At 65.4% G+C, this 55,036-nt stretch carries 56 protein-coding genes, 1 tRNA gene, 1 other RNA gene and 1 pseudogene (1 of these 59 running past the window's edge); 30 read left to right on the top strand and 29 right to left on the bottom strand.

Annotation, left to right across the window (positions count from 1 at the left end; genetic code table 11):
- Window positions 1-156, bottom strand: the start of a protein-coding gene (locus J2R78_RS19835; RefSeq protein ID WP_253606314.1) for an MBL fold metallo-hydrolase. 618 nt of this gene lie to the left of the window's left edge; 156 of the gene's 774 nt are visible here — the first part of the coding sequence; it begins with the start codon at window positions 154-156; the stop codon falls past the left edge of the window.
- On the opposite strand from J2R78_RS19835, the gene J2R78_RS19830 reads away from it, so the two are divergent.
- Window positions 155-1,117, top strand: coding sequence for a LysR family transcriptional regulator (locus J2R78_RS19830; RefSeq protein ID WP_253606312.1), 963 nt, complete (start codon window positions 155-157; stop codon window positions 1,115-1,117). The two genes, J2R78_RS19835 and J2R78_RS19830, sit on opposite strands and share 2 nt — an antisense overlap.
- Window positions 1,118-1,221: 104 nt before the next feature.
- On the opposite strand, the gene J2R78_RS19825 is transcribed toward J2R78_RS19830, so the two are convergent.
- The 3 genes from J2R78_RS19825 to J2R78_RS19815 all read right to left on the bottom strand — a co-directional run bounded on the left by J2R78_RS19825 (window position 1,222) and on the right by J2R78_RS19815 (window position 5,684).
- On the bottom strand, window positions 1,222-1,776 hold the full coding sequence (locus J2R78_RS19825; protein ID WP_253606311.1) for a flavin reductase family protein: 555 nt from the start codon (window positions 1,774-1,776) through the stop codon (window positions 1,222-1,224).
- 109 nt (window positions 1,777-1,885) lie between these two features.
- Window positions 1,886-2,986: an LLM class flavin-dependent oxidoreductase gene (locus J2R78_RS19820; RefSeq protein WP_018269514.1), complete on the bottom strand. Its 1,101-nt coding sequence runs from the start codon at window positions 2,984-2,986 to the stop codon at window positions 1,886-1,888.
- Window positions 2,987-3,341: 355 nt separating this feature from the next.
- Window positions 3,342-5,684, bottom strand: coding sequence for a mechanosensitive ion channel family protein (locus J2R78_RS19815; protein ID WP_253606309.1), 2,343 nt, complete (start codon window positions 5,682-5,684; stop codon window positions 3,342-3,344).
- 313 nt (window positions 5,685-5,997) lie between these two features.
- On the opposite strand from J2R78_RS19815, the gene J2R78_RS19810 reads away from it, so the two are divergent.
- The gene (locus tag J2R78_RS19810) at window positions 5,998-7,728 is read left to right on the top strand and encodes an ATP-dependent Clp protease adaptor ClpS (protein ID WP_253606307.1); all 1,731 of its coding nucleotides are present in this window, start codon (window positions 5,998-6,000) and stop codon (window positions 7,726-7,728) included.
- A 7-nt stretch (window positions 7,729-7,735) separates the two neighbouring features.
- On the opposite strand, the gene J2R78_RS19805 is transcribed toward J2R78_RS19810, so the two are convergent.
- Window positions 7,736-9,826, bottom strand: coding sequence for a tetratricopeptide repeat protein (locus J2R78_RS19805; protein WP_253609866.1), 2,091 nt, complete (start codon window positions 9,824-9,826; stop codon window positions 7,736-7,738).
- 332 nt (window positions 9,827-10,158) lie between these two features.
- Here J2R78_RS19805 and J2R78_RS19800 point away from each other — a divergent pair, with 332 nt between their 5' ends.
- Together J2R78_RS19800 and J2R78_RS19795 are read left to right on the top strand one after the other, a co-directional pair.
- A complete protein-coding gene (locus J2R78_RS19800; protein WP_253606301.1) occupies window positions 10,159-10,623 on the top strand; it encodes an Rrf2 family transcriptional regulator in 465 nt (154 codons plus the stop codon).
- The gene (locus J2R78_RS19795) at window positions 10,610-11,428 is read left to right on the top strand and encodes a class I SAM-dependent methyltransferase (RefSeq protein ID WP_253606299.1); all 819 of its coding nucleotides are present in this window, start codon (window positions 10,610-10,612) and stop codon (window positions 11,426-11,428) included. The genes J2R78_RS19800 and J2R78_RS19795 overlap by 14 nt, the downstream gene beginning before the upstream one ends.
- Window positions 11,429-11,468: 40 nt before the next feature.
- Here the strand turns inward: J2R78_RS19795 and J2R78_RS19790 are convergent, their stop codons facing one another.
- The 9 genes from J2R78_RS19790 to J2R78_RS19750 form a co-directional block, all read right to left on the bottom strand.
- Window positions 11,469-11,636: a hypothetical protein gene (locus tag J2R78_RS19790; protein WP_168857300.1), complete on the bottom strand. Its 168-nt coding sequence runs from the start codon at window positions 11,634-11,636 to the stop codon at window positions 11,469-11,471.
- Between the two features lie 50 nt (window positions 11,637-11,686).
- Entirely contained in the window at window positions 11,687-12,106 is a 420-nt protein-coding gene (gene mscL / locus J2R78_RS19785) for a large conductance mechanosensitive channel protein MscL (RefSeq protein ID WP_057018930.1), read from the bottom strand.
- A 79-nt stretch (window positions 12,107-12,185) separates the two neighbouring features.
- Entirely contained in the window at window positions 12,186-12,470 is a 285-nt protein-coding gene (locus J2R78_RS19780; protein ID WP_253606297.1) for a hypothetical protein, read from the bottom strand.
- Between the two features lie 77 nt (window positions 12,471-12,547).
- Window positions 12,548-12,958, bottom strand: a complete 411-nt coding sequence (locus J2R78_RS19775) for a DUF3597 domain-containing protein (protein ID WP_253606295.1) — start codon at window positions 12,956-12,958, stop codon at window positions 12,548-12,550.
- Between the two features lie 282 nt (window positions 12,959-13,240).
- Window positions 13,241-13,741, bottom strand: coding sequence for a GTP-binding protein (locus J2R78_RS19770; RefSeq protein ID WP_253606293.1), 501 nt, complete (start codon window positions 13,739-13,741; stop codon window positions 13,241-13,243).
- Window positions 13,741-15,492 carry an OmpA family protein gene (locus tag J2R78_RS19765; protein WP_253606291.1) on the bottom strand — a complete coding sequence of 584 codons (1,752 nt, stop codon included), beginning with the start codon at window positions 15,490-15,492 and terminating at the stop codon, window positions 13,741-13,743. The genes J2R78_RS19770 and J2R78_RS19765 overlap by 1 nt, the downstream gene beginning before the upstream one ends.
- Before the next feature lies 1 nt (window position 15,493).
- Window positions 15,494-15,859, bottom strand: coding sequence for a hypothetical protein (locus tag J2R78_RS19760; RefSeq protein ID WP_233442850.1), 366 nt, complete (start codon window positions 15,857-15,859; stop codon window positions 15,494-15,496).
- 160 nt (window positions 15,860-16,019) lie between these two features.
- The gene (locus J2R78_RS19755; RefSeq protein WP_028335911.1) at window positions 16,020-16,676 is read right to left on the bottom strand and encodes a response regulator transcription factor; all 657 of its coding nucleotides are present in this window, start codon (window positions 16,674-16,676) and stop codon (window positions 16,020-16,022) included.
- 49 nt (window positions 16,677-16,725) lie between these two features.
- A complete protein-coding gene (locus J2R78_RS19750) occupies window positions 16,726-17,796 on the bottom strand; it encodes a sensor histidine kinase (RefSeq protein WP_253606289.1) in 1,071 nt (356 codons plus the stop codon).
- Between the two features lie 248 nt (window positions 17,797-18,044).
- Between J2R78_RS19750 and J2R78_RS19745 the strand changes: the two genes are divergently transcribed.
- From J2R78_RS19745 to J2R78_RS19725, 5 genes are all read left to right on the top strand, one after another.
- Complete coding sequence (locus J2R78_RS19745) at window positions 18,045-18,359, top strand: hypothetical protein (RefSeq protein ID WP_225161524.1); 315 nt, start codon at window positions 18,045-18,047, stop codon at window positions 18,357-18,359.
- A gap of 212 nt (window positions 18,360-18,571) precedes the next feature.
- Window positions 18,572-19,024, top strand: a complete 453-nt coding sequence (locus J2R78_RS19740; protein ID WP_253606287.1) for a MarR family winged helix-turn-helix transcriptional regulator — start codon at window positions 18,572-18,574, stop codon at window positions 19,022-19,024.
- Between the two features lie 40 nt (window positions 19,025-19,064).
- Entirely contained in the window at window positions 19,065-19,667 is a 603-nt protein-coding gene (locus J2R78_RS19735) for an isochorismatase family protein (protein ID WP_253606285.1), read from the top strand.
- Entirely contained in the window at window positions 19,654-19,983 is a 330-nt protein-coding gene (locus J2R78_RS19730) for a hypothetical protein (protein WP_253588658.1), read from the top strand. Before J2R78_RS19735 ends, J2R78_RS19730 begins: the two co-directional genes overlap by 14 nt.
- Window positions 19,980-21,242 (top strand): MFS transporter, encoded by a 1,263-nt coding sequence (locus J2R78_RS19725; protein WP_253606283.1) that lies wholly within the window; start codon window positions 19,980-19,982, stop codon window positions 21,240-21,242. Before J2R78_RS19730 ends, J2R78_RS19725 begins: the two co-directional genes overlap by 4 nt.
- 67 nt (window positions 21,243-21,309) lie before the next feature.
- Here J2R78_RS19725 and J2R78_RS19720 read toward each other — a convergent pair whose 3' ends face one another.
- Window positions 21,310-21,486, bottom strand: a complete 177-nt coding sequence (locus tag J2R78_RS19720; protein WP_253606281.1) for an MJ0042-type zinc finger domain-containing protein — start codon at window positions 21,484-21,486, stop codon at window positions 21,310-21,312.
- 392 nt (window positions 21,487-21,878) lie between these two features.
- Here J2R78_RS19720 and J2R78_RS19715 point away from each other — a divergent pair, with 392 nt between their 5' ends.
- The 6 genes from J2R78_RS19715 to J2R78_RS19690 all read left to right on the top strand — a co-directional run bounded on the left by J2R78_RS19715 (window position 21,879) and on the right by J2R78_RS19690 (window position 29,423).
- The gene (locus tag J2R78_RS19715; protein ID WP_253609865.1) at window positions 21,879-22,586 is read left to right on the top strand and encodes a TetR/AcrR family transcriptional regulator; all 708 of its coding nucleotides are present in this window, start codon (window positions 21,879-21,881) and stop codon (window positions 22,584-22,586) included.
- Window positions 22,587-22,605: 19 nt separating this feature from the next.
- Entirely contained in the window at window positions 22,606-23,577 is a 972-nt protein-coding gene (locus tag J2R78_RS19710) for an ABC transporter permease (RefSeq protein WP_253588656.1), read from the top strand.
- Between the two features lie 42 nt (window positions 23,578-23,619).
- Window positions 23,620-24,636 (top strand): sugar ABC transporter substrate-binding protein, encoded by a 1,017-nt coding sequence (locus J2R78_RS19705; RefSeq protein ID WP_028340412.1) that lies wholly within the window; start codon window positions 23,620-23,622, stop codon window positions 24,634-24,636.
- A 76-nt stretch (window positions 24,637-24,712) separates the two neighbouring features.
- On the top strand, window positions 24,713-26,836 hold the full coding sequence (locus J2R78_RS19700; protein ID WP_253606279.1) for an SMP-30/gluconolactonase/LRE family protein: 2,124 nt from the start codon (window positions 24,713-24,715) through the stop codon (window positions 26,834-26,836).
- The gene (locus tag J2R78_RS19695) at window positions 26,833-27,930 is read left to right on the top strand and encodes a hypothetical protein (RefSeq protein ID WP_253606277.1); all 1,098 of its coding nucleotides are present in this window, start codon (window positions 26,833-26,835) and stop codon (window positions 27,928-27,930) included. Before J2R78_RS19700 ends, J2R78_RS19695 begins: the two co-directional genes overlap by 4 nt.
- Entirely contained in the window at window positions 27,927-29,423 is a 1,497-nt protein-coding gene (locus tag J2R78_RS19690; protein WP_212054233.1) for a sugar ABC transporter ATP-binding protein, read from the top strand. The genes J2R78_RS19695 and J2R78_RS19690 overlap by 4 nt, the downstream gene beginning before the upstream one ends.
- A 79-nt stretch (window positions 29,424-29,502) precedes the next feature.
- On the opposite strand, the gene J2R78_RS19685 is transcribed toward J2R78_RS19690, so the two are convergent.
- The 3 genes from J2R78_RS19685 to J2R78_RS19675 are packed head-to-tail and all read right to left on the bottom strand — an operon-like array spanning window position 29,503 to window position 31,011.
- Window positions 29,503-29,877, bottom strand: coding sequence for a hypothetical protein (locus J2R78_RS19685; protein ID WP_057018949.1), 375 nt, complete (start codon window positions 29,875-29,877; stop codon window positions 29,503-29,505).
- A 50-nt stretch (window positions 29,878-29,927) separates the two neighbouring features.
- Window positions 29,928-30,215 carry a DUF5658 family protein gene (locus tag J2R78_RS19680; RefSeq protein WP_225161514.1) on the bottom strand — a complete coding sequence of 96 codons (288 nt, stop codon included), beginning with the start codon at window positions 30,213-30,215 and terminating at the stop codon, window positions 29,928-29,930.
- Window positions 30,202-31,011 (bottom strand): sterol desaturase family protein, encoded by an 810-nt coding sequence (locus J2R78_RS19675; protein ID WP_225161513.1) that lies wholly within the window; start codon window positions 31,009-31,011, stop codon window positions 30,202-30,204. The genes J2R78_RS19680 and J2R78_RS19675 overlap by 14 nt, the downstream gene beginning before the upstream one ends.
- A 229-nt stretch (window positions 31,012-31,240) precedes the next feature.
- Between J2R78_RS19675 and J2R78_RS19670 the strand changes: the two are divergent.
- Both J2R78_RS19670 and J2R78_RS19665 read left to right on the top strand, forming a co-directional pair.
- A pseudogene (locus J2R78_RS19670) lies at window positions 31,241-31,561 on the top strand (recombinase family protein); the annotation flags it as partial.
- A 258-nt stretch (window positions 31,562-31,819) separates the two neighbouring features.
- A complete protein-coding gene (locus J2R78_RS19665) occupies window positions 31,820-32,341 on the top strand; it encodes an isoprenylcysteine carboxylmethyltransferase family protein (protein ID WP_253606275.1) in 522 nt (173 codons plus the stop codon).
- Window positions 32,342-32,389: 48 nt separating this feature from the next.
- On the opposite strand, the gene J2R78_RS19660 is transcribed toward J2R78_RS19665, so the two are convergent.
- A tRNA-Arg gene (locus J2R78_RS19660) sits at window positions 32,390-32,466 on the bottom strand.
- A gap of 152 nt (window positions 32,467-32,618) precedes the next feature.
- Window positions 32,619-34,097, bottom strand: coding sequence for a sensor histidine kinase (locus J2R78_RS19655; protein ID WP_057018967.1), 1,479 nt, complete (start codon window positions 34,095-34,097; stop codon window positions 32,619-32,621).
- Between the two features lie 365 nt (window positions 34,098-34,462).
- On the opposite strand from J2R78_RS19655, the gene rpmH reads away from it, so the two are divergent.
- The 7 genes from rpmH to J2R78_RS19620 all read left to right on the top strand — a co-directional run bounded on the left by rpmH (window position 34,463) and on the right by J2R78_RS19620 (window position 40,211).
- A complete protein-coding gene (gene rpmH, locus J2R78_RS19650; RefSeq protein WP_008542748.1) occupies window positions 34,463-34,597 on the top strand; it encodes a 50S ribosomal protein L34 in 135 nt (44 codons plus the stop codon).
- Between the two features lie 32 nt (window positions 34,598-34,629).
- The gene (rnpA, locus tag J2R78_RS19645; RefSeq protein WP_057018968.1) at window positions 34,630-35,040 is read left to right on the top strand and encodes a ribonuclease P protein component; all 411 of its coding nucleotides are present in this window, start codon (window positions 34,630-34,632) and stop codon (window positions 35,038-35,040) included.
- Window positions 35,041-35,043: 3 nt separating this feature from the next.
- Window positions 35,044-36,915, top strand: a complete 1,872-nt coding sequence (yidC, locus tag J2R78_RS19640) for a membrane protein insertase YidC (protein ID WP_253606273.1) — start codon at window positions 35,044-35,046, stop codon at window positions 36,913-36,915.
- Window positions 36,916-37,028: 113 nt separating this feature from the next.
- The gene (gene yihA / locus J2R78_RS19635; RefSeq protein ID WP_253606271.1) at window positions 37,029-37,682 is read left to right on the top strand and encodes a ribosome biogenesis GTP-binding protein YihA/YsxC; all 654 of its coding nucleotides are present in this window, start codon (window positions 37,029-37,031) and stop codon (window positions 37,680-37,682) included.
- Complete coding sequence (locus J2R78_RS19630; protein WP_253606264.1) at window positions 37,679-38,047, top strand: DUF423 domain-containing protein; 369 nt, start codon at window positions 37,679-37,681, stop codon at window positions 38,045-38,047. Before yihA ends, J2R78_RS19630 begins: the two co-directional genes overlap by 4 nt.
- Window positions 38,048-38,271: 224 nt before the next feature.
- Window positions 38,272-39,165, top strand: a complete 894-nt coding sequence (argB, locus tag J2R78_RS19625; RefSeq protein ID WP_016848093.1) for an acetylglutamate kinase — start codon at window positions 38,272-38,274, stop codon at window positions 39,163-39,165.
- A 59-nt stretch (window positions 39,166-39,224) separates the two neighbouring features.
- Entirely contained in the window at window positions 39,225-40,211 is a 987-nt protein-coding gene (locus J2R78_RS19620) for a DUF1036 domain-containing protein (RefSeq protein ID WP_253609864.1), read from the top strand.
- Window positions 40,212-40,517: 306 nt separating this feature from the next.
- On the opposite strand, the gene J2R78_RS19615 is transcribed toward J2R78_RS19620, so the two are convergent.
- Window positions 40,518-41,555, bottom strand: a complete 1,038-nt coding sequence (locus J2R78_RS19615) for an IS110 family transposase (protein ID WP_253605065.1) — start codon at window positions 41,553-41,555, stop codon at window positions 40,518-40,520.
- Between the two features lie 210 nt (window positions 41,556-41,765).
- On the opposite strand from J2R78_RS19615, the gene J2R78_RS19610 reads away from it, so the two are divergent.
- The 4 genes from J2R78_RS19610 (at window position 41,766) to dapE (ending at window position 45,596) form a co-directional block, all read left to right on the top strand.
- Window positions 41,766-42,461: a pyrimidine 5'-nucleotidase gene (locus J2R78_RS19610; protein ID WP_253606262.1), complete on the top strand. Its 696-nt coding sequence runs from the start codon at window positions 41,766-41,768 to the stop codon at window positions 42,459-42,461.
- A gap of 252 nt (window positions 42,462-42,713) precedes the next feature.
- Window positions 42,714-43,559 carry a 2,3,4,5-tetrahydropyridine-2,6-dicarboxylate N-succinyltransferase gene (dapD, locus tag J2R78_RS19605; protein ID WP_028335932.1) on the top strand — a complete coding sequence of 282 codons (846 nt, stop codon included), beginning with the start codon at window positions 42,714-42,716 and terminating at the stop codon, window positions 43,557-43,559.
- Window positions 43,560-43,800: 241 nt separating this feature from the next.
- Window positions 43,801-44,412, top strand: coding sequence for a DUF805 domain-containing protein (locus tag J2R78_RS19600; RefSeq protein WP_253606261.1), 612 nt, complete (start codon window positions 43,801-43,803; stop codon window positions 44,410-44,412).
- A 17-nt stretch (window positions 44,413-44,429) separates the two neighbouring features.
- Window positions 44,430-45,596, top strand: coding sequence for a succinyl-diaminopimelate desuccinylase (dapE, locus tag J2R78_RS19595; RefSeq protein ID WP_253606259.1), 1,167 nt, complete (start codon window positions 44,430-44,432; stop codon window positions 45,594-45,596).
- A gap of 217 nt (window positions 45,597-45,813) precedes the next feature.
- On the opposite strand, the gene truA is transcribed toward dapE, so the two are convergent.
- The 3 genes from truA to def all read right to left on the bottom strand — a co-directional run bounded on the left by truA (window position 45,814) and on the right by def (window position 48,164).
- Window positions 45,814-46,551 (bottom strand): tRNA pseudouridine(38-40) synthase TruA, encoded by a 738-nt coding sequence (gene truA, locus J2R78_RS19590; protein WP_253606257.1) that lies wholly within the window; start codon window positions 46,549-46,551, stop codon window positions 45,814-45,816.
- Entirely contained in the window at window positions 46,551-47,486 is a 936-nt protein-coding gene (fmt, locus tag J2R78_RS19585; protein WP_253606256.1) for a methionyl-tRNA formyltransferase, read from the bottom strand. Before fmt ends, truA begins: the two co-directional genes overlap by 1 nt.
- Window positions 47,487-47,636: 150 nt before the next feature.
- The gene (gene def, locus J2R78_RS19580; protein ID WP_038385628.1) at window positions 47,637-48,164 is read right to left on the bottom strand and encodes a peptide deformylase; all 528 of its coding nucleotides are present in this window, start codon (window positions 48,162-48,164) and stop codon (window positions 47,637-47,639) included.
- A gap of 170 nt (window positions 48,165-48,334) precedes the next feature.
- On the opposite strand from def, the gene J2R78_RS19575 reads away from it, so the two are divergent.
- Window positions 48,335-49,555 (top strand): DNA recombination protein RmuC, encoded by a 1,221-nt coding sequence (locus J2R78_RS19575; RefSeq protein ID WP_225649462.1) that lies wholly within the window; start codon window positions 48,335-48,337, stop codon window positions 49,553-49,555.
- A 195-nt stretch (window positions 49,556-49,750) separates the two neighbouring features.
- Window positions 49,751-51,121, top strand: coding sequence for an MFS transporter (locus tag J2R78_RS19570; RefSeq protein WP_253606254.1), 1,371 nt, complete (start codon window positions 49,751-49,753; stop codon window positions 51,119-51,121).
- Window positions 51,122-51,420: 299 nt separating this feature from the next.
- Here J2R78_RS19570 and J2R78_RS19565 read toward each other — a convergent pair whose 3' ends face one another.
- The 5 genes from J2R78_RS19565 to ffs form a co-directional block, all read right to left on the bottom strand.
- Window positions 51,421-51,864 (bottom strand): hypothetical protein, encoded by a 444-nt coding sequence (locus J2R78_RS19565; RefSeq protein WP_375166720.1) that lies wholly within the window; start codon window positions 51,862-51,864, stop codon window positions 51,421-51,423.
- A 147-nt stretch (window positions 51,865-52,011) separates the two neighbouring features.
- On the bottom strand, window positions 52,012-52,617 hold the full coding sequence (gene recR / locus J2R78_RS19560) for a recombination mediator RecR (RefSeq protein ID WP_028335942.1): 606 nt from the start codon (window positions 52,615-52,617) through the stop codon (window positions 52,012-52,014).
- Entirely contained in the window at window positions 52,618-52,938 is a 321-nt protein-coding gene (locus J2R78_RS19555) for a YbaB/EbfC family nucleoid-associated protein (RefSeq protein WP_028335943.1), read from the bottom strand.
- A gap of 23 nt (window positions 52,939-52,961) precedes the next feature.
- A complete protein-coding gene (locus J2R78_RS19550) occupies window positions 52,962-54,815 on the bottom strand; it encodes a DNA polymerase III subunit gamma/tau (RefSeq protein WP_253606252.1) in 1,854 nt (617 codons plus the stop codon).
- Between the two features lie 111 nt (window positions 54,816-54,926).
- Window positions 54,927-55,023, bottom strand: an RNA gene (gene ffs / locus J2R78_RS19545) — signal recognition particle sRNA small type.
- Window positions 55,024-55,036 lie beyond the last annotated feature (13 nt).

The following is a 55,036-nucleotide window of genomic DNA, read 5'->3' as shown; positions in this document are numbered from 1 at the left end:
CGGCCCATCCGTCTTCCTGTGCCGCACCGGGCTGTACGCTCCCTGATACTCGCCAGGAGGATCGAAGGTGGGGTCCGTCAGCAGACGAAACCCGTCGTACTCGATGAGCACGGTCGGACCGCCGACCAGGGTCAAGGTGAGATTCGGTGCCGCCATGAACTGCTCCCGCGCGATTGTCAGCCCAAATAACCAGCTCCCCGTCCTGAGCGGAATTCGCTATTCTTTCTCAATGGCTGATCAAAATCGCACAGCGATCGATTGGGAGGATGTCCGGCTATTCGCCGCGCTTGCCCGCCACGGCAGCCTGTCGGGAGCCGCGCGTGCACTCTCGGTGAACCATGCTACCGTCGCCCGCCGCGTGAAGTCGCTGGAGACCGCGATCGGCGAACGGCTGGTCGAACGGCGTCCCGACGGTTACGTCCTCACCCGGAGAGGCGCGCGCATGCTCGATGCCGCCAACGATATGGAGGCCGCGGCAGCAAGGCTTGGCCACAGAGGGACGTCGGGCGCGCCGACCGGGCTTGTCCGCATCAACGCGCCCCCGAGCCTCTCACAGAACTTCCTCGTCCATCGCCTCGCCAGACTGTCCAGGCAGCAGCCGGGACTCGACATCGATCTGGCAACCGACTTTCGAACCGTCAGCCTCGAAAGGCGCGAGGCAGACATCGCCCTGCGATTTGGCCGTCCGGAGGACGGGGATGTCATCGCCAGGCGACTCGTGTCGATGGGTTCCGGCTTCTACGCGACCGCCGATTGCCGCCGCAGGATCGACGCCGGCGACGAGCCCGTGTTCGTCGGTTTCGACGAGGCCAATGCCCATCTTCCCGAAGCGCTGTGGTTGTTCCGGAAATTTCCCCATGCGCGCATGTCCTTCCGGACCAGCAACCAGGCCGCGCAGGCCGCGGCCGCACAGGCCGGCGCGGGCATAGCCCTGCTTCCGCATTTCATCGGCCGAGCCGAACGGAAGCTGTGTGCCTGCAAACTCGCGCACGCCCCGCCGCCACGCGAACTTTGGCTCGTCACCCGGCGCCGCGACCGAAATGACCCTCTCGTCGGCACCGTTGCCCGGCGTCTCGCGGACATCTTCGCCAATGAGCGCGTGCTGTTCGAGGATTAGGCTCGCTACGGAGCAGCAGGTCTCAGGCAACCGAATTGCCGTCAGGCGAGATGGCCGGCGCGCAGATCATCAAGAGATGCGGGGGAAGGCCTTAAGCGCAAGCCTTACGAAAACTCGTTCCAGCTGACACGCCGTGCGTCGAGGTCGCCGAGTTCGACCGGATCATGGATGTTGCGCACGCTCTGGAAGCCAGAGCGCAGATAGATCAGCGGGTCGACCGTGGTCGCGGCGCGGACGTGCTGGACCTCGCCGATGAAGATCGAATGGGTCTTGGTCTCGAGCTCCTGCGCCAGCACGCAGTCGAACGCCGCGACGGCATCCTCCAGCACCGGGGCGCCGGTGGCGCCGGTGGTCCAGCGCCCAAACGCAAAACGGTCGTCGCCGTTGACGCCCTTCTGGCCGGAGAAGGTCAGCGCCAGCAGCGCGTGGTCCTCGTTCAGGAAGTTGATGACGAAATGGCGCTCCTCGCGGATGCGCTGATGCGCGCTGGCGTTACGGTTAACGCAGACCAGCACCGAGGGCGGATTGTCCGACAGCGAGCAGGCCGAGGTTACGGTCAGGCCGGTGCGCTGCCCGGTCTCGGAGCCGACCGTCACCAGCGCGACGGCGCCCGGGCAATGGCGCATCGCCTGCTTGAAACTCTGTGCGTCGACCGTCATGCCGCAAACCCTGTTTGAGCATGATCCTCCGGATCATGCTTCGGTAAAAACACTTCGTTCAAGATATGCGAGGCGGGGTGCGAGGCAAGCCCCGCACCCCGCGCAGCTGTCATGCAGCCTTCTCGAACTCGGCGCCGAGATGCTTGAGCCGCGGCATCACCTCGTTCTTGAGCAGGTCCAGCGAGTGCCGCCAGGCTTCCGGTTTGTGCTTGTAGTCGAAGCCGAACACACAGAGGACACCGAAGCCGCCGACCTCCCGGTAGATCTTCTCGATCTTCTCGGTGACCGTCGCGGGCGAGCCGACGATCCAATTCCGGCGCGCGCAATATTCGACAGTGACGTCGCTGTCGGGCACGTCGGGCGCGTGCTTCAGATAGTCCTTGAAGCCGAAATGGCCGAGCAGCGGCAGGAAGTACTCGCTCATCATCCGGCCCATCATGTCGCCGGTCGACAGCTTCCACGCCTCCTCATCGGTATCCGCCACGAACACCTCGCGCACCAGCCGCCAGTCCTTGCGGCTCGGCTTGCGGCCGGTCTTGGCGGCGCCGGCCTCGACCGAATCCCAGTGGCTGCCGACATAGGCCGGGTTGAGGTTGAGGCTCATCGGAATGAAGCCGCGCTCGCCGGCGAGCTTCAAGGTGTCCGAATTCTTCGACAGGCCGGCGACGCCGATCGGCGGGTGCGGCCCTTGCAACGGCTTGATGTGCGGCTTGAGGAAGTCGAACATCGTGTCCGGCTTGCTCACCGTCCAGTACTTGCCCTTGTGCGTCCAGGGTCCCGGCTCGGACCACATCTTCAGGATGATCTCGAGCGCCTCGCGGGTCATGTCGCGGTTCTGGCCCGACATGCCGTCGACGTTGAACATCGCCCAGTCGCTGGGCAGGCCCGAGGCCGCGACGCCGAAGTTGAGGCGCCCGTTCGAGAGATGATCGAGCATCGCAACGCGGTTCGCGAGTTCGGCGGGATGATGATACGGCAGCAGGAAGCCGCCGGGCCCGATGCGCAGATTCTTGGTCTGCAGCAGCGCCTGCGCCACCAGCAGATCAGGCGACGGGTGCGGCTCCCAGGGTGCGGTATGGTGCTCGCCGATCCAGGCTTCCTGATAGCCGAGCTCGTCGAGCCAGCGCAGCGTCTGCAGGTCCCAGTCGTGGCCCTCCTTCAATCCGCACTCCGGCGGGTGCGAGGGCATGGTGAAGTAGCCAAGCTCCATGTGCGTTTCCTTCCTTCGCGTTGGGTTCAGTTGTGCAATGCGTCTTGCCGCGCATTGCATGACGATCAGCAAGCGCTGTGCCAGCGGAGGAAGTCGCAGGGAATGGGTGAGAACGGCCGGATTTCGGCCGGCTGCGCGCCGGTCAGCGGGCTTGGCAAGGCTGGCGGCGTCTCACCGTCGCGAGACGTGTCGCAATCGTGAGACGCGCCGGCAAGCATTCCCGCTGGTTGGCTCGGGCTGCCTTCGCACACACGGAAGCAGATACTCTCGCGGAGACTTCCCCTCACCCGAATTCGAGCTTCGCTCGAATTCGACCTCTCCCCGCAAGCGGGGCGAGGTGAAGCGGAGCGCCGGATCAGCCCGCCGCGCGGCGCGGCTGGGCGTTGGTATCGGGCTCGGAGGGTGGAGGAAGCTGCATCAGGATGGTCTGGCCCATCGAGGCGATCTCGATGCCCTCCTCCTGGAAGCGCCGTTTCATGCGGCGGTTGAACTCGCGTTGCACCGCCCAGCGGCCGCTATCGGTGCAGCGGATCTGGCCGACGATGGTCACGACCGAGCCGTCGACCTTGTCGACGCCCCACAATTCGAGGTCGCCTCGAATGAATGCGCGATACGCCGTCTCCTGGCGCATCTGGGCGACGATGTCCTTCAGCACCTCGCCGGCGCGGTCGGTGTCCTCCTTGTAGGACACGTTGACGCTGACTGCGGCATTGCCGGCGCCGCGGCTGGAGTTGGTGATCGTGGTCACCGCGCTGAACGGCACCACGTGCACCGAACCGTCGCCGGCGCGCAGCCGCATGGTGCGGATCGAGACGTTCTCGACCACGCCCGAGAGGCCCGACACCGTGACGTTGTCGCCGACCTGCACGGTGTTCTCGATCAGGAGGAACAGCCCGGTGATCAGATCCTGCACCAGCTTCTGCGAACCGAAGCCGATCGCGATGCCGACGATGCCGGCGCCGGCCAGCAGCGGCGCGACATTGACGCCGATCTCGCTGAGCGCCGTGAGGCCGACCACCGCGACGATCATGCAGAACAGCGCGGTTCGCAGCATCGGCTGAAAGGTGCGCAAGCGCGCGGCGCGGGCGTAATGCCCGTCGCGCGACAGGGTGTCGATCTGCCGGTCCATCAGCGCATTGGCGACTTCCCAGATCACGGCCGCGGCCAGCGCGGCAATGCCGATCGTCACCAGCGCCGAGATCAGGCGGCTTCCGATCTGGCCGCCATAGAACCAGACGATGGCATCGACGCCCCAGACCTCGAGCAGCGCGACGAAGCCAATGAAGGCGATCACTGCCGTGACCACCTTGCGCAGCAGCGGCAGATAGCGGTTGGCGCGCGTCTCCAGCCCCGGGAAGCGCTGGATCAGCTCCGGGCTGATGCGGAAGCCGCGATCGATCAGGCTCAGCACCACCATGGTGACGAGGCGGGTAACCAGGAGCACCGCGACGGTGCCGACGAAATATTGCAGCAGCAGCGAATAGCCGTTGCGGATGTTGAGCGCCCACACTGCCCACAGCGCGAGGTCGAGCGCGATCGCCAGCACATGCCAGAGCGCCGCGAGCCGGTTGCGCGTCCGCGCCGCAAGCCCGGTGCGATCGGCCGGCGCGCGGATGGCGTCGGCGACCTGGCGGCGGCACTGCAGGATGATGACGACGACGAACAGATGCACGACCAACATCACGAGCCGGATCAGCGCGGCATAGCCGGCGCGATGCAGCCCGAGCAGCAGCGCGACATTGGCAAAGGCGATGCCGGAGACGCCGACGGCGACGATGCGCCGGGCCCAGATCTCGATATAGGCCGCAGTCTCGGCACGGACGCGGAACAGGCCGAACGGCCCTGCCAGCGCGCGCACCGCGCAGATCAAGACGCGCGAGAACACATAGGCGTTGACGACGGCAAGGATCACGAGCCGCGTGGTCGATTGATCGCCGATCTCGGTGCCGAGCAGCGCGGTGGCGATGCCGCCGAACACGACGACCGGCAGCAATTCGAGCAAAAGGCGCCCAAGCACGAAGGGCAGCCGGACCAGCGACTGCCAGGCCCGCGCCAGGCTGAGCCGGCGCCGCTGCAACTCGGGCGCCGGCGTGACGTCGGCAACCGACGACGGCGGATCGACGATGGCGAGCGTCTGCACCGGCATGCGCGCGGTCTGCGGCAGCCGCGCTTCCAGGAACGCGACCGGCCGCTTGATCAGGCGGAACACCACCCATTCGGCGGCCAGCGCGCAGCCGAACACCAGCGCCAGCTTCCAGGCGATATCGATCAAGAGGCCATAGGCGACCGGATCGTTGGCGGTACGCACGAACCAGTAGTAGAACGCCGGGAAATGCGTCAGCGTGCGCGCGACGTCGGCGACCTCGCGCGACATCTCGCCGACCTGCTCGGACACCATCAGCAACAGCTGTGCGCCGAGGCTGTCGGCAGTGAGCGGGATCGGCGAATGCTGCTCCGGCGCCGGCTCCGCGGCGGCCGCCTGCGGCGAGACATTGGCGATGGCGCGCAGCGTGTTGATGATCTCGCCGCGCTTCTTGTCGTCCTGCAGCGTGTCGAGCGCACGTTTCGCCTGCTCGGGCGTCAGCGCGTTACCGGTAACGGGTTGCGGCGGCGCCGGCTTGGCGGCCGGCTGCGCAAGCGCGGGAGAGACGAACAAGGTGAAGACGAGAAGCAGCGCAAGGCGAAGTTTGTGCGACACGAGGGCCTCATAAAATAACTGCGCGACCGCAAACCCTTGGGAGGAATCTGCTCTCGCGCTCGCGCCATGTCGGATACTCCTTTTCGCCCCGATGGTGTGTCGGAAGTTTGCCGCTGTGACGGCCATCTCTTGGCATTTGCCGCAACACAATCGTCACAGGCGTTGAGCCGCGTTTACACTTCCAGTGCGCGTTCCCGGCCGATCGGCTCACTACACGTCAGGGATGAGACCGCAGAATCTTTCGCTTGACGCGCAGTAGCCGCCGTGATGTTCTTATTTTGTTCTTTTGTTCCCAATTGCGTTCGGGGGTCTCATGCACGACGTTTTTGCCGAGAACGGCCCGGTCAGGCTCTTCATCCATGATGACGACGAGACACCGATAGAATTCATGCGCAACCTGCTGCGCACGGTATTCGGCAAGTCCCGGAAAGAGGCTGTTGCCGTCACTGCGCGAATCGAGGCCCAGAACGGATTCGCATGCGGCCCCTATCCCGCGACGGTGGCCAAGGCACTGCTGGAGTCCGCCCAACAGCTGATCCGCAACAACGGGCATCCATTGCTGATCACCGCATCGGCCGCCGACGCGGCCCGGCCGTGCGATCTCTGTGGCGCGCTGGAGCCCGTCACCGACGTGTTTCTCATCCGCCGGACAGTCTGCCTGTGCGGCAACTGCCTGATCGCCGCGCGGGCAAGCTCAGAAAATCTACCGAGCGAGGAGTTCAGATATGCCTTCATGGCGCTCGATTGGCATTTTGCCGGGACGCCGCGCAATCAGATCATGACCCGGTCGCGACAATTTCCCGGTCACATGCGAGCGGACGTCCAGATCGCGATCGACAAGTTGTTCGATGTGCCGATCCATTTCTTCGGCATTCATGAGCAACACCGCTATGAGACCCTCGCGATTGCCTCGCTGATGGAGAACAGCCGCAACGCGCCGCCGATCGCGCCGCCGCAGTATCACGACGTCGACGTTGGCGAGCCTGAGTCGGTGAAATGCCTGACCAATGGCTTGTGGCTATGCCAAACCGGAGAGCTGCGCTACGCGGTGCTGCTCAGCTACCATCGTGATTATCAGACCGAGCCGGGCTTGCGGATCGAGCTCGCGGTGCCCGCAGGCGTCGCCGGAAACGCCTTGGTGCAGCGGACCTTTGCCGAGCTGGAAGCGGCCGTGCACGCGGCACGATCCTATCGCGGCAAGATCCTGTCGCTGGAGGATGCCGCCGACTATCGCGGCCGCGCGCGCGGCGTGACCGTGCATCGCCTGCCGACGGTCGCGCGCGATGACGTGATCCTGCCGGACCGGACGCTGCGGCTGCTCGACCGCAACGTGCTCGACTTCGTCGAAAGCCGCGATCTGTTGCGCAAGCTCGGGCAGTCGACCCGCAAGGGCATCCTGCTCTACGGCCCGCCCGGAACCGGCAAGACCCACACCATTCGCTATCTCGCCACCAACCTGCCGGATCACACCACACTGATCATCACCGCCGAGCAGGTCGGCCTGCTCGGCGCCTATATGAGCCTCGCGCGACTGCTGCAGCCGACCATGGTCGTGATCGAGGACGTCGACCTGATCGCACGCGACCGCGAGGACATGGGCGGACCGTGCGAGGAATCGCTGCTCAACAAGCTGCTCAACGAGATGGACGGCCTGAAGGAGGACTGCGACATCCTGTTCGTCCTGACCACCAACCGGCCCGAGGAGCTGGAAGGCGCGCTGGCCGGCCGGCCCGGCCGCATCGACCAGGCCATCGAGGTGCCGGTGCCCGACGAGACCGGGCGCGGCAAGCTGATCCGACTGTACGGCAAGGGCCTGCCGCTCGAACCGCCCGTGGTTGACGCAGCGGTGCAGCGCACCGCCGGGGTCAGCGCCGCATTCATCAAGGAGCTGATGCGCCGCATCGCTCAGGCCAGCATCGCCCGCGGGGGAGGCCGGGATGTCACTGCTGACGACATCGACGCAGCGCTGAACGAGATGCTGTTCGACGGCGGCCGGCTCAACGTGAAGCTGCTCGGCGGCGCGCAGGGGATGAGTGCGGGGTGATGGCCGGTCAACGCGCTAAACGTGCCGGCAACAGCAACTCGCGCTCGCCGCCGGCGAGCCGCGCGAGTTCGTCCGTCACGCGCGCCAGCGCGCGATCCCAGGCCTGCGGTCTGTCCTGGCGGAACAGCCGCATGGTCGGATACCAGGGTGTGTCGGCGCGATCGCGCAGCCAGCGCCAGTCGAGCGCATAGGGACACAACATCCAGACCGGGCGGCCAAGCGCGCCGGCGAGATGCGCCACCGATGTGTCGACGGCGATGACGAGATCGAGCGCGCAGACGGCCGCCGCGGTGTCGGCGAAATCGCCGAGCGTCGGCGCGAGGTCGACGATACCTGCGCCAAGACGCCGCAGCACCGGCGCATCGTCCGGCCGCGGCTCCTTCTGCAGACCGTAGAGCTGCACGCCCGATGTGACCAGCCGCGGCAGCACGGCGTCCGCCGGCAGCGAGCGCTGGCGGTCGCCCTTGTGCTTGGGATTGCCGGCCCAGACCACGCCGACCTTCAGCGCGGTCACGCCGGCGAGCGCCTCGCGCCAGCGCGCGAGCTTGCCGGCATCCGCCCGCAGATAGGATATCGGTGCGGGAATGGTCTCGACGGTGGTGCGGAAGATCCGCGGCAGACTGAGCAGCGGCAGTTGCAGATCGAACGGCGGCAGCGGCTCGCCGCGCGCGAACACCGCGACATCAGGCAGCATCGGCCGCAGCAGCGCGACCAGCGCCGGCTGCACCTGCAGAATGATCCGGCCGCCCCTGCCCGCCAGCATCGGCACGTAGCGGACGAAATTGATGGCGTCGCCGAGTCCATATTCGGCAAACAGCAGCAGCGTGCGTCCGGCGAGCGGCTCGCCCTGCCATTCCGGCTCGTCGAACACGGGATCGCCGTCGCTGAGCATCTTGGTCTTGCGGCGCCATTGATACTCCTCGAAGCCCTCCTCGAACTCGCCGTTCATCAGGAGGAAATGCGCGTGGTTGTAGTGCGCGAGCGGCTGCTCGGGATCGAGTGCAATCGCCCGGCGCGAGGCCACCAGCGCCGCATCGATCTCGCCGGCATTGCGCAGCGCGACCGCGAGGTTGGCGTGGCCCTTGGCATAGAGCGGCTCGAGCTCGACGGCGCGCCGATGCGCGGCGACCGCGGCCTCGACCAGGTTCTGCGCCTCGAAGATGATCCCGAGATTGGTGTGCGCGGCGGCGTAGTCCGGCTTCAGCGCCAGCGCGAGCTCGGCGCAGGCGATGGCGTCGTCGAGCTGTCCGAGCTCGAACAGGCAGGCGCCGAGATTGTTGAGGATGACGTGATCGGACGGGTCGCGGGCCGAGACCTGGCGATAGATGCGGACGGCCTCCGCGCGCTCGCCCGCTTCGTGCAGCACCATCGCCAGCAGGCGCTGCGGCGCGATGTTGTCGGGATCGAGTGCAATCGCGCGGCGGTAGTGCAGGATTGCGTCCTCCAGCAAGCCCTGGCGACAGAGCGCCGCGCCAAGGCCGCAATGCAGTCCGGCATTGTCGGGATCCGCGGCAAGTCCGCGGCGATAGGCCGTGGCGGCCGCTTCGTGCCTTCTCTGATCGCTCAGCACATTGCCGAGGTTCAGCCAGACGCCGCGGTAGACCGGATCGCGCGCGATCACCTCGCGATAGGCCTGCTCCGCCTCGGCCGGCCGCTGCTGCCCGGCCAGCGCGACGGCGAGGTTGAACCGCGCCCGCGTCAGGCCGCCATCGAGTGCGATCGCGCGGCGGAACGCGGTCTCGGCCTCATCGAAGCGCGACAGATCGCACAATGCGACGCCGAGCTTGATGTGCAGGCCGGCATCCTGCGGCCGCAGCGTCACGCCGCGCTCGAACGCCGCCACCGCGCCTTCGTGCTCGCCCTTCACGGCGAGCGCATCGCCGAGCGTGGCGAAGGCCGGTGCATGATCCGGATCGAGGTTGAAGACCCGGTTCAGCAGCATAGCACCTTCCGCGACACGATCGGTCACGAAAGCGATGACGGCGGACAGATGCAGCGCCGGAACATGGTCGGGATCGGCGGTGAGGATGTCGCCGCACAGCGTGCCGGCCTCCGCCGCGCGGCCCGCGCCATAATGCGCCACCGCATCCCGCAACATCCGATCGACCGCCACGCTGCCCACGATACCGCCCCTGCCAAAGTCCCCGATGCGGATTAAACGGGCGCCGCCGCGAAATCCGGCACGCGAATCCCGGTTAAACAATCAAAGCCAACGTGCAGGTCCTTGATCACTTCTCCTTCCCCCTGAAAGGGGGAAGGTCGGGATGGGGGTCAGCCGCAGACGACGCTGCAAGTGGAGCGAGCTGATCCCCACCCGCTTTGCTCTGACGAGCAAAGCTACCTCCCCTTTTCAAGGGGAGGTAGGAGGGCGACCAGGAGCCCGCCATCGCCCCCTTGACGGCCGCCGCTTCATGTAACATATGACGTTACATGATCCGCGATAGCCGCCTGTCCAGTGTCCTGCATGGCCTGCTCCACATGATCGGGGCAGGCGAGCCGGTGACGTCGGAGCAACTTGCGCAGGCGATGGCCACCAACCCGGTGGTGGTACGCCGCGTGATGGCGGGGCTGCGCGAGCAGGGTCTGGTGCATTCGGAGAAGGGCCATGGCGGCGGCTGGACGCTGGCGCGCGATCCGGCCGACATCACGCTCGCGGACATCTATCGCGCGGTCGGCGCGCCCACGATCGTTGCGATGGGCCATCGCTCGGAAAATCCCGGCTGCCTGGTCGAACAGGCCGTCAACGACGCGCTCGGAGACACGTTTCGCGAGGTCGAGGCGCTGTTCCTGAAGCGGCTCGGCGCGGTGACGCTCGATGCGCTCGCGAAGGATTTCAAGCGCCGGCTCGCCAAACACAAACAAAATCTCGAGGACCAGATTCATGCAGTCAAGTGAGCAGGCGAAACCTCTGCCGTACAACGATCCCGCGCACTGGGACAAAATGGTCGCCGCCTATGAGGCGCAGTCGCAGCCGTTCACGACGCTGTTCGCCGACGCCGCGGTCGCAACGCTTCCGATCGACCCGTCATCCAGGGTGATCGACGTCGCCACCGGCACGGGCGCCGCGGCACTTGCCGCCGCCCGCACCGGCGCTGACGTCACCGCGGTCGACTTTTCCGCCGGCATGGTGGCACGGGTCCGTGCGCATGGGCTTCCAAATATCGAGGCGCGCCAGATGGACGGCCAGGCGCTCGACCTGCCGGATGCCGCCTTCGACGCGGCAGTGTCGGTGTTCGGCGTGATGCTGTTTCCGGACTGGCGCGCCGGCCTGTGCGAGATGGCACGGGTGACGCGACCGGGCGGATCGGCGGCGATTGCGGTCTGGAAGAGCGCCGACGGTGCCGCCGTGCATCTCTTGCTCTCGCAGATCATCCGGCGGCTCTATCCCGACAATGTCACGCCGATGCCCTGCACGGGCCTCGCCGAGCTCGCCGACCCCGGCCGCCTCGCCGCTGCGCTCGTCGCCGCCGGCTTCTCCGATCCTGTCGTCACCGAGATCACCCACGACTTCAAACTCAATGTCGCCAATCCCGGTGACGTCGACAAATTGTTCGAGTTCATGCCGCATTGGAGCGGGCTCGATACAGACCAGAGCGCCGCAGTCGCGCGCGCCTTCCGCGCCGAGATCGAGCGCAGGCGGGTCGGCGACAGCTTCGCGATTCCGTCGACCGCGCTGATCGCGACGGCCCGGCGGGCTTGACCGAAACGGCCGCGATCCGGCCATGCGAGGTCACGGCCGTCTAGCGCTTGTCGTCGTCCGGCTTTTCTTCATCGCTCGGCGGCTGCAGGCCGGGACTGTTGGCCCAGCGATCGAGTTCCTCGATGACCCGCCGGTGGCTCGGCCGTAGCGGCTCTGCACCGCCGGGCTCTTGCGACAATTTTCGGGGCAGCTTGACCTGATCTGGCATGGCTAGGCTCCAGAGCTGGGGGCTGTACGCAGTGGCATTCGCAGCGATTGCTACGCGCGCGACTTGAGGAGATCGCGGATCTCGGTGAGCAGCTCCTGATCCTTGGTCGGCTTCGGCGGTTCGGCCGGCGCCGCGGGCGCTTCGCGCTTGAGCTGGTTCATGAGGCGGACCACGATGAACAGCACGAAGGCGACGATCAGGAAGTTGAGCGTCAGCGTCAGGAAGTTGCCCCAGGCCAGCACGGCGCCCTGCTTCTTGGCATCGGCCAAGTTGGTCGCCGTCACCGATTTCGACAGCGCGGTGAAATAGTTGGAGAAGTCGAGCCCGCCGCTGACCGCGCCGATGATCGGCATGATGACATCGGCCACCATCGACGAGACGATCGCGCCGAATGCCGCGCCGATGATCACGCCGACGGCGAGATCGACGACGTTGCCCTTCATGGCGAATTCCCTGAATTCCTTCAGCATGTGATCTCCTGTTTTCCAAATGAATGCCGTGGCACGGCCCGGCGACCGGGTCGCCGACCGCTCCAAGGGGGGCGAAGGATTATTTGCGATCGGCCGGCTTCGCGGGTGCCGCGACCGGCTGCGCAGGCGCGGCCTGCTCCCACGGCGCCGGCAGGATGACCCGCGCCGGCGGCGGGTTCTGCGTAGCGCGCTGCACATTCGCATTTTCCGGCCGCGGTTCGTCGCCGGAATAATCCGCGCGGGCGATGGCGATATCGATGCCGAGCGCCAGCGCGACGGATCCGAGTGCCGCGCCGACCAATACGGCGGACCGCACCACACCAGCGCGCGGCCTGTTCAGGATGGCAGGATGAGATGAGGTCATCGCAACTGCTCCTCACGCAATACACATCGTTCGGAGCCGTGCGGGCGCGAGCGCCGCGCACGGCTCGAGGCGGGACGTCAGGTCTTGATGTCGTCCGGCAGCTTGCCGCCATTGGCGGCGAGCTTGGCCATCACCTGCTGATGCAGCCAGACATTCATGGTGGCGGTGTTGCTGGTATCGCCGGTGTAGTGCAGCTCCTTCGCGAGCTCCTTGCGCGCCGCAAGACTGCTGTCGAGGCCGAGCGCCTTCATCAGGTCGACGATCGAGCTGCGCCAGTCGAGCTTCTCGCCGGTCGCCGCGGCCGCCTTGTCGACGATCGCGGCGACGTCGACGGTTTGTGGCGCCGCCGTGCCGGGCGCAGCAGATGCAGACGTCGATGTCGATGTCGATGGCGCTGCGCCGGGCGCGGCCGTCGTCGTGCTCTCAGCGGTTTTGGCCTGGGCGCCGTGGCCGAAGATTGCCCCCATGATGCTGCCAAAAATGCTCATGATCTCTCGCTCCGTGCGCCCGAGACACCGTTCGTCCCGTGGCTGTTTCCAGTGACGGGGCGGACGATAGGCAGGCCATTGGCCGAGCGGAAGATGACCATCGTCACTATCGGAGTGTGGGACGGCGTGGTGCTGTCGGCGGGGAAAGCGTGCGGCTTTCTGCGGCCGCGCGAGAGCCTTTCATCGTACGCCCCACGTGCGATGAAGTCAGCCGTCCCGGCCCGATTCGCCAGCCCCGAGAAGTCGGGACGGCTGACACAGACGTGTGCGCGTTGTCGCTAACTAGAGCTGGCGGCGGCGGATGGTCTGGGCGAGTTCGATAAAGCTCTCGGCAATGCCGACGCCGGTCTTGGCGCTGACCGACTTGACGCTCGACTTCGCAAGCCCGGCAATCGCGCCCGCGCTGCCCGCGGCTTCCGGCAAGTCGATCTTGTTCAGCAGCGCCCGGTAGGGCCGGCCGGGGAAGCGCTCCTCGAAGCCGCGGACCAGTTCGACCATGCGGGTCACCGTCTGCGGCCGCGTGACGTCGGACACGATGATGGCGGCGGATGCGCCGGTGACATAGACCGTGTCGAAGATCTGCGTGCCGAAATCGCCGTCGGTGTCCCACAGCACGAGGCGCATCGGATCGCTGCCATCCGCCGACGCCACGTCGTGGCTCAGGATCTCGACGCCCAGCGTCGATTTGTACTGGCCCTCGAACCGGTTGTAGATCAGCCGATAGAGGATCGACGTCTTGCCGACCCCCATATCGCCGAGCAGCATGACTTTCGCGGTGAGCATCAGCGGGCCACTTCGCCTCGATAGACCGTCTCGAACGCCACGCGGCGGTTGCCGCCGACGGTGGCGTCGACCCGGTCGGTGATCGGCATCGTCGCCGCGCGCGAAACCAAAATCAGCCGCGACGGATCGATCCCCAGCGCGGTCAGCCTGCGCTGGACCTGCTCGGCCCGCTTGCGCGCCAGCGTCCGGTTGGTGCCTTCCGTGCCGCTCTGATCGGCATAGCCGACGATGCGCAGCCTGAGATCGTTGTTCGCCATTAGTCCGGCGAGTTCGCGCAGCTGCTGCTCGGCCTGGTCGTTGTCGAGGACTTCGTCTGAATTGTTCGCGAAGAAGATCGCGGTGGTGGCGATGAAGCGGTCGAGCCGCGCCGCCGGACCGTCGGCGACGGCTTGCAGCTTCGAATATTGCTCGGCCAATTTGGCATACTGCTCGCCGAGCCTGTCATATTGCTCGGTCAGGGCGGCATATTTCTGGTCGCCCGACTTCGCCTGCGCACCGATCGCCTCGCGCATCTGGTCGAGGCTCGCCTGCAGGCGCGTCAGGCTCTGCTGCAGGCCCGCGATGCCGGCCTGCGATGCCGCGACTTGTTCCGGTGCGGACACCAGACCGATGTGGTTGACGATCTTGTACGGTGCCGCGGCCGCGGCGAGCGCATCGATCAACGGCGCGGTTTCCAGCTGGCTCGGCTCGATGCCTGAAACGGCCACGCTTCGGCTGCCGTGATCGAAGTCGAGCCGCAGCGGGAACGAGGCCAGCAACGGCTGCTTTGCGGCGAGCTGTTCCAGCGCCGCCTGGGTCCGCCGCTCCAACAGGCCGCGCGTCACCGATGTCGCGGCAAGCCAGAGCAGCAGCGCGGCCAATGCCGCGAGCAAGGCGAAAAGGATCACCTTGCCGCGCCGGCTCGCGATTCGCCGTGGCGTATCGTCGGTCTCGATCGCGGCTGCCAGCGACGCCAGCATCGGCCCGTCGCAATCCGCACCGCGGTCGATGCGCTCGATCGCATCGAAGAACAACGAGTTGATCCTGGCGTTGTCGGCGGGCCGCAGCGGTCCCAGGCACTCCGCCGCCAGGATGAAGCGGGGCGAGGCGCGCAGCGCGAGCTGCCGTCCGCCGAAATCGAGCGTCTGCAGATTGCCTTCGCCGGCGAGCGCCTGCACGGAGAATTCCAGGATCGCCGCGACCATCGCGCTGAGCAGGTCGGCGCGTTCGTCGGCGGTCGCATCGCGCTTCCAGTCCGCGATCAGGCGGCCATTGCCGCGTTCGATGATCAGGAGCCGGTTGATCTGCGGCGGCTGATCGGCGAGCACGAATTCGCTGATCGGGCGTCCCGTCACCAGCGACTTGACGCGGCCGACCCACAATTGCGCCGAGGTCAACGCATTGATGCGCTGCTCGAGCGAGGCAACCAGCTCCCTGAACGAATTTGCCACCGCGGCGCTGACCAGACGGCCGACGATCGGATAGAGCGCCTCGATCATCTGCTCGCGCGAGTTCTTGATCTCGCTGCGGATCGCCGAGACCACGACCGGCGCAATCGCGCTGGCGAGCTCGCGCGGCCGGTTGACCTCGGCGCGCTCCAGCGCCTCGACCAGGATGCCCGCGGTTGCCGTCTCCAGGCGGTCGGCGTTGCCGACATAGCGCTGCAGCGAGTCGAGGTCGGCCTCCAGCGACGTCAGGCGCGTCGCCTCGGGCTGAAACAGCAATGTCTTGAGCTGCTCGATCTCGCGGTTCTGGCCGGCAGCAGCTGCCATGCTATTTGCCCGTGCGGCCGGATCCCAATCCGCTGATGACCGAGCCGAGCTGGGTGATCGCCGCGCCGACATCCTTCAGCGAGTCGAGCCGCTTCTGCTCGGTATCCCGCTCGAGGTCGGAGAGCCGCGCAGAAAGCGCGGTGAGCTCGTTAGTGAAGTCCGCCTGCATCTGCTTGAGCGATGCCTGCATCTCCTCGCGCAGACCCGAGAGGTTGGTCTCGAGCGAACGTTGCGCGCCGCCGAACAGCAGGTCACGAACCTGATCGATCGCCGCCATGCCATGCGCCGCCGGATCCACGCCGTTGCCGGCCGCCGCAGCGTCCGCCGGTCCGTCCGTACCTTTGGTCTGGCGCTCGATACCCTTCATGGTCATTTCCCGCTTACTCGTAGCCGCGCAATCCGGACCTGCGGTGTCAAAAAGCAAATCCGAAACAACCCTATAGCCAATTTTGCGGGCGCGGCCCAGAGAAAGGCGAGCAATCTCAGCCGGATCAACCGCGTGGTTGTGCGATCACGGCCAATTATTTCTAGTAAGTTATTGCCTTTATTGCGAGTTCTGTACGGTTCTTGACCTGGCATTTCTCCAGAATCGTGCTGACATAGTTCTTCACGGTTCCTTCGGCCAAATGCAGCTGCTCGCCGATCTCGGTGTTGCTCTTGCCCTCGACGATCAGCGTAAGAATTTCATTCTCCCGCGCCGTCAGCCCATCGCGAACCGGCAGCTTCGCCGAGACGCGCGGGCCGCGCAGCCGCTTGAACTCATCGAGGATGCGCGCGGCGACGCCGGGCGAAAGCCCGGACTGGCCGTTGATGACCGCGCGGATGGTCGAGGCGATCTCCTCCATCCTGGCGTCCTTCAAGAGATACGCCTTGGCGCCTGCGCTCACCGCCTCGAAGATCAGGTCGTTGGTCTCGAACGTCGTCAGCACCACGATATGGGTCTGCGGCAATTCACGGAGAATCCGCTGGGTCGCGGCGATGCCGTCGACCCGCGGCATCTGCAGATCCATCAGGATGACGTCCGGCCGATAGCGCCGCGCGAATTCGATGGCCTGCTCGCCATCGGCCGCGCCGGGAAGGATCTCGAAATCGTCGTTCTGCTGGGCGAGCAGCGTCGCGATACCTTCCCTGATCAGCGTCTGATCCTCGGCGATCAGCACCCGTATCTTCTCAATTCTGCTCACGGGCTTTCCGTCATCCTCTCGAAAACGCGTTGCATGCGCGGCAACGAATTCAATCGGCCAGCACGCCGGCGGACGCTGCCGGCGGCACCGCCACGGGGAGCGAGATCCGGACCAGCGTTCCCTGCCCGGGCGCGCTCTCCACCGTGCAGCTGCCGCCGACAAGTTCAGCAAATTCGGCCATGCCAATCAATCCGAAATGTCCTGGAGTCGGGATCGCGGGATCGAAGCCGCGGCCGTCATCGCGGATCTCGACAATCAGCTTGCGGCCGACCGCGGCCGGCTCGTCGAAGGCGTGAAAGGAGACGCGGCGCGCCTGCGCATGCGTCTGAACGTTGCGCAGTGCCTCGCTGAGGATACGCTGAACCGTCAGGCCGCAATCGCGCAGGCCGGAGCGCGCCGCTTCGTCGATCTGGATCGACACCCTGACACCGCTGCGCGCGGCGAAGTCGCTGAGCAGCCCCTCGACATCGGGATCAAGCTTCAGGTCGTCGGGCGTGCGCAGGCGGTCGATGGCTTCGCGGGCGCGGTTCAGGCCGCTCGCGGCCGCATCTTCAGCGGTCGCGAGGCTGTCCGCCACACGGGCGGGATCGGCCGACAAATAATGCCGGATCAGCCGGATCTGGGTCAGCAGCGCCACGATCGAGTGCACCAGCGTATCGTGCAGATCGCGCGCCAGCCGCAGCCGCGTCCGCGCCAGCGAGGCAAAGCGCACCTCCGCGCTCGCCGCCTCGAGCTGCTGCTCCATCAGGCGCCGGGCGCGGCGCTCGCTGCCGAGCAGCGTTTCGACCTGACGGCCGGCAAAATCCGGCATGGCGATGACGAAGTAATGCGCCCCCGCGCCGTTCCACAGCACGACCGCCGTCATCGGCTGCGTGATGTCAGGCGACGCGCCACGCACACCGGCCAGCGCGATCATGTCCCGCTGGCCGCTGGCAAGTGCCGCCAGCTCGGCTTCCATGCCGACCAGCAACACACACTCGCAGCAATCGACGCCGGTTGCGGGAAGCCACTCGACCAGCCGGCCGATCTTCCGCTGCATGCTTCGATCGGCGCCGATGACGGCGAGACCGATGACGTCGGCTTCTGCGGCCGCAAGCAAATCCGCGCTCAGATCGATCATGCGTTGCCCATCAGCTCAGCGAGCAGCCCACTCTGGCGTAAGCCGGCAGCGGTCGCAAACGAATATGACTTTCGTCACAACCGGTCCTGACCTTCGTCAGATGCCGCGGCTGCTCGAAATGCGGTTCTGTCTCACGAATGAGCAACAGCGCAAGCCATGATGTGCCACATGCCGGCGTCCATGGCGATGCCGGCCGGGCGCCGGGCCTCGCGAAAGGTCGCGCCAGTCGGCCGGAATGTGAGCTGACAATGAAGGGCGCACCACGGAAACCGTCGGGCATCGAGCTGCGCATGCTGGCGGAAGCAAGCAAGCCCGCGCGGCGCCGGCGCCTGAGCGCAACCCAGAAGATGGCGTTGCAGGAAGCGCTCGCCGGTCGCCTGCAGCTCTATCCGCGCGGATATGCCGCGAGCAAGACCGGACCGTTCCACTCCCGACGCGCCATTCTCGGACTGGTGCGCGCCGGCCTGATGAGCCTCAGCGCGACGGCGCGCTATGCGGCCGTGACCAGGCGCGCGCGCGAGATGTACGAGGCCGCGGCAAGCAGCGACGCTGCGCCCGAGTAAGCGCGCGCCATTGCGCTGACGCGCTCGAAGCCCTCACCATCCATTTCATTCCGCGCTGAGGCCGGCGTCACACGCGCGGACGCCCCGCGTGCCGCGCCGATCCGGCCGCGAGCAGCGTCAGACCAGTCGGCTGGCTGCAGCAGGACACGTATGCAGATAAACTGCGAAGATAATCTTTACAGTTTACCTTCATATATGCTATCCGATCCGGCATGAGCAATGTACCGGCCCGTCCCGGCTCGGCGCGCACATCCGCGCTGGCCGAAGATCTTCGCCTGTTGATTGGAACGCTGAAGCGGCGGCTTCGCGAGCAGGGTCAGCGCGAGGACCTCCCGCCCTCCCAGGTCGCGGTGCTGCTTCGCCTCGAAAAGGACGGCCCCGCGACCGTGTCCAGCCTGGCGCGATCAGAGGGCATGCGTCCGCAGTCGATGAGTTCGGCGATATCGGCGCTCGAGGCCGCCGGCCTGGTCCGCGGCGTGCCGGATCCGGACGACGGCCGGCAGACCATCATGTCGCTCACCGATAGCTGCCGCGAGCGGCTGCGCACCGGCCGCGCCGCACGGCAGGACTGGCTGTCGCGCACCATCGCCGCGCGGCTGTCGGCGCGGGAGCAGGACGAACTCGCCGCCGCCGTCGGCTTGCTGAAGCGGCTGGTCGAGGATTGAGCCGGCTGCACTGCGACAGCTTGCGAGAAAGGTAACGACCATGGCCCTGACGACGCTCGATCCGATCACCGCATTGATCGTCATCGATCTACAAAGCGGCCTCATGGGCTGGCCCTTCGCCCACCCGATCGGCGACATCGTGGCTCGCGCCGCCGCGCTTGGCGCTGCGTTCCGACGGCACGGTCTGCCGGTCGCGCTGGTCAATGTCGACGGCAGCTCGCCGGGACGAACCGAGCAGGCGCCGCGCCATGGAAATCTAATTGGAAATCCATTTGGCGGCCCGCTTCCCGATGGATGGACCGATCTCATTCCGGAGCTCGACCGACAGCCCGGCGACATTGTCGTGACCAAGCGAACGCGAGGCGCATTTGCCAGCACCGACCTCGAAGGCCTGCTGAGAGCGCGCGGCGTCACGCAAGTCGTGATCGCCGGCGTCGCCACCGCGGGCGGCGTCGAATCGACGGCGAGACAGGCCTATGAGGCGGGCTTCAACGTCACGCTCGCAATCGACGCCATGACCGATGCGCGGTCGCACGCACATGAATACAGCATCGAGCACGTGTTCCCGCGGCTTGGCGAAACCGGCTCGACGCAGGCGATCATCGATCTCGTTGAAAGGACCAACGCGCATGAACTGGCTTGATCTCGTCGCCTATTTCTTCGGCGGCGTCTTTCTCACCAATGCGATCCCCCACGTCGTCGCCGGCATGATGGGCGAAGCGTTCCAGAGCCCGTTCGCCAAACCGCCCGGCGAAGGCCTGTCCTCATCGACCGTCAACATCGTGTGGGGCTTCTTCAACCTCGCGGTCGGATATCTTCTGGTCTGCCGCGTCGGCGACTTTGGCTTGCGAACCACCAGCGACGTTGCAGCGCTCGGGCTCGGCGGTCTTCTGATCGGCCTGTTCCTGGCGCGGCGGTTCGGGCGGTTTCACGGCGGGAATGAACCTCAGAGAACATGAGACGCGTATTTCGATCGCTCGCGAACTTCAACTACCGGGTCTGGGCGGCCGGCGCGCTGGTATCCAACATCGGCACCTGGCTGCAGCGCGCGGCGCAGGACTGGCTGGTTCTCACCCAGCTGACAAATCACAGCGCGTCCGCCGTCGGCATCGTGATGGCGCTGCAATTCGGGCCACAACTATTATTGATGCCGTGGACCGGCTTTGCCGCCGATCATTTCAACCAACGCAAGCTGCTGATGGCGACCCAGGCGACGATGGGTACGCTCGCACTCATCCTCGGCATTCTCACCGTCACCGGGCTGGTGCAGCTCTGGCACGTCTACACCTTCGCGTTCCTGTTCGGCTGCGCGGCGGCGCTCGACGCCCCGGTGCGGCAGACCTTCGTCGCCGAGCTGGTCAGCGATACCAATCTGTCGAATGCGATCGCGCTGAACTCGACCTCGTTCAACGCCGCGCGCATGATCGGCCCCGCCGTCGCCGGCCTGATTATCGCCTCCGTCGGCACCGGCTGGGCATTCCTGTTCAACGGCGCATCGTTCCTGGCGGTGCTGACCTCGCTGACCCTGCTGCGCACCTCCGAGCTGCGCCCGAACGCGCGCGCCCATCGCACCAAGGGCAGCGTGATGCAGGGCTTCCACTATGTCTGGTCGCGGCCCGATCTCAGGGCGACGCTGATCATGCTGTTCCTGATCGGGACCTTCGGACTGAACTTTCCGATCTTCATCTCCACCATGGCGGTTGGCGTGTTCCACACCGATGCGCGCGGCTTCGGCCTGCTGTCGTCGATAATGGCGCTCGGAACGATGTCGGGCGCGCTGCTGGCAGCGAGCCGCGAGGAGCCGCGCTTCGGCTCGCTGATGCTGGGTGCCGCGATCTTCGGGCTGGGCTGCACGCTCGCCGCATTGGCGCCGAGCTATTGGCTGTTTGCCGCGGCGCTGGTCGTGATCGGCGTCGCCGCGCTGACCGTCACCAACACCTCGAACGCGCTGATGCAGCTCTCGACCGAGCCGGCGATGCGCGGACGGGTGATGGCGCTGCGGCTCGGCGTTGCGCTCGGCGGCACGCCGATCGGCGCACCGATCGTCGGCTGGGTCGCCGATCACCTCGGCCCGCGCTGGGCCCTCGGCGTCGGCGCCGCCGCCGGCTTTGCCGCAGCGATCGTGGCGATCGGCATGCTGTCCCGATCGGGCGGCGAAGCCGAGCGCCGCAGCCAGGAGGCGCGAAGGAGCGAGGTCAACCTGCCGCAGCAGCGTTGAGCATGGCGCCACCGACCGGCGCTGCTACCCTGTGTTTGAGACGTGTCCTTCACGCGAACCGAAAACGCTAGTAGGCGTAGGACGTCTTGCCCGGCTGCACGGTCAGCCGAAAGGCGACGTCGGTCGAACCATCCATCAGCTCGATGATGTGGTCGCACACCAGGCAGCGAAACTCACCCGCGGCGCCGCCTTTCGACGTCAGTTCGATCCGGCGATAGCCGGCCTGGCAATGGGGGCACGTCACGTGAGATTTTCGCATCGAATCAGCAAGCCGTTGCGCTCTTGAGCTTCCCACACGCCCATCATCGGAATGTGACGCCCGTCTAACCGGCGTGCTGGCCGACCAGACTACCTGGAATTTGTGCTGTGCTTTCAGCGCGAAAAGTTCCCGACGATGGCCGGAACGACGACGCGCCCAGGCCGGGCAACACGGCTGCGGACCAAAAAACGAGCGAGCGCTCTCTCAGAAAATTTCATCATCCCCCTTTTCCGGGCGCCATTTCGTGGGCTAGGAATTACGCAAGGGCGTAAAGCCCCAGCCCGGACCAGCAACAAAATGAAATGGTCCGGGAGCATAGCCAGGGAGGCAACGTGGGTCTCGCGCGTCAGCGACCGGGGACGGCGAATGCGTTCGCGATGGACGTGCTTTGCGCACGCATCCTCGAACGTCATCGGGATTCCATCCGGGTCCAGAAAACCCATCTCGCCGTTCCGAATCTCACGCGCATCATCGGCGCCACGCTCACGCTTTCCAACAAGCACGGCTTTCACGCCACCACGCTGCGCCAGCTCGCGGAGGCCTCCGGCCTCAGCATGGGCGGCCTTTATACGTATTTCGACAGCAAGCCGACGCTGCTGTCGATGATCCTCGGCGAGGTCGCCGAAACGGTGGCGGAGGTCCTGAACTCGCCGCCCGCGGACGTGAAGCATGATGCGCGCAAGCATCTGCACTGGATCATCGCGACCCATGTCCGGATGAGCGAGGCGATGCAGCCCTGGTTCGTGTTCTGCTTCATGGAAGCGAAATCGTTTCCTCCGGCGGAGCGCCAGCGCGCCATCGAGATGGAGGTGATGACCGAGAAGATCATCGCCGGCGTCCTCAAGCAGGGCGTCGCCAGCGGTGTCTTCGCGATCGACCAGGTCACGCTGACGGCCTCGCTGATCAAACCGCTGCTGCAGGACTGGTACGTCAAACGCGCCAAGTACCGCAGACGCGGCACCTCGATCGAGGCCTACATCAACACCGTCGGCGCATTCGTCGACGCTGCGGTCGCAGCCAGGACGCGGCCCGGCCGCGTCGCGACCGGCTCCCGCACGAGATCCAGGCAGACGGCGCACCCATAGCCGCAGGAAGGACGAGGCAATGAAGCGATTGCGGTTCAATCAACAGGAGATCGTCTTCGCCGTCTTTGCCGTGCTGTTCCTGGCGTTCTCGATCTTCCTGCGCGGCTTCCTGACGCCGGAGAACATGCTGACGCTGCTGCAGAACGTCGCGGTGCTCGGCATCCTCGGGCTTGCGATGGCGATCGTCGTGATCGGGCGCGGCATCGACATCTCCCTGATCGCAGCGCTCGCGGTGCCGCCGGGGCTCGTGCTGCAGATGGTGCAGAACGGCCACTCGCTGCCGACCGCGCTGGTGACGGCCGTGCTGCTCACGATCGCGTTCGGCCTGGTCAATGGCTGGCTGATCGCCTATGCCGAGGTCCCTTCGCTGTTTGCGACGCTGGCGACCGGCCTGCTGCTCGCCGGCCTCGGGCAGGCCGCGCTGTTTCAGCTCGACGTCGTGCAGTGGAGCGACGGCATGAAGGGCTTCGAGCGACTCGGACAAGGCACCATCCTCGGCATTCCGACCTCGATCGTGATGTTCGCGATCGCCTGCGTCGTGGTCGCGTTCCTGCTGCGCCAGACGCGCTGGGGCGCCTATATCTACGCGATCGGCGATAATCCCTACGCCGCCCGCGTCACCGGCATCCCCTCGCGCCCGATCATCGTGCTGCAATACGTCGTCGCGGCGCTGATCGGCTGCTTCGCGGGCCTCGTGATGGCGGCATCGGTCAACTCGATGCCGACCCGCATCTTCAATTCGACCCTGATCTACGACGTCATCCTCGTCGTCGTGCTCGGCGGCATCGGCCTGTCGGGCGGCCGCGGCGGCGTGCTCAACGTCATCATCGGCACGCTGCTGATCGGCACCATGCTGAACGGCATGACCATCATGGACATTTCCTACGCCGGACAAAATCTCGTCAAGGGTGTCGTCCTGCTGCTCGCCGTCATCACGGATTCATTCCTGAATCCGCGCAACGAAGAAACGGCACAGCAGGGCGACATCTGAACCAAGCCACAAGAACATTCAATCACGACCAAGGAGGAAGCAATGAAATACGCTGTCAGGACTGCAAAGGTGATCGCCGCGGCGCTTGGGCTTGCCGCCATCGCCGCCCCGGCTCTGGCCCAGCAGGGCCTGGACGAGCCGTTCCAGAAGCCGTTCAGGGAAGCCCTCGCCGGCAAGACGGTGGCCTACGTTCCGGTCGCCATGAACTTCGACCTCACCGAAGGCTGGTACGCCGGCATGAAGAAGGAGCTCGAGCCCTTCGGCGTGAAGTTCGAGATCCGCGATCCCAACTGGAACACCAATGCCGGCGCGCAGGCAGTGACCTCGCTGATCTCGGAGAAGCCCGCCGTGATGGTGATCCACAATCCGGACGTGCAGACCTACGCCAAGTTGCTGCAGCGCGCCGAGAACGAAGGCATCTACGTCATCCAGATCAACATGGGATCGGCCTATCGCTCGTCGGCCTTTGTCGGCGCCAACTGGATCGAGATCGGCGAGCGCGACACCGAAGCCGTGGTGAAGGCCTGCCAGGGCAAGTCGAACAAGATCGCGATCGTGCAGGGCGCGCTCTCGGCGGCCGCCAGCGCCTACACGCTCAAGGGCGTCGAGAACGTGCTCGCCAAGCATCCGGAGATCAAGGTGGTCTCGAGCCAGGCGGCCGACTGGGATGCCGCGAAGGCCAAGGCGATCACCCAAACGGTGCTGAAGCAGAATCCTGATCTTTGCGGCATCGTCGGCTTCTGGGACGGTATGGACATCGGCACCGCCGCCGCGGTGAAGGAAGCCGGCCTGACCGGCAAGGTATTCGTTGCGACCTCCGGCGGCGGCGAGCGCAAGGGCGCCTGCGAACTGGTGAAGTCCGGCGCGTTCGATCTCAACATGAGCTACGACGTGCCGACCCAGGCCGCGCAGATGGCCGGCACGATCAAATGGCTGCTGTCGTCGGGCGCCAAGGCCGGCTCGATCAAGGGTTCGGAATACACGACGCTGATTCCGATCACCAAGGAGAACGCGGACAGCCAGACGGCGTGCTGGAATCTCAGTGACCTGAAAAAATAGTCGAACCATTCCCGCTCGACGTCCCGGGCGGCCCCGCCCGGGACGTCGATCTTCCCAAATCGAACGCCTTGCTGGAATGCCGATGCGCGACACCCTGACGAGCCTGCGTTACCGCTACTGGCCGGATCATCTCCTCGGCGAGATCCTGTCCAAGCGTTGGACCGAGACCGCAATACCGGTGATCCTGCTTTTGATCGTCGGCTTCGCGCTCAGCCGTTCCATCGATCACTTCCTGTCGCCGTCGAGCCTTGCCGACACCGCGCGGCAGGCCGGCGAGATCGGCTTCATCGGCCTCGGCATGGCGCTGGTCGTCATTGTCGGCGGCATCGATCTGTCGGTCGGCTCGATCTTCGCGCTGACGGATTTCTGCGCGCTCTATCTGCTCGACGTGCTGAACTGGCCGGTTCCCGCGGTAGTGGTCGCCACCCTCGCCTGCGGTGCACTGCTCGGCGCCGTCAACGGCGTCCTGATCGGCTACTTGCGGCTACGCGCCTTCATCACCACGCTGATCACCCTGATCATCTACCGCTCGGCGTTCGATCTCTTGATCCAGCGCTATTCCAATTCGATCGCCGCGGCCTTCCCCGACATCCCGTCCTGGAATTTCATCGGCGGTGGCGACGTGTTCGGCATTCCAAGCGTCGCCTTGGTCTACATCGCGATCGCGATCTTCGGCCATATCTTCATGACACGGCTGCGCCCGGGCTGGCACATCACCGCGATCGGCGGCTCGCGCCGTTCCGCCTACAACTCCGGCATTCCGGTCCGCCGCACCATCGCGCTCTGCTATGTCGCAAGCGGCGTGCTGACCAGCATCGCCGCGCTGTTCTTCGCGGCCCGGCTCGGCACCGTCGGCGGCGATATCGGCGTCGGCCTCGAGGTGATCGTGCTGACCGCGACCGTGCTGGGCGGCATCACGCTCGGCGGCGGCAAGGGCTCGGTCGCAAAATCGCTGGTCGGCGTGCTGATCGTGCTCTTGATCACCAACGGCCTGACCACGCTCAATGCGCGTGGCGGCATCAACCGCATGGCGCTGGCGGGCATCCTGCTGGTTGCGGCGATGGTCGACATCCGCTGGCAGAAGAACCGCACCCGCATCATCAGCAAGGTCTATGTCGCGCCGACCTATCATGCGCTGCCGCCGCCGCCGGCCACCGAGATCGGCCAGGGCGGCCCGTTCGAGCAGAACGACAAGCTGCGCGACGTCGAACTGATCGGCCTCGGCCGCATCGAGGCGCCGGAGGACGTGATCCTCGATCGCAACAACAATCTCTACGCCGGCTCGCGCCACGGCGACATCATCCGCTTCCATGCGCCCGATTATCAGCGGATGGAGGTGTTCGCCCATATCGGCGGTCAGCCGCTCGGCATGGCGTTCGACCGGCAGGACAATCTCTATGTCTGCATCGGCGGCATGGGCCTTTACCGCATCACGCCCGACGGCACCGTGGAGAAGGCGACCGACGAGACCAACCGCAGCATGCATTCGGTGAACGACGACAGCCGCCTGCGGCTGGCCGACGACCTCGACATCACCGACGACGGCCTGATCTTCTTCTCGGAAGCCACCGTGCGCTACGAGATGGACGAATGGCCGATCGACGGCCTCGAGGCGCGCGGCAACGGCCGCATCATCTGCTACGACACCAAGACCGGCGCCACGCATACGGCGCTGCGCGGCCTCAAATTCCCCAACGGCATCTGCGTCGCCAGCGACGGCCAGTCGATCCTGTTTGCCGAGACCTTCGGCTGCTCGATCAAGCGGCTGTGGTTCGCGGGGCCGAAGAAGGGTCAGGTCGAGGTGGTGATGGACAATCTGCCGGGTTACCCCGACAACATCAATCTCGCCTCCGACGGCAATTACTGGCTGGCGCTGGTCGGCATGCGCAGTCCCTCGCTCGACCTTGCCTGGAAGATGCCGGGCTTCCGCCGCCGCATGGCCAAGCGCGTCCCGGTCGATGAATGGTTGTTCCCGAACATCAACACCGGCTGCGTCGTCAAGTTCAACGAGCAGGGCAAGATCCTCGAATCGTTCTGGGACCTGCGCGGCGAGAACCATCCGATGATCACCTCGATGCGTGAGCATCGCGGTTATCTCTATCTCGGCGGCATCATGAACAACCGGATCGGCCGCTACAAGCTGGAGAACGCCGACCCGAACTTCGTGCAGTATGACAAGCGCTGGGGGAAGCTGTCGTGATCGCGGCCGTCAGGGAATTCGCCAACCGCTTTCTCGGCCGTGGCGAGGCCACCATCACCGTGCCGTCGTTCGACGGCGCGCTCAAGCCGAATCAAAAACTGGAGGCGGCGACGACCTTGCTGGAATGCGAGGCGCTAGAGGATCTCGCAACCGACGGCCGCAACCTCTATGTCGCCGACGGCCGGCGCCTGCTGCGCCTCGACGGCGGCGGCGCGGCCGAGCTGCGCAGCTTCGAGCAGCCGATTTCGGCGCTCTGCGCGCTCACCGGCGGCGGCATCGCGGTCGCGCTCGGCGGCCGCGAGGTGCGGCTCTACGCCGATCCCTCGTCGGGCGAGCCGAGCGTGACGTTCAACGACGCCGCCTTCAACGCGATCAACGCGCTGACGCAGGCCGGCGACGGCACCCTGATCGCAACCGACGGCTCGGCGACCTGCGGCATCGATGATTGGGCGCGCGACCTGATGGAGCTCAACCGGAGCGGCCGCGTGTTCCGGCTCGACCCCAAGACCAAATCGGCGCAGCCGCTGGCCTCGAAGCTCGGCTACGCCTTCGGCGCCTGCGCACGCGGCGACGGCGTGCTGGTCAGCGAGAGCTGGCGGCATCGCCTCGTCCTCGTCTCGAACGGACGGCCGCTGCAGGTCGTGCTCGGCCATTTACCCGTCTATCCGTCGCGGCTGTCGAAGGCCGCGGGCGGCGGCTATTGGCTCACCGCATTCACCGCACGCACCCAGCTGATCGAGTTCGTGCTGCGCGAGCCGGCCTACCGGCGCCGCATGATGGCCGAGATCGACCCGGCCTATTGGGTGACGCCGCGGCTGCGCTCGGGGTTCTCGTTCAAGGAACCGATGCAGGGCGCCCACATCAAGACGATGGGCGTCATCAAGCCGTGGGCGCCGCCGCGCTCCTATGGCCTCGTCATCCGGCTGAGCGAGGACGGCAAGCCGCTGTATTCGCTGCACAGCCGGGTCGACGGCGTCAATCACGGCGTCGTCGCCGCGCTCGAGCTGGGCGGCGATCTTGTGCTGATCGCCAAGGGACCGAGCCGCGTGCTGAAACTGCCCCTCGCCGGGCTCGCCGAGGAGACAGGCTCATGAGCGACACCGTGTTGTCCCTGCGCAAGGCCACCAAGCTCTACGCCGGCGTGCCCGCCATCGAGGGCGTCGATTTCGATCTGCGCCGCGGCGAGATTCACGCGCTGGTCGGCGAGAACGGCGCCGGCAAGTCGACGCTGACCAAGGTGATGGCCGGCGTCGTGACATTGACCTCGGGCGGCATGAGTGTCGATGGCGCGGAGGTCGCGCCGCGGACGCCTCTGGAGGCGCGCAATCTCGGCATCGCCATGGTGTTCCAGGAGAACAGCCTGGTGCCGACCATGACGGTCGCGCAAAACCTGTTCCTCGGGCAGGAGAAATTCTACAACCGGCTGCGCGGCATCTACATCGCCGCCCAGCAGTTCCTGCAATCGCTGAATTTCGACGTGACGCCGACCGCCACCGTGAGCGGGCTCGGCGCCGCCAAGAAGCAGATGGTGGAGATCGCGCGTGCGGTTCTGCACAAGGCCAAGGTCATCATCTTCGACGAGCCGACCGCGTCGCTGACGCCGGAAGAGAAGAAATACTTCTTCGACCTGGTCCGTGACCTCAAGAAGCGCGGCGTCTCGATCATCTTCATCTCGCACGCGCTGGAAGAGGCGCTACTGCTCGCCGACCGCATCACCGTGCTGCGCGACGGCAAGCATGTCATCACCGACGACGCGGCGAAATTCGACCGGGCGGCGATCGTGCAGGCGATGGTCGGGCGCGACCTCTCCAACACGCTGTATGGCGCGCGGAAGACCAGCGTCCGGCCGGCCGGCGCGCGCGTGCTCACGGTGCAGAACCTCAAGATGGCGCCGATGGTGAAGAACAATTCGCTGTCGGTGTTCGCCGGGCAGATCACCGGCGTGTTCGGCCTGGTCGGCGCGGGCCGCACCGAGACCTTCAAGATCGTCTCCGGCGTGTTGAAGCGCGACTTCTTCCACGGCGGCGAAATCATGCTGCACGACAAGCCGGTGCGCTACCGGGTTCCGGCGCCGGCGGTCAAGGCCGGCATCGCCTATGTGACCGAGGATCGCAAGGTCGAGGGCTTCTTCGAAACCGCCTCGATCGCCCGCAACATCTATCTCGGCCTGCTTTCGAAGTTTCCCGGGGGCCGCATGATGTTGTCGCGGCGCGAGACCAATTCGGTCGGCAAGACCTGGACCCAGCGTTTGAAGGTTCGCGCCATCGGCGACGAGGCCAAGGTGGTCGAGCTGTCAGGCGGCAACCAGCAGAAGGTGGTGATCGCCAAATCGCTGGTGCAGGAGCCCGAGCTGATCATCTTCGACGAACCGACCCGTGGTGTCGACGTCGGCGCCATCGTCGAGATCCACGAGCTGATCAACCAGCTCGCCGACGAAGGCAAGGCGGTGGTGGTGATCTCGTCCTATCTGCCCGAGATCATGGCGCTATCCGACCGCATCCTGGTCTCGCGCCAGGGCAAGGTGGTGGAGGAATTCTCCGCGCTCGAAGCCACCGAGGAGAAGATCATGTACGCGGCGATCCATTGACGCCCTGAAGCGCGATGCGATTTTGGTTGAAGCGTCAGGTGCGGTGCGGGAAGCCGCCTGCCGCGATCCTGATGGCGTGCTACTTCGGTCCGACGGTTCCGGTCACCTTCAGCCTCGCCGACCTCACCCAACCCGAGACGTCGTTGCCCGTCCCCGGATTGAGGTACATCACCGACGACCAGCCATCCCTGGTTTGCGCATACGCGATCAGCGCGTCATTCGGAATGACGAACACGCCGCGGATCGGACAGTGCAGATTGGGCGCCGAGTAGAATTGCAGCCGACCCGTGCCCGTCACCACATTGGCCAGCGGCGGCGACAGCATCGGGACGCGGCTGGTGCCGGTCTGCGGCTCCTTGCAGTTCGACGGCGTCTGCGCGTGCACGGTCGCCCCCGGAGCACCCAGGATCAGGGCACAGCAGACCATGCAGGCGACAACGAACCTGTCCGACATCGCTGATCCTCCTGACGTCGCCGGTTGCGGCAACCGGCGAAGGGATTGATTCAGTTCGTGCCCGCGATGATGACGAGATTGTTCAGGACAGGCGTGGAGCAGAACGCGACGACGAGAGCGATGTTGTAAACGTTGTTGCTCCGCCAAAGCAGCCACGTGACCACGAACGTCAAGCCAAGCTTGGGCACCAGCCACCAGACACCGAACCACGTCTGCGCCAGATGCATGAACGGGTTCAACTCACCCAATCCGAGACTCAGGATCACATTCGTCGACTCAAGGTCGGCGTAACCCAGCAGCAGAGCGAGGAGCACCAAAAGACCCTTAACCCAATTCATTCCGAGACTCCCGATGCCAGTAATGCCGAAGATGCCGGATTGGCCAGATCACACTGTTGATGATGTCCACGCGCTCAGCCGGCACGAGGCCCGTTGCAGGATATTCGCCCGGCTTCGGTATCCAGGCCGTGCCGAACAGAATGTCGAGAAACGGAAAGCAGGCAGCGAAGTTTTTGTCCCTGTGCTCGGGAAGGACCGAATGATGGATCCGGTGCCATTGCGGATTGTTGATCCATGTCACATACCGACCGAGCGGAATGCGGACGTTGAGATGGGCACACGCATCGGGCATGAAGAAGATAAATCCCACCGCGATCACCATGTCCGGCGGGATGCGGAACAGGATCGCCATGATCGGAAGAAAGGCGTCGGACAACACCCGCTCCAGCCAGAAATGCCGGCCGCCGGTAATGAACGTGACGCCGTTCGCGCTGTGATGGAAGGAGTGCATCGCCCACAGAAAGGGGATCGCATGTTGAAGGCGATGGTACGTGTACTTGTAGAGATCGAATGCAACCACGATGATTGCGAGTGAGACGTACCACCAGTAACCGTCGGTCGGCAGCTTGATCCAACCGAGACCGGTATAGCTCGCAATTTTGCCCGCGGTGATCGCCGCGATCGGAGCGAGCATGGACGACAACCCGAGGCTCACGATCACCGCGAGCCAATCATCGCGAAACTCGGCGTAGGGAACGTCCGCAATCGGCCATCTTTTTTCCAGGATGCGACTGGTGTAGACGATGCCCAGAAACACGGCCGCATAAAATACGGCGTTTGCGATGTCACTCTGCATGAGGGATGACTCGCCGGTTCAAAAGGACAGACAATAAGAATAAAAACATTTCTGTGCCTATAAGCTAAAAAAGCTTATTTTTTCTCAACGCTCCGGCGGGGGCAAGCAGGGTTTTTACGGGGCGGCCCTCGTCTTCGGCCCGATTCTGGCCCGCGCGGGCGCATTTTTCCGGGCCGGTCTCCGATCCGGTGCGGCGATAGCCCGCTGAAGCGAACCCCGCGCCCGCCCGCAGGACATTGTGCGCACCGTGAAGGCGCGTGGTGCATCCCTGAGGGGCTATACAGAGCAACCCATCGACACCAGCACAGCAGCGGGCAAGTGCTTCCTGGACATGCTCGGTGTGTTCACCGAGTTCGAGACCAACCTCCACAGAGAGCGGCAGCTTGAGCGTATCGCGGAGGCCAAGGCACGCGGGGTCTACCAAGGCCGCGAACCGTCCATCGCCACCGCCAAAGTGAAGGCGCTCAAAGCTGACGGCATGGCACCGTCCGCTATCGCGAAGGCGCTCAAGATTGGCCGCGCGTCGGTTTACCGGGCTCTTGAGGATTGAGGAGGGAAGCCAATGACACCCACAGCGCCCTCCACCTGCGACCACGGATTCTGTGAGTGCAGTGGAAGGCAATCGATCCAGAAGTGTCTGAGGATGTTCTACTGAAGACGAGCACGCATCAGCTGTCCGAACCAATGGGAACTTGCGTGAATGGCGCGCCGTGGCCGATGAAGATGGGCACTACGTGTTTCGCCGTGGCGCTATGATGCAACGGTTCAATTTTGCCGCCGCCTTGTGACAGGACGGGAAGGAGGTGCCATGCCGAAAACGATCGCGGTATTGGGCTCTGTCCTCTTCTTTGCGGTTGCGCCCAGTTCGGTGGCGGGGCTCGTTCCCTGGTGGATTACGCGTTGGGAATTTCGGCCGCCCTTCTTCGATCTCGACGCGACGCGCGCCGTCGGGATCCTGTTGATCGTCGCCGGTCTACCCGGGCTTGTCGACTCGTTTGCACGCTTTGCGCTGCAAGGATTGGGCACGCCGGCGCCGATCGCACCGACGCAGAACCTCGTGGTGACGGGTCTCTATCGCTATGTGCGCAATCCTATTTACGTTGCCCTTGTCGCCGTCATTCTGGGCCAAGCGGTCTTGTTCGGCGACCAGCGCCTTCTTGGGTACGGTGTGTTGGTGTGGCTCGCCTTCCACGCGTTTGTCGTGGGGTACGAGGAGCCGGCGCTCGTTCGTATGTTCGGAACGGAGTACGAGGATTTCCGGGCCAATGTCCCGCGCTGGATTCCGCGGCTCACGCCCTGGCGAGCCGCACGACGCCGGAATCAATCGTGACGCGGGCGCCACCGCGGGAAGGGCGTGGTACCGTGCCCTGTCGTAAAATGGCGCGCCCGGAACGATTCGAACGTCCGACCCTCAGATTCGTAGTCTGATGCTCTATCCAGCTGAGCTACGGGCGCATTTTCGCGGGTGGGCTTGAGCCCGCATGGCTCCGGGAGCCCCGGAACGTCGCGAAAGAGCGCTCTAGCTACAGGCTCCGGGTCCGGTTGGCAAGGTCTGGAAACGCCAATTTCGGCCGCAGTTTTGGCCGCCCCGGAATACCGGAACGGCCTCAGGCCCTCGCCCGCTCGCTGCGGACCGACAGCAGTTCCACCGGACGATCCGGGATCGAAATCCGGAAGGTGGCGCCGATCGTGCCCTCGACCAGGTGGATGTGGCCGCCGTGGGCCCGGATCAGTTCGGCGGCAATGGCAAGGCCAAGCCCGCTGCCGCCGGGGCGACCGGAGGTCTGGAATGCCTCGAACAAATGCTCGCGCGCCTTGGTCGGGACGCCCGGACCGGTGTCGGAGACCTCGATGATCGCAACCGTCCCCTCGCGGCGGCCGGTGATGCGGATCTGCTGCGCGCCGCCGTCACCTGCGGGCCGGGTTTCCAGCGCCTGCGCCGCGTTGCGCACCAGATTGAGCAGCACGCGGAACAGCTGGTCCGGGTCGGCGTCGATGGTCAGGCCGCGCTCAATCGCGCTGATCCAGGTGATCGAGACATCGGTGGCGAGCCCGGCCGACTCCCGCACCTCGGCAACCGCAGGCTCCACCATGATGACGCGGCGATCGGGCGCCGCCTCCTGCGCGCGGCCATAAGACAGTGTCGACTGGCAGAAGGCGATGGCGCGCTCCAGCGAGCGCAACAATTTCGGCGCAAAGCGTTGCACCCGCGGGTCGGGCACGCTGGCGAGCTGGTCCGACAGCAATTGCGAGGACGCCAGCAGATTGCGCAAATCATGGTTGATCTTGGAGACGGCGAGCCCGAGCGCCGCAAGCCGGCTCTTCTGATGCAGCATCGAGACGAGGTCGCGCTGCATGTCCGACAGCTCGCGCTCGGCAACGCCGATCTCGTCGCCGCGCTGGCTCGGCACGATGATTCGCGCCGAACTCTCCGGATTCTCGTGGAAGCCGACCAGGCTCGCGGTCAGCCGCCGCATCGGGCGCACGAACAAATAATGCAGCGCCAGATAGACCAGGCCGGCGGTCAGGCCGGCGATCAACAATGCAACGACCAAAACGTTGCGCGAGAAGCGGTACATCGCCTGCCGCAGCGGCTTCTCGTCGATCACGACCTCGATGAATTGCGCCTGGCCCGGCGCGGGTCCGACCACGCGGATGGTCTGGTCGCCATGCTCCAGCATGATCTCGAAGGCATCGACGATCGCCGACCACACCGTCATGGTCCGCATGTCGACGTCATGGTCGATCGCCGCCGGCAAATCGGCGCTGGCGAGCAGCCGGCGCTGCTGTCCCAATTTGATGGCGACGGCACGGGCGCCGATGCTGGTCAGGATCTGCCGCGCCAGCGAATCCGGCACCAGGCCGGACGGGGCGGCATCGAGCACCAGCGCCGCGGTATTGGCGGCGGCCAGGCGGTCATTGAGCCGGTTCATCCGGAAGTTGGCGATGGCCGGGACGTAGATCAGGAGCCCGGCGATCATCACCAGGGGAATCGTCAGCAGCAAAAGCTTGCCCGACAGCCCGAGCCGGGGGGACGGCTTGGGCCGCTGCTTCTGCGCGGTCGCCTGATCGTCAGTTAGAGCCACAAGATAAGGCCTTGTTTGGCTTAGGGGTCGGAAGATGGGGCCCGGCCCCCAAGCCGGTCAAATTACGGATCGCTAATGTGGGCGGTTCCCCGAACGCCCCAAAGCGTCTCCATACCGTCAAATACCCCGCGAAATCAGATATATTCGCCCCAATTGCGACGTTTCGAAGAAGCCTTTTTGCGACGGCCTGTGACATTGACGAAAACAGGGCGCTCCCTTATAAGCCGCGCCAACTGTCCGCGATGGCCCGGTTCTTGACCCGGGGGCGGCTCTTTGGGGCCGTCAACGGCTCGTTTGGGCCCGCCAGCATCACCGGACTCCATCTCAATACAACGGCAAATTGCCCGGTCAGCGGAGAATTACCCGTGAAGCGGACTTATCAACCCAGCAAACTGGTGCGCAAGCGCCGTCACGGCTTCCGCGCCCGTCTCGCCACGGCCGGCGGCCGCAAGGTCCTCGCTGCGCGCCGCGCGCGTGGCCGCAAGCGCCTGAGCGCCTGAGCCCGGACGTCTCCTCTCCGGAGATACCCATTATGGATCGGCTGAGGCAGCGGGCGGATTTCCTCGCCGTTGCCAATGGCGCACGGGCGAATACCACAGCTTTTGTGCTGCAGGGCCGCCGCCGCGACGATCAGGGCCCGATCCGCGTCGGCTATACCGTCACCAAGAAGAACGGCACCGCGACCGAGCGCAACCGCATCCGCCGCCGGCTTCGCGAAGTGATGAGACAGGTCGACGCCGTATTCATGCGGCCGCACCATGATTATGTGCTAGTGGGCCGTCGTGACGCGCTGACCCGCGACTTTGCGACCATGCTTGACGACCTGCGGTCGGCGCTGCGCCGCCTCGACCGGCCTGCGCCCAACACGGGTAATAACAAGACGGGTACCAACAAGGCGGGTAACAAGAGCGCGCCCAATCCGAATGGAATGACGAGACCCTAAGAGATGTCCGACAACCGCAACACGATCCTTGCCGTCATTCTGTCCGGCCTCGTCCTGATCGCCTGGCAATATTTCTACAATGTGCCGCAGATGGAGAAGCAGCGCGAGGCGCAGCGCCAGGCGGAGTTGCAGAAGCCGGCGCCGCAGGCGACTCCGGGTGCTGCTCCCGGCACCGCTCCGGGTACCTCGGCGACTCCCTCTCCGGCTCCCGGCGCGCCTGCTGCTGACGCTCCGGTCGCGAGCCGCGAGACGGTGCTTGCCTCCGGCCCGCGCATCAAGATCGAGACCCCGCGCGTCACCGGCAGCATCGCGCTGAAGGGCGCCCGGATCGACGACCTGGCGCTGGTTCAGTTCCGCGAGACGGTCGATCCCAAATCGCCGGCTGTCGTGCTGCTTTCCCCGTCGGGCACGGCCGAGCCTTATTACGCCGAGTTCCTGTGGCTGACCGCCAACGGCTCATCGGTGAAGACGCCGAACGCCGAAACCGTCTGGCAGCAGGAGGGATCGAACACCCTGTCGCCGAGCACCCCGGTGATTCTGAAATACGAGAACGGCCAGGGCCTGACCTTCCGCCGCACCATCTCGATCGACGATCGCTACCTCTTCAGCATCAAGGACGAGGTCATCAATCAAGGCAGCGCGCCGGTGACGCTGTATCCGTTCGGTCTGATCTCGCGCGGCGGCAAGCCGCCGGTCTCCGGCTACGCGATTCTGCATGAAGGCCCGATCGGCTATCTCGGCGAACACGGCCTGCAGGAATTCAGCTACAAGAACATCGACGAGGCCAAGACCTCGACCGGCGGAAATTCGCGCGGCATCGTGTTCACGAAGGTCACCGACGGCTGGCTCGGCATCACCGACAAATACTGGGCCACGGCACTGCTGCCGGAGACCACCGCAACGCTCGAAAGCGCCCGCTTCACCACCGGCGACAAGCGCTACCAGACCGACTACATGCTCGGCGCGCAGACCATTCCGATCGGCGGCACCGGCGTTGCCAACGGGCGGCTGTTCGCCGGCGCGAAGGAGGCCGCCACGGTCGGCCTCAACTTCCCGCTGGTCGGCTTCGGCGGCTACAACAAGCAGCTCGGCCTCAACCATTTCGATCTCCTGATCGACTGGGGCCATTTCTACTTCATCACCAAGCCGATGTTCCTGGCGCTCGACTGGTTCTATCGCCTGGTCGGCAATTTCGGCATCGCGATCCTCTTGGTGACCGTGATCGTGAAGCTGTTGTTCTTCCCGCTCGCCAACAAGTCCTACGCCTCGATGGCGAAGATGAAGTCGGTGCAGCCGCAGCTGCAGGCGCTGAAGGAACGCTATCCTGATGACCGCGTGAAGCAGCAGCAGGAGATGATGGAGATCTACAAGAAGGAGAAGATCAACCCGATCGCGGGCTGTCTTCCCGTCGCCTTGCAGATCCCGGTGTTCTTCTCGCTCTACAAGGTGCTGTTCATCACCATCGAAATGCGGCACGCGCCGTTCTTCGGCTGGATCAAGGACCTCTCGGCGCCTGATCCGACCAATCTGTTCACGCTGTTCGGCCTGATTCCGTTCGATCCGATCGCGCTGCTCGGACCGCATTTCGGCGCCTATCTGGTGATGGGTATCTGGCCGATCATCATGGGCATCACGATGTGGGTCCAGATGAAGCTCAATCCGGCGCCGCCGGATCCGACCCAGAAGATGATCTTCGACTGGATGCCGCTGATCTTCACCTTCATGCTGGCCGGCTTCCCGGCGGGTCTCGTGATCTACTGGGCCTGGAACAACCTGCTGTCGGTGCTGCAGCAGAGCTTCATTATGCGCAAGAATGGCGTGAAGGTGGAGCTGTTCGACAATCTGAAGGCGACGTTCGCCAAGAAGACGACCTAGGTAGCACCGTCATTGCGAGCGAAGCGAAGCAATCCACGCCTCAACACGAGGAGAAATGGATTGCTTCGTCGCTTCGCTCCTCGCAATGACGGAACGAGAGTGGGGCGCCGCGCATGAGCACCGAACCCGATGCGGCGCTGATCGAGCAAGGCCGAAAGCTGTTCGCCGGCGACTGGCGCTTCATCTGGGCCTCGCCCTCGATCGAGACGCTGCCGCCGATGGCCGGCCTCGAGGTCGCCTTCGCCGGCCGCTCCAATGTCGGCAAGTCGAGCCTGATCAACGCGCTGACCGGCCGCAGCGCTCTGGCGCGAACATCGCACACGCCCGGCCGCACCCAGGAACTGATCTTCTTCGAGGGGCCTGAGAAGGCCGCCTTCCGCCTGGTCGACATGCCCGGCTACGGCTACGCCTCGGCGCCGAAGACCAAGGTGGCGTCGTGGACGGCGCTGATCCACAAATTCCTGCTCGGGCGCGCGACGCTGGCACGGGTCTACGTGCTGATCGACGCGCGCCACGGCATCAAGGACGTCGATCTCGACGTGCTGAAGACGCTGGACAAGTCCGCGGTGAGCTATCAGGTCGTGCTGACCAAGGCCGATCAGGTGAAGGCCGGCGAACTCAAGACCGTCATCGCCGACACGTCAGCAACGCTCGCAAAACATCCCGCCGCCTTCCCCGAAGTGCTGGTGACCTCGTCGCGCACCGGCGACGGCATGCCGGAGCTGCGTGCCGCCATGGTGCGCCTGATCGAGGAACGGCGCCGATGAGCGGGGCATCCCGCTTCCTGATCGGCCTTGCCGCCATCATGGGCGCTTGCGGCGTGATGCTGGCGGCGGCCGCAGCCCATCTGCCTGACGCCACGCGGCTGGCGGCGGCATCCTCGATGCTGCTGTTCCATGCACCCGCCGTAGTCGCGACCATCGCGGTCGCGGATCGCACGATCATCCATGCGAAGCTCGCAGTCGTGGCGGCGGCCGGCTTCGTCATCGCGGCGTCATTGTTCGCGGGCGACCTCGTGCTGCGCCAATATGCCGGCCATGGATTGTTTCCGATGGCTGCGCCGACCGGCGGAACGCTCTTGATCCTGAGCTGGCTGGTACTGGCGGTCGCGGCGGTGTGGCCGAAGCGGTGATGACCGCCATACTTCCTTCTCCCCTTGTGGGAGAAGGTGGCGCGGATGCAATCCGCGCCGGATGAGGGGTCTCTATCCGCGGAGACAAACGCCTCACCCGGCTTCAATGCCGTCGCATCGAAGCCACCCTCTCCCACAAGGGGAGAGGGTCAAGACCGCTTTGCGCCCTGCCCGCCAATCAGATAGAACCGCGCCACCCCTCCGCTGACGACGAGACCAGCCCCATGACCGACCAGCACATCAGCCCGCTCGATCAGGCCCGCATCCTGTCCGAGGCGCTGCCGCACATGCAGGAATATGACGAGGAAACCATCGTCATTAAATATGGCGGCCATGCCATGGGCGCCGAGGACACCGCGAAGGCGTTCGCGCGCGACATCGTGCTGCTCGAGCAGACCGCGATCAATCCGGTGGTCGTGCATGGCGGTGGGCCGCAGATCGCGACCATGCTGAAGCGCCTCGGCATCCAGTCGGAATTCGCCGCGGGCCTGCGCATCACCGACGCCGCGACCATCGAGATCGTCGAGATGGTACTGGCGGGCTCGGTCAACAAGCAGATCGTCGGCTACATCAACGAGGCGGGCGGCAAGGCCGTGGGCCTCTCCGGCAAGGACGGCAACATGGTGAAGGCGTCGAAGACGACGCGCACCATGGTCGATCCGGATTCCAACATCGAGAAGGCCATCGATCTCGGCTTCGTCGGCGACCCCGAAAAGGTCGACCTCACGCTGCTCAATCAGCTGATCGGCTATGAGCTGATCCCGGTGCTGGCGCCGCTGGCGACCTCGCAGGACGGCCAGACCCTGAACATCAACGCCGACACCTTCGCCGGCGCGATCGCGGGCGCGCTCAAGGCCAAGCGCCTGTTGCTGCTGACGGACGTGCCGGGCGTGCTCGACAAGTCCAAGAAGCTGATTCCGGACCTGTCGATCAAGGAAGCCCGCAAGCTGATCGCCGACGGCACGATTTCCGGCGGCATGATCCCGAAGGTCGAGACCTGCATTTACGCGCTCGAACAGGGCGTGCAGGGCGTCGTGATCATCGACGGCAAGACGCAGCACGCGGTGCTGCTCGAGCTCTTCACCAACCAGGGCACCGGCACGCTGATCCACAAGTAATGGCAGACGCGGGACACACGGCGAGGATTCCTCGCCGGTCGCTGCCGGCGCGGCTCGCGATGGCGCTGCCGGCCGCGCTGGTGTCGTTCCTGTTCTCGTCGGCGCCGGCGCATGCCGACCTCAAGCTCTGCAACCGCATGAGCTATGTGATCGAGGCCGCGATCGGCATCGACGACAAGGCCGCGACCGCGACACGCGGCTGGTTCCGCATCGATCCCGCGACCTGCCGGGTCGTGGTGCAGGGCGCGCTCACCGCCGACCGCGTGCTGCTCAATGCGCGGGCGCTTGGCGTCTATGGCGCTTCGCCGATCCCGCAGAACGGCACCGACACGCTCTGCGTGGCGCAGGACAATTTCGTGATCGCCGCCGCGCGACAATGCCGCTCCGGCCAGATGCCCGCGCAATTCACCCAGATCACGCCGACGAAGACCGACGACGGCCATCTGGTCGCCTATCTCGCCGAAGACAGCGAATATGACGACGAGCAGGCGCGCCTCGCCGGCATCCAGCGCCTGCTGGTGATCGCGGGCTACGATGCCGCGCCGATCGATGGCGTCGACGGGCCGAAGACCCAGAGTGCGCTGTCGGCGTTCCTCAGGAGTCGCGGGCTCGCCAGCGACATCGTGCAGTCGCCGAATTTCTTCGCCACCATGATCGATGCCGTGCAGAAGCCGTCGCCATCGGGGCTGACCTGGTGCAATGACACGCCGCACAAGGTGATGGCCGCGGTTGCAACCGACGACGGCAAGGTGGTGACCAGCCGCGGCTGGTATCGCATCGACCCCGGCAAGTGCCTGCATCCCGACGTATCAGGCGCGCCGAAGCAGATCTATTCGTTTGCCGAAGCGGTCGACAACGACAACCGGGCCATCCGCATCAGGGACAAGCCGCTGAACTGGGGCGGCGGGGTCCAGCTCTGCACCCGCGAAAGCAAGTTCGAGATCAACGAACAGGGCGACTGCAGCACCCGCGGCCTCGCCGCGCTCGGCTTCACCACCGTCGACATGACCAGCGGCGGCAAGACGCTGCGCTTTGCGATGCCGTGATGAAGATAATGAGGCCGCAAACATCGATGTCGTCCTGGCGAAAGCCAGGACCCATATGTGGACGGCCCCCGTGGCACAAGAGCTGTTTGGTGAGATCGGATCGCTTGCATCCATATGTCCGGCCTGTTGGGTGCGATCGAATGGATCGCTGGCCAAGATGGTTTGCGCGATGCGAGTTCCAAACAACCACGCGGCCTGTTGGCGGCCGATGGGTCCTGCGGACTGTCTCGCATCGTTGCTCGATCGATCGCTCCATCTGCTCTTGCAGCTCCGGTCGGCCGGCGAGCGAGCCCGCCGGCTAATCGATTAGGCGGCGGCTGTCATGGGATTCATCCGTGCCGCCTCGTAACTCTCGCCCGTTGCCATCAGCTTCCAGGCGATACGGGCCACTTTGTTGGCGAGCGCCACGGCCGCAAGCTTCGGCGGCTTGCGCTTGATCAGGGCCAGCAGCCAGCGCGAGTGATGACCGCGTCCCCGCCTGGCCTGCTGGATCACCGCTGTGGCCCCGACCACCAGCAGACGGCGCAAGTTCTCATCGCCAGCCCGCGTGATCTTGCCAAGCCTGGTCTTGCCAGCGGTGGAGTGGTCCTTGGGTGTCAATCCCAGCCAGGCCGCAAAATGACGACCAGAACGGAACGTGCGCGGATCAGGTGTCTTCATCACCAGCGCGGTTGCAACGATCGGACCGACCGAGGGGATCTGAGCCAAGCGCCGGCCCGTGGCATCGGCGCGGTGCCAGGCCATCAGCTTGGCCTCAACCGCCTCCAACTCACCCTCGAGCCTGACGCGCTCCCGGCCCAGCACCACAAACAGCTCGCGCGCCAGAACCGGAAGCGTCTCGTCCTGCGCAATCCGCACCAGCAGGGGTTCGATCGCGTCCAGTCCCTTGGGGGCGATCAGGCCATACTCCGCCGCGTGGCCGCGTATCGTATTGGTCAGCTGGGTGCGCCGGACGATCAATCCGTCGCGGACACCCATCAGCATCAGCGCGGCCTGCTGCTCGGCCGTCTTCACCGGCACGAAGCGCATGCTCGGCCGGCTCATCGCTTCACACAGGCCTTCTGCATCCCGCCCGTCATTCTTGTTCCGCATCACGTAGGGTTTGACCAATTGCGGTGCCATCAGCTTCACCTCGTGACCGAGCTTGGAAAGCTGACGCGCCCAATGTTGCGAAGCCCCGCAGGCCTCCATCCCGATCACAGTCGGCGGCAATTTGGCGAAGAACTCCAGCACTTGTTTGCGCGACAGCTTCTTGCGCAGCACCACCTGCTCCGCCGCATCAACCCCATGCAGCACAAAAATATACTTCGACGTATCAATCCCAATGCGGATAATCTGGTTCACGGACGGCTCCCTTGTATGAGATCTAGACAACCTCATTCTGGCACACTGATGCCGTAGGGGGCCGTCCACACCATCAACCACAAGACTGCGTTTGGCGAAGAACGACGAGCACCGTGCCACATTGATAGATTCCGCGGTATGGGTCCTGGCTTTCGCCAGGACGACGGCGGAGGGCGGAACGACGTTCACGCTGACAAGTGGAGAGCCACAATGAATACTCCCCGCAGCTTCGGCCATGTCGAGACCTGGGTGTTCGACCTCGACAACACGCTGTACCCGCATCACGTCAACCTGTGGCAGCAGGTCGATGCGCGGATCGGCGAGTTCGTCAGCAACTGGCTGAAGATCTCTCCCGAGGAAGCACGGCGGCTGCAGAAGGACTATTACCTGCGCTACGGCACCACGATGCGCGGTATGATGACCGAGCACGGCGTGCAGGCCGACGACTATCTCGCTTATGTGCACAAGATCGACCACTCGCCGCTGCAGCCGAATCCGGCGATGGGGGCTGCGATCGCCAGGCTGCCGGGACGCAAGCTGATCCTGACCAACGGCTCGGTCGACCATGTCGATGCGGTGCTGGGCCGGCTCGGCATCGGCAACCATTTCGACGGCGTGTTCGACATCATCGCCGCCGATCTCGAGCCGAAGCCGGCGCCGCAGACCTACCAGAAGTTCCTCAGGCTCCACGACGTCGATCCGGCGAGGGCTGCGATGTTCGAGGACCTCGCGCGCAACCTGGTGGTGCCGCATGAGCTCGGCATGGCCACCGTGCTGGTCGTGCCCGACGGCAGCCAGGAGGTGGTGCGCGAGGCCTGGGAGCTCGAAGGCCGCGACGCCGCCCATGTCGATCATGTCACGGACGATCTCACCGGCTTCCTGCAGCGGCTGAACGGAAAGCCCTGACCTCTCCCCACGTCGTCCCGGCGAAAGCCGGACCCATAACCACCAATCTCTGTGTGGCTACGCGCCGTGGCCCCAGCGTGCCGCAACGCTGGCATTCGTGGTTATGGGTCCCGGCTCGCGCTTCGCTTGGCCGGGACGACGGAAAAGAGACCACTCGGCGACGGAGGAGTTTGCCTTGACTCCGCGGCCCCAAATTCCGAAAAAGCCCCGCAAAATCCCGTCATAATCCCCGATACGCCAAGGATTGTCCCGATGTCGCTGTCCGCCCTCGAAACCACCGTCAACACCGCGTTCGACGCCCGCGAAGGCATTTCGACCTCGACCAAGGGCGAGGTCCGCGAGGCGGTCGACCACGCGCTGGAGCTGCTCGACAAGGGCGAGGCCCGCGTCGCCGAGCGCGAGACGAGCGGCAAGTGGAAGGTCAATCAGTGGCTGAAGAAGGCCGTGCTGCTGTCGTTCCGCCTCAACGACATGGGTCAGATCGCGGGCGGCCCGGGCAAGGCATCGTGGTGGGACAAGGTGCCGTCGAAGTTCGAGGGCTGGGGCGAGAACCGTTTCCGCGACGCCGGCTTCCGCGCCGTGCCGGGCGCGATCGTGCGCCGCTCGGCCTTCATCGCCCGCAACGTCGTGCTGATGCCCTCCTTCGTCAATCTCGGCGCCTATGTCGATGAAGCCACCATGATCGACACCTGGTCGACGGTCGGCTCCTGCGCCCAGATCGGCAAGCGCGTGCACATCTCCGGCGGCGTCGGCATCGGCGGCGTGCTCGAGCCGCTGCAGGCCGAGCCCGTGATCGTCGAGGACGACTGCTTCATCGGCGCGCGCTCGGAGGTCGCCGAGGGCGTGATCGTGCGCAAGGGCGCGGTGCTGTCGATGGGCGTGTTCCTCGGCGCCTCGACCAAGATCGTCGACCGCGAGACCGGCGAAATCTTCGTCGGCGAGGTCCCGGAATATGCCGTCGTGGTGCCCGGCACCCTGCCGGCCAAGCCGCTGAAGAACGGCCAGCCGGGACCTGCCACCGCCTGCGCCGTGATCGTCAAGCGGGTCGACGAGCGCACCCGCGCCAAGACCAGCATCAACGAGCTGCTGCGGGATTGATCGCTTTTTCGCCGCGAGATCAGTCCATCACCGTCACCCTGAGGAGCCTGCGAAGCAGGCGTCTCGAAGGGTCGACGGCCACCAGCGGGGCCGTGCATCCTTCGAGGCTCGCCCAGCGGCGCAATTGCGCCGCAAGGCTCGCACCTCAGGACGACGGGTCTGGACTGATCGAACCAATTTCGATCCGACGCCGACATATCTCCGGGCTGCGAAGAATTGCCGCAGCCCGGAGCTTATTTTCATGGACTGGGCCAATTACCTGTTCGGCTTCAAGGGCCGCGTCAACCGGGCCAAATTCTGGCTCGCGGGGCTGATCATCGTCTGCTGGATGATGTTCCTGGCTTTACTGGCGGTCTCGGCCGGCCTCGGCGGCAAGAACGGGTTCAGCTTCAATGTCGACGACATCTTCCGGGCCTTCGACCCCGACAGCTACAAATCGCTGAGCTGGGCCGGATTGCCGGCATTGCTGGTCAAGGCCTGCGGAACGTTCTTGTTCGTTTGGGTCTATGTCGCTGTCTCGATCAAGCGACTGCACGACCGCGACAAGAGCGGCTGGTGGATGGTGCCGTTTTTCGCGATCCCGGGTCTCATGAGCCAGTTCTCGGATCGGCTCCCCGATGAATCCTATTGGGTGATGGCCGCGGGCCTGATCGTCTTCGTGCTCTATGTCTGGGGCTTCATCGAGCTCGCCTTTTTGCGCGGCACCAGCTACCCCAATCGCTATGGCCCCAATCCGCTTGGGAAAACCCATGTGCGGCAAGGCCGCGACAGCGGGTCGCGCTCCGCGCGCGGCTGGGATCAGCAGAGCGAGCTCGATATCGTGCCGCACAAAGCTGGTCCACCCGCCGTGTGACGTGTTAAGCGAGGCGCATGAGTGATGCCGTCTCGATTACCCGCGATCTCGTTCGCTGCCCCTCCGTCACCCCGGCCGACGCCGGCGCGCTTGGCGTTCTCGAAAACCTGCTGAAAGCCGCAGGCTTCGAAGTCCACCGCGTGACCTTCTCCGAGCCCGGCACCGCCGATATCGACAACCTCTATGCGCGCATCGGCACCTCGGCGCCGCATATCACCTTCGCCGGCCACACCGACGTGGTGCCGCCCGGCGATGAAGCGGCGTGGACGCTCGGCGCGTTCTCCGGCGAGGTGAAGGACGGTTATCTCTATGGCCGCGGCGCCGTCGACATGAAGGGCGGCATCGCCTGCAGCGTCGCCGCTGTGCTGCAATATCTCGGCGACCATGACGGCAAGCCACAAGAGAATGACAACGGCTCGATCTCCTTCCTGATCACCGGCGATGAGGAAGACGTCTCGATCAACGGCACCGTCAAGCTGTTGAAATGGTGCGCCGAGCGCGGCGAGACATTCGATCATTGCGTGCTCGGCGAGCCCTCGAATGTCGAAGTGCTGGGCGACATGATCAAGATCGGCCGGCGCGGCTCGCAATCCGGCACGCTGGTCGTCGACGGCGTGCAGGGCCACGTCGCCTATCCGCACCGCGCCTCCAATCCGGTGCCTGATATCTCGCGGCTGATCGTGGCGCTGAGCGACGAGCCGCTCGATCACGGCAGCGCGCAGTTCCAGGCCAGCAACCTCGAATTCACCACGGTCGATGTCGGCAACACCGCCAGCAACGTGATCCCCGGCCAGGCGCGCGCGAAGTTCAACATCCGCTACAACGACAACCACACCCAGGAGAGCCTGCGCCAGCTGGTCGACGAACGGCTGGCGAAAGCCTGCGGCAACCGGATCCGCGCCCACATCGATTGGCAACCGTCGAACTCGAACGTGTTCGTCACCCAGCCCGGCCCGTTCACCGACCTTGCGGTCGCCGCGATCGAGGAGATCACCGGCCGCAGGCCGGAGCTATCGACCTCCGGCGGCACCTCGGACGCGCGCTTCATCTCGAGCTATTGCCCGGTGATCGAGTTCGGCCTGGTCGGTCAGACCATGCACCAGGTCGACGAGCGCACGCCGGTGGCTGATCTGGAGAAGCTGACGCGGATCTATCGGGGCGTGTTGGACAGGTATTTTGCGTAATCCAGCCGATCGGCTGGATTAAACAGCGAAAACAACCCCATGCACAGTAGGGATTGGGGCTACGAGCCATCCACCCGCACCAGATACAGCGTGGTATTTCGGGTAGGCTCACATCCGTAGGATGGGTAGAGCGCAGCGAAACCCATCATTGGCGCCGCGGATTCGAAGTGATGGGTTTCGCTTCGCTCTACCCATCCTACGAGATCATTCACACCGCCTAATAATCCACCCGCATCAGATAGAGCCCGTCCGGCGGCGCCACGGGGCCGCAGGCGGCGCGGTTGCGGGCGGCGAGCGCACCGGCAAGATCGTCGGCGCTCCAGCGACCCTCGCCGACCCACACCAGCGAGCCCACCATCGAACGCACCTGGCTGTGCAGGAACGAGCGCGCCGACGTCACGATGTTGACGGCGGCGCCCTCGCGGGTGACGTCGAGCTGATCGAGCGTCTTCTCCGGCGACTTGGCCTGGCACTCGGTGTCGCGGAAGGTGGTGAAATCGTGCTTGCCGAGCAGGCGCTGCGCGGCGGCGTGCATCGCGTCAGCATCGAGCGCGCGCGGCACGCGCCAGACCCGGCCGATGTCGAGCGCGAGGTTCGCGCGGGTGTTGGTGATGCGATAGAGATAGTGCCGCCTGGTCGCCGAGAACCGCGCCTCGAAATCGTCGGGCACGATGTCAGCTGCGAGCACGCCGATCGGATTGGGCCGCAGATGCGCGTTCAGCCCGTCGCGGAAGCGGCCGGGCGGAAAATGCTTGGCGATGTCGCAATGCGCGACCTGGCCGCGCGCATGCACGCCGGCATCGGTACGCCCGGCGCCATGGACGCGCACGTCCTCGCCGCAGATCGCCTTGACCGCCGTCTCCAGCGCGCCCTGCACGGTCGGCGCGGTGTCCTGGATCTGCCAGCCGGAGAACGGCGTGCCGTCATACTCGATGGTGAGCTTGTAGCGCGGCATCAGCTGAGCCGCGCAGGCGGCTTCAGCGGCGTGCCGCGCAAGAAGTCCGCCGCCTTCATCGGCGCCTTGCCGGCGCGCTGCAGTTCGAGGATCCGGATCGCGCCGTCGCCGCAGGCGATCGCGAAATTGTCGTCGAGCACAGCGCCCGGTGCGCCCGAGCCTTTCGCCTGCTCGCAGCGCAGGATTTTCAGCCGCACCGGCTCGCCTTCGCCGGCAAGCTCGCACCAGGCGCCGGGAAACGGCGAGAGCCCGTGAATGTGCCGCAGCACCATATGCGCCGGCTGTGTCCAGTCGATCCGCGCCTCGGCCTTCTCGATCTTGGCCGCATAGGTGACGCCGTCCGCGCTCTGCTTCGTCAGTTGCAAGCCGCCGCGCCCGAGCGCCGCCATCGCGCGCACCATCAGGTCGGCACCGAGCGGCGCCAGCGCGTCGTGCAGATCGGATGCCGTCATGCTGTCCGTGATCGGCAACCGCTCGGCCATCGCGACGTCGCCGGTGTCGAGGCCGACATCCATCTTCATCACCATCACGCCGCTCTCGGCATCGCCCGCCATGATGGCGCGGTTGATCGGTGCGGCGCCGCGCCAGCGCGGCAAGAGCGACGCATGCAGGTTGAAGCAGCCGAGCTTCGGCGCGTCGAGAATGGCCTGCGGCAGGATCATGCCATAGGCGACGACGACGGCGGCGTCTGCGTCATGCGCGCGAAACTCCTCGAGTGCTTCCGGCGTTTTGAGGGTCTTCGGCGTCAGCACGGGAATGCCGAGGCGGCGCGCCTCCTGCTCGACCGGCGTCGGCTCCAGCTGCAGGCCGCGTCGCCCGCCCGGCTTCGGCGCGCGGGTGTAGACCGCCACGACCTCATGGCCATGGGCCACGAGCTCCAGCAGCGTCGGCACCGCGAAATCGGGCGTGCCCATGAAGATCAGGCGGAGAGGCATTAGACAGGCTCGGTAGCAGTTGGAGTGCTTAAGCGCGAAGCGCGTCTTCGCACAAGAAGCCCCGGGCATCCACGTTTTCGGCGACAGCGAAGCAAGACGTGGATGGCCGGGTCAAGCCCGGCCATGACGCGTCCGGGAAAGCGACCGCGCCTACTCCGCCGCGCGCTTGGCGGCCTTCTCGAATTTCTTGAACACGCGGTCGCGCTTCAGTTTCGACAGATAATCCACGAACAGCACGCCGTTGAGATGATCGATTTCGTGCTGGATGCAGGTGGCGTAGAGCCCTTCCGCATCCTCCTCATGCACCGTGCCGTCGAGATCGGTGAATCGCACGCGCACCCGCGCCGGCCGCTCGACCTCCTCGTAATATTCGGGGATCGACAGGCAGCCCTCTTCGTACACCGACAGTTCTTCCGAACGCGCAATGATCTCCGGATTGATGAAGACGCGCGGCTTCGCCGTGGTCTCGCCGTTCTCGTCGCGCTTGGCGAGGTCCATGGTGATCAGCCGCAGCGGCTGCGCGACCTGGATCGCCGCGAGCCCAATGCCGGGCGCGTCATACATGGTCTCGAGCATGTCGTCGGCCAGCTTGCGGATCTCCGGCGTCACCTTCTCGATCGGTTTCGACACCAGCCGCAACTGCTTGTCCGGCAGGATGATGATTTCTCTTAATGCCATGGCGGCGATTTAAGCTGCTGACTTCATGGGGTCAATGCGCTCAGGAACCCGTTAGGACAACGTTAACCACGTTTCTTCACCCCGCATTAACCGTGAAAATCAGGAATGCATTTACCATAAGCGTTCCCTCTTCGTTCGCACCTGGCCGCGAATCGGCTACAACTGCCGGCATGAACGAGATTCTCCTCACGATTGGCGACCTTCCCGTCCGTGTCTCCGACGCATTGATCGGCCTTGGGGCGCTGGCGCTGATCCTGCTGTTCGCCATTGCGGTGGTGATCGCACGCGCCAGCCGGCGCGGCGCGGAACTCGCAATGGCCCAGGCCATCCGCGCCGAAGAGCTGGAGGAGCGCCTCGCCGACATGCTGCGGGCCCAGAGCGAATCCTCCGGGCGGGTCGATGCCAAGGTTGATACTATGGCGCAGGCGCTGGCCGGCCGCCAGGCCGAGATGGCCCGGGCCGTCAACGAGCGGCTCGATTCGGTGACCCACCGGGTCGGCCAGTCGATGGAGCAATCGACCCGCAACACGATGGATTCGCTGCGCGTGCTGCATGAGCGGCTCGGCATCATCGACCACGCGCACAAGAACCTCAACGAACTCACCACCCAGGTGACGACGCTGCGCGACGTGCTCGCCAACAAGCAATCGCGCGGCGCCTTCGGCCAGGCGCGGATGGAGGCGATCGTCCAGGACGGCATGCCGAAGGGCTCGTTCGAGTTCCAGTACACGCTGACGTCGGGCAAGCGGCCGGACTGCGTGGTGTTTCTGCCCGACCAGCGCCCGCTCTGCATCGACGCGAAATTCCCGCTCGAGGCCATGACCGCGCTGCACGATGCGCGCAGCGACGAGGAGCGAAAATTCGCCAGCCAGCGGCTGCGCGCCGACGTGCTGAAGCATGTCAGCGACATCGCGGAGAAGTACCTGATCCCGGGCGAGACCCAGGACACCGCGCTGATGTTCGTGCCGTCGGAATCGGTCTATGCCGAGATCCATGACGGCTTCGACGACGTGATCCAGAAGGCCTATCGCGCCCGCGTCGTGCTGGTGTCGCCGTCGCTCTTGATGCTGGCGATCCAGGTGATGCAGCAGATCCTGAAGGACGCCCGCATTCGCGATGCCGCCGACCAGATCCGCAACGAGGTGATGCATCTCGGCGACGACCTCGGCCGCCTGCGCGATCGCGTGCTCAAGCTGCAGACCCATTTCGGCCAGGTAAACGAGGACGTCAGGCAGATCCTGATCTCCGCCGACAAGATCGAGAAGCGCGCCGGCCGCATCGAGGAACTCGACTTCAGCAAGTCCGAGACCCCGATCGAGGTCCCCCGTTTCGTCAAGCCCAGCACGTCCGACCTGTTCCCCGCCCCGCGCAAGCTGCAGGCGGGGGAGTAGCCTCGAAGTCACCTCGCCCCGCTTGCGGGGAGAGGTCGAAATTCGCGCTTCGCGCGAATTTCGGGTGAGGGGGAGCTTCCGCACATTGCACCCGTCATAATTCGCTGAGAAAGCCCCTCACCCCAACCCTCTCCCCGCGATAGAGCGGGGAGAGGGAGCCAAGGCAGCCGCGGTCGAATCTGCTAACAGAGGGGCATGACCGCGCCCGAAGTGACCGCGACCCAATCGGAAAAGAATCCCCCCGCCGCCACCTCCTGGCGCGACAGTTTTGCGGTGTACCTGCAGCCGCGGGTGCTGATCGTGCTGCTGCTGGGCTTCTCCTCGGGGCTGCCGCTGGCGCTGTCGGGCTCGACGCTGCAGGTCTGGATGAAGGAGGCCGGGGTCGATCTCGGCACCATCGGGCTGCTGGCGCTGATCGGCACGCCCTACACGCTGAAGTTCCTCTGGGCGCCGCTGGTCGACGCGCTGCATGTGCCGCTGTTCACGCAGATGTTCGGCCGCCGCCGCGGCTGGCTGCTGTTCTCGCAGCTGTTGCTGATCGCGGCGATCCTGGTGCTGGCGATGGCCGATCCGGCGCGCTCGCCATGGTTCGCGGCCTTCGCCGCGCTGCTGGTCGCAACCGCCTCGTCGACGCAGGACATCGTGGTCGATGCCTTCCGCGTCGAAAGCCTGCCCGAAAGCGAGCAGGCCGCCGGCATGGCGTCCTATGTCGCGGCCTACCGCGTCGGCATGCTGGTCTCGACCGCCGGCGCGCTGTTCATCGTCAGCGGCTTCGAGTCCGCTGGCCTCGCGCGCCCCTCGGCCTGGATGTGGGGCTATGTGGTGATGGCCGCGCTGGTCGTGATCGGCATCATCACCGCGCTGGCTGCGACCGAGCCGGCCCAATCGAAAGGCGCGGAGGCGGCCACGCATGCGCAGAACGCGGCCGAACGCGTGCTACACGCCGCGCTCGGCGCGTTCTCCGAGTTCCTCAGCCGTAAGGACGCCTTCGCGGCGCTCGCCTTTGTGGTGCTGTTCAAGTTCACCGACGCGTTTTCGGGCACCATGACCGCGCCGTTCGTGATCGACATCGGCTTTTCCAAGGTCGATTACGCGGCGATCGTGAAGGGCGTCGGCCTCGCCGCGACCCTGATCGGCGGCTTTGCCGGCGGCTTCGTGGCGCGGCGCTATTCGCTGGCGACCAGCCTGTGGATCGGCGGCGTGCTGCAGGCGATCGCCAACCTGTCGTTCTCGTGGCTGGCGCATGTCGGGGTCGATCAATGGGCGCTGGCGCTTGCGATCACCGCGGAGAATTTCACCAGCGCGATCGGCACCGTGATCTTCGTCGCCTATCTGTCGGCGCTGTGCCGCAACCCGCTGCACACCGCGACCCAGTATGCGCTGCTGACGGCGCTCGCCGCGGTCGGCCGCACCTATCTGTCGTCAGGCGCTGGTTATGTCGCCAAGGCCGTCGGCTGGCAGATGTTCTTCGTGATCTGCGTGCTGGTCGCGATCCCGAGCCTGATCCTGCTCGCCTGGCTGCAGCGGCGCGGGCATTTCGACGAGCTGGGGCCGGTGCGGGTTTAGTCGCCTGTAGCCCGGCTTGACCGGGTGAATCCGCCCTGTATTCCAGAGGCGTTCGTAATTCAGCGGGGAAGCGGCGGAACCACTCTCTCCGCGCGTCGTCCTGGCGAAAGCCAGGACCCATTACCCCAAATGCGAATTGTTGCGCGATGTCGGGGCCACGATCCATCCGACAAGCAAGGCCGGTGATTATGGGTCCTGGCCTTCGCCAGGACGACGATGAGGATGGGTCGCAACTCAAGAAACAGCGCGGTGTCATTACCCGCGCATCCAGGCGATGACACCGTAACCGAGGCACGACCCTACTTCGCCACTACGCTCCACTTGGTGACGATGGCTTCGCTCATCTCGCCGGCATCCTTGGCGCAGGCGACTTCGTCGACCTTCACCGAGATTTCCTTGCCGGAGAGGCTTTTGAGCTGCGCGGCCTGGGCGTCGTTGGTCGGAATCAGCTGGAAGGTTTCCGGCCCGGTCTCGAGATTGCACAGACCGTTCGGCGGCGGCAGGCGGCGCGGCTCGCTGGTGATCTGGTAGGTCGCGACGCGCTTGCCGCGGTTCTTGGCGTCACGCACCTTCATGACGCCGAGCTCTCCCGACAGCACGTCGCCGGCGTGGATCATCTTGCCGGGCTTCTGCGGGGCGTCGGCCTGCTGCGCGAGCGCGCAAGGCGCGGCGAACGTTGCCGCCAGAAGCGCAAAGCGCAAACGTACGCCGAATAAGCGTACGCCGAATCGGTGTGCCGTCATTGTCAGTGGTTCCGTATCTTGATTCGTCAGAGCGTGAATGACCGTCCCCGAATCGGCATCCACCCTACCATTTTGTTTCGGTGCGATCTTTTCGGATTGTGACCGATCGCTTGGCGCCTGACGCGTGCTCGGCGCCAGCATCGCGCGCTAGAACAGCGTCCGCTGCCGCATGGCTGCAGATAGCGTACCTTCATCGAGGTAATCAAGCTCTCCGCCGACCGGCACGCCATGCGCCAGCCGCGTCACCCGCACATTGGCCTCCGACAACAGGTCGGTGATGTAATGCGCGGTGGTCTGGCCATCGACGGTCGCATTGAGCGCCAAAATGATCTCGCTGACCTCGGGCGCATGCGCACGCGCCACCAGCTGATCGATGGTGAGATCCTGTGGACCGACGCCGTCGAGCGGCGACAGCGTCGCGCCGAGCACGTGATAGCGGCCATTGGTCGCATTGGCGCGTTCCAGCGCCCAGAGGTCGGCGACGTCCGCGACCACGACGATGATCGAGGGATCGCGGCGCGGATCCGTGCACACGGTGCAGGGGTTTTGTGTATCGATGTTTCCGCAGGTCTTGCAGACCTGGATCTTGTCGATCGCGACCTGCAGCGCCGCGGTCAGCGGCGTCATCAGGGCTTCGCGCTTCTTGATCAGATGCAGCGCCGCGCGCCGCGCCGAACGGGGCCCGAGCCCGGGCAGCCGCGCCAGCAACTGGATCAGGCGTTCAATCTCGGGGCCGGCAACGCTTGCAGCCATTTAAGTCGGACCGAATCCCGGCGGCAGGCCGAGCCCGCCGGTCAGCGCCATCATCTTCTCCTGCATCGCGGTCTCGGCCTTGCGGCGTGCATCGCCATGCGCGGTGACCAGGAGATCCTCGAGCACCTCGCGTTCCTCCGGCTTCATCAGCGACGGATCGATCTTGATGCCCTTCACTTCCATCTTGGCGGTCATGCGCACCGTGACCAGGCCGCCGCCGGAGATGCCTTCGACCTCGACATTGCCGAGCTGTTCCTGCATCTCCTGCATCTTGGATTGCAGCTGCGCTGCCTGCTTCATCATGCCGAGAAAATCAGCCATGCGTGCGTCCCTGTAGCCAAATATCAATCGTCGTCGCTGTCGGAAGTTTCAATCGGGTCTTCGCCGGTGGCATCCGAAACCGGAACCTCGGCGGCAAGGCGGCGAACCTCGACCACCTTGGTGCCGGGGAAGCGCGCCAGCACCTCCTGCACGCGCGGATCGGCCTCGGCGGCGCGCTGGTGCTCGCTGCGCGCCAGTTCGTTCTGCGAGCGCACCGTGGGCTGGCCGGCCTCGTTGGAGATGATCACGGTCCAGCGCCGCCCGGTCCATAGTTCGAGCTTGCGCGACAGATCGGTGACCAGCGCGCGCTGCGCCTTCGGCTCGAGGGCGATCTCGAGTTGGCCGTCCTCGATGCGCACCAGCCGCACATCGGCCTCCAGCGCACTCTTCATCATGATGTCGCGCTTCTCGCCGGCGAGCGCGATCAATTGCGGAAAGCTTGATATCCGCAGCGCCGGCGCGGCATCGGCGGCCGGCGCTGCCATCTGCGGACGCGCGGCGAGATCGCCGCGCGGCGCGGCCTGCGGCGTGCGCACCGGCGCCGACGGCATGGCCGACATCGCCGAGCTCGGTGCGCCGCGTGACGGTGACGACGCGGCGGAACCCGACGTCGCGGGCGCCGCGCCGCCGCCATTCTGCTCGATCATCCGGATCGCCTCATCCGGCGTCGGCAGATCGGCGACATAGGCGATCCGCACCAGCACCATCTCGGCCGCGGCGGCCGGGCGCGTCGCGGTCTGCACCTCGGCGATGCCCTTGAGCAGCATCTGCCACATCCGCGACAGCACCCGCATCGACAGCTTGGCGGCGAACTCGCGCGCCCGCACCCGCTCGGTCTCGCCGAACGCAACATTGTCGGCCGTCCCCGGCACGAACTTCACGCGGGTGACGAAATTGACGAACTCGGCAAGGTCGGACAGCACCACGACCGGATCGGCGCCGACGTCATATTGCGCGCGGAATTCGGCGAAGGCGGCGGCGATATCGCCGCGCGCCAGCTGTTCGAACAGATCGATCACGCGGGTGCGGTCGGCGAGGCCGAGCATCTGCCTGACCGCGTCGGCCTTCACATTGCCGGCGGCATGCGCAATCGCCTGGTCGAACAGCGACAGCGAGTCGCGCACCGATCCCTCGGCCGCGCGCGCGATGATGCCGAGCGCCTCGGGCTCGACCTCGACGCCTTCCTTGGTCGCGATATTGCCGAGATGCTTCATCAGCACGTCGGCTTCGACGCGGCGCAGGTCGAAGCGCTGGCAGCGCGACAGCACCGTGATCGGAACCTTGCGGATTTCGGTGGTGGCGAACACGAACTTGGCGTGCTCCGGCGGCTCCTCCAGCGTCTTCAGGAAGGCGTTGAAGGCCGCCGTCGACAGCATGTGGACTTCGTCGATGATGTAGACCTTGTAGCGTGCGCTGGCCGGCGCGTAGCGCACGCTGTCATTGATCTGGCGGACATCGTCGACGCCGGTGTGGGAGGCGGCGTCCATCTCCAGCACGTCCATGTGCCGGCTTTCCATGATCGCCTGGCAGTGGATGCCGAGGTCCGGCATGTGGATGGTCGGCCCCTGCACCGAGCCGTCCGGCTTGGCGTAGTTCAAGGCGCGAGCGAGGATGCGCGCGGTGGTGGTCTTGCCGACCCCGCGGACGCCGGTGAGAATCCAGGCCTGCGGAATTCGCCCGGTCTCGAACGCGTTCGAGACCGTGCGCACCATAGCCTCCTGGCCGATCAGGTCCTCGAAGCTGGAGGGGCGGTATTTGCGAGCAAGAACGCGGTAGGGTTTTGCGGCGTCCGGCGCGCCGCCGAGATCGAAACCGCCGTCAAGGCTCCCTTTGCCTGCGCCGTCGGACGGATGGGAGGGGTCGCCAGCGTCATTCATGCATCGATCCGCAACTTGGGAATTGTCTCTTCAGCCGGCGTGCGGATAGGAGCCAAAATCGAGCGCCGGGCGCGGAGACCGCCATTCCAGCGCGATTCGCTCGAAAAACAGGTAGGAGACTGACGAGCGACCCGATCCGGACCTCGTTAGGGCTGCTTCCTTCCGGACCTGACCCGGTTGGCGAGTGGCTCGTCCACCGCCAATCTCCCGATCCCTATTTG

Source organism: Bradyrhizobium sp. USDA 4538, assembly GCF_024171045.1.
Lineage (GTDB): Bacteria > Pseudomonadota > Alphaproteobacteria > Rhizobiales > Xanthobacteraceae > Bradyrhizobium > Bradyrhizobium australafricanum.
This window is presented reverse-complemented; position numbering and strand designations above follow the sequence as displayed.

What these genes read in the sequence shown, in the direction of transcription:
- J2R78_RS19830 (WP_253606312.1), top strand. Translation starts at nt 155, where the DNA reads ATGAACTGCTCCCGCGCGATTGTCAGCCCAAATAACCAGCTCCCCGTC.
- J2R78_RS19825 (WP_253606311.1), bottom strand. Translation starts at nt 1,776, where the DNA reads ATGACGGTCGACGCACAGAGTTTCAAGCAGGCGATGCGCCATTGCCCG.
- J2R78_RS19820 (WP_018269514.1), bottom strand. Translation starts at nt 2,986, where the DNA reads ATGGAGCTTGGCTACTTCACCATGCCCTCGCACCCGCCGGAGTGCGGA.
- J2R78_RS19810 (WP_253606307.1), top strand. Translation starts at nt 5,998, where the DNA reads ATGCACGACGTTTTTGCCGAGAACGGCCCGGTCAGGCTCTTCATCCAT.
- J2R78_RS19805 (WP_253609866.1), bottom strand. Translation starts at nt 9,826, where the DNA reads ATGTTGCGGGATGCGGTGGCGCATTATGGCGCGGGCCGCGCGGCGGAG.
- J2R78_RS19800 (WP_253606301.1), top strand. Translation starts at nt 10,159, where the DNA reads ATGATCCGCGATAGCCGCCTGTCCAGTGTCCTGCATGGCCTGCTCCAC.
- J2R78_RS19795 (WP_253606299.1), top strand. Translation starts at nt 10,610, where the DNA reads ATGCAGTCAAGTGAGCAGGCGAAACCTCTGCCGTACAACGATCCCGCG.
- J2R78_RS19790 (WP_168857300.1), bottom strand. Translation starts at nt 11,636, where the DNA reads ATGCCAGATCAGGTCAAGCTGCCCCGAAAATTGTCGCAAGAGCCCGGC.
- mscL (WP_057018930.1), bottom strand. Translation starts at nt 12,106, where the DNA reads ATGCTGAAGGAATTCAGGGAATTCGCCATGAAGGGCAACGTCGTCGAT.
- J2R78_RS19780 (WP_253606297.1), bottom strand. Translation starts at nt 12,470, where the DNA reads ATGACCTCATCTCATCCTGCCATCCTGAACAGGCCGCGCGCTGGTGTG.
- J2R78_RS19775 (WP_253606295.1), bottom strand. Translation starts at nt 12,958, where the DNA reads ATGAGCATTTTTGGCAGCATCATGGGGGCAATCTTCGGCCACGGCGCC.
- J2R78_RS19770 (WP_253606293.1), bottom strand. Translation starts at nt 13,741, where the DNA reads ATGCTCACCGCGAAAGTCATGCTGCTCGGCGATATGGGGGTCGGCAAG.
- J2R78_RS19765 (WP_253606291.1), bottom strand. Translation starts at nt 15,492, where the DNA reads ATGGCAGCTGCTGCCGGCCAGAACCGCGAGATCGAGCAGCTCAAGACA.
- J2R78_RS19760 (WP_233442850.1), bottom strand. Translation starts at nt 15,859, where the DNA reads ATGAAGGGTATCGAGCGCCAGACCAAAGGTACGGACGGACCGGCGGAC.
- J2R78_RS19750 (WP_253606289.1), bottom strand. Translation starts at nt 17,796, where the DNA reads ATGATCGATCTGAGCGCGGATTTGCTTGCGGCCGCAGAAGCCGACGTC.
- J2R78_RS19745 (WP_225161524.1), top strand. Translation starts at nt 18,045, where the DNA reads ATGAAGGGCGCACCACGGAAACCGTCGGGCATCGAGCTGCGCATGCTG.
- J2R78_RS19740 (WP_253606287.1), top strand. Translation starts at nt 18,572, where the DNA reads ATGAGCAATGTACCGGCCCGTCCCGGCTCGGCGCGCACATCCGCGCTG.
- J2R78_RS19735 (WP_253606285.1), top strand. Translation starts at nt 19,065, where the DNA reads ATGGCCCTGACGACGCTCGATCCGATCACCGCATTGATCGTCATCGAT.
- J2R78_RS19730 (WP_253588658.1), top strand. Translation starts at nt 19,654, where the DNA reads ATGAACTGGCTTGATCTCGTCGCCTATTTCTTCGGCGGCGTCTTTCTC.
- J2R78_RS19725 (WP_253606283.1), top strand. Translation starts at nt 19,980, where the DNA reads ATGAGACGCGTATTTCGATCGCTCGCGAACTTCAACTACCGGGTCTGG.
- J2R78_RS19715 (WP_253609865.1), top strand. Translation starts at nt 21,879, where the DNA reads ATGGACGTGCTTTGCGCACGCATCCTCGAACGTCATCGGGATTCCATC.
- J2R78_RS19710 (WP_253588656.1), top strand. Translation starts at nt 22,606, where the DNA reads ATGAAGCGATTGCGGTTCAATCAACAGGAGATCGTCTTCGCCGTCTTT.
- J2R78_RS19705 (WP_028340412.1), top strand. Translation starts at nt 23,620, where the DNA reads ATGAAATACGCTGTCAGGACTGCAAAGGTGATCGCCGCGGCGCTTGGG.
- J2R78_RS19700 (WP_253606279.1), top strand. Translation starts at nt 24,713, where the DNA reads ATGCCGATGCGCGACACCCTGACGAGCCTGCGTTACCGCTACTGGCCG.
- J2R78_RS19690 (WP_212054233.1), top strand. Translation starts at nt 27,927, where the DNA reads ATGAGCGACACCGTGTTGTCCCTGCGCAAGGCCACCAAGCTCTACGCC.
- J2R78_RS19685 (WP_057018949.1), bottom strand. Translation starts at nt 29,877, where the DNA reads ATGTCGGACAGGTTCGTTGTCGCCTGCATGGTCTGCTGTGCCCTGATC.
- J2R78_RS19680 (WP_225161514.1), bottom strand. Translation starts at nt 30,215, where the DNA reads ATGAATTGGGTTAAGGGTCTTTTGGTGCTCCTCGCTCTGCTGCTGGGT.
- J2R78_RS19675 (WP_225161513.1), bottom strand. Translation starts at nt 31,011, where the DNA reads ATGCAGAGTGACATCGCAAACGCCGTATTTTATGCGGCCGTGTTTCTG.
- J2R78_RS19665 (WP_253606275.1), top strand. Translation starts at nt 31,820, where the DNA reads ATGCCGAAAACGATCGCGGTATTGGGCTCTGTCCTCTTCTTTGCGGTT.
- rnpA (WP_057018968.1), top strand. Translation starts at nt 34,630, where the DNA reads ATGGATCGGCTGAGGCAGCGGGCGGATTTCCTCGCCGTTGCCAATGGC.
- yidC (WP_253606273.1), top strand. Translation starts at nt 35,044, where the DNA reads ATGTCCGACAACCGCAACACGATCCTTGCCGTCATTCTGTCCGGCCTC.
- yihA (WP_253606271.1), top strand. Translation starts at nt 37,029, where the DNA reads ATGAGCACCGAACCCGATGCGGCGCTGATCGAGCAAGGCCGAAAGCTG.
- J2R78_RS19630 (WP_253606264.1), top strand. Translation starts at nt 37,679, where the DNA reads ATGAGCGGGGCATCCCGCTTCCTGATCGGCCTTGCCGCCATCATGGGC.
- argB (WP_016848093.1), top strand. Translation starts at nt 38,272, where the DNA reads ATGACCGACCAGCACATCAGCCCGCTCGATCAGGCCCGCATCCTGTCC.
- J2R78_RS19620 (WP_253609864.1), top strand. Translation starts at nt 39,225, where the DNA reads ATGGCGCTGCCGGCCGCGCTGGTGTCGTTCCTGTTCTCGTCGGCGCCG.
- J2R78_RS19610 (WP_253606262.1), top strand. Translation starts at nt 41,766, where the DNA reads ATGAATACTCCCCGCAGCTTCGGCCATGTCGAGACCTGGGTGTTCGAC.
- dapD (WP_028335932.1), top strand. Translation starts at nt 42,714, where the DNA reads ATGTCGCTGTCCGCCCTCGAAACCACCGTCAACACCGCGTTCGACGCC.
- J2R78_RS19600 (WP_253606261.1), top strand. Translation starts at nt 43,801, where the DNA reads ATGGACTGGGCCAATTACCTGTTCGGCTTCAAGGGCCGCGTCAACCGG.
- dapE (WP_253606259.1), top strand. Translation starts at nt 44,430, where the DNA reads ATGAGTGATGCCGTCTCGATTACCCGCGATCTCGTTCGCTGCCCCTCC.
- truA (WP_253606257.1), bottom strand. Translation starts at nt 46,551, where the DNA reads ATGCCGCGCTACAAGCTCACCATCGAGTATGACGGCACGCCGTTCTCC.
- fmt (WP_253606256.1), bottom strand. Translation starts at nt 47,486, where the DNA reads ATGCCTCTCCGCCTGATCTTCATGGGCACGCCCGATTTCGCGGTGCCG.
- def (WP_038385628.1), bottom strand. Translation starts at nt 48,164, where the DNA reads ATGGCATTAAGAGAAATCATCATCCTGCCGGACAAGCAGTTGCGGCTG.
- J2R78_RS19575 (WP_225649462.1), top strand. Translation starts at nt 48,335, where the DNA reads ATGAACGAGATTCTCCTCACGATTGGCGACCTTCCCGTCCGTGTCTCC.
- J2R78_RS19570 (WP_253606254.1), top strand. Translation starts at nt 49,751, where the DNA reads ATGACCGCGCCCGAAGTGACCGCGACCCAATCGGAAAAGAATCCCCCC.
- J2R78_RS19565 (WP_375166720.1), bottom strand. Translation starts at nt 51,864, where the DNA reads ATGACGGCACACCGATTCGGCGTACGCTTATTCGGCGTACGTTTGCGC.
- recR (WP_028335942.1), bottom strand. Translation starts at nt 52,617, where the DNA reads ATGGCTGCAAGCGTTGCCGGCCCCGAGATTGAACGCCTGATCCAGTTG.
- J2R78_RS19555 (WP_028335943.1), bottom strand. Translation starts at nt 52,938, where the DNA reads ATGGCTGATTTTCTCGGCATGATGAAGCAGGCAGCGCAGCTGCAATCC.
- J2R78_RS19550 (WP_253606252.1), bottom strand. Translation starts at nt 54,815, where the DNA reads ATGAATGACGCTGGCGACCCCTCCCATCCGTCCGACGGCGCAGGCAAA.